Source organism: Blastococcus sp. SYSU DS1024 (assembly GCF_054050795.1).
Window position 1 is genome coordinate 1 of the sequence record NZ_JBJHAA010000027.1, and the last position, 52,082, is coordinate 52,082.

The 52,082-nt window shown below is 74.7% G+C and carries 50 protein-coding genes; 34 read left to right on the forward strand and 16 right to left on the reverse strand.

The annotated features are described in order from the left end of the window. Positions 1–113 precede the first annotated feature (113 nt). Together ACI79S_RS18545 and ACI79S_RS18550 are read right to left on the reverse strand one after the other, a co-directional pair. On the reverse strand, positions 114–917 hold the full coding sequence (locus ACI79S_RS18545; RefSeq protein WP_456594917.1) for a TIGR03089 family protein: 804 nt from the start codon (positions 915–917) through the stop codon (positions 114–116). Positions 918–1,030: 113 nt separating this feature from the next. Continuing rightward, positions 1,031–2,590: an LCP family protein gene (locus ACI79S_RS18550; protein WP_456594918.1), complete on the reverse strand. Its 1,560-nt coding sequence runs from the start codon at positions 2,588–2,590 to the stop codon at positions 1,031–1,033. A gap of 387 nt (positions 2,591–2,977) precedes the next feature. Between ACI79S_RS18550 and wzm the strand changes: the two genes are divergently transcribed. The 3 genes from wzm to glfT1 are packed head-to-tail and all read left to right on the forward strand — an operon-like array spanning position 2,978 to position 5,535. Continuing rightward, positions 2,978–3,814, forward strand: coding sequence for a galactan export ABC transporter permease subunit Wzm/RfbD (wzm, locus tag ACI79S_RS18555; protein WP_456594919.1), 837 nt, complete (start codon positions 2,978–2,980; stop codon positions 3,812–3,814). A gap of 36 nt (positions 3,815–3,850) precedes the next feature. Further along, positions 3,851–4,621: a galactan export ABC transporter ATP-binding subunit Wzt/RfbE gene (wzt, locus tag ACI79S_RS18560; protein WP_456594920.1), complete on the forward strand. Its 771-nt coding sequence runs from the start codon at positions 3,851–3,853 to the stop codon at positions 4,619–4,621. Next, complete coding sequence (gene glfT1, locus ACI79S_RS18565) at positions 4,618–5,535, forward strand: galactofuranosyltransferase GlfT1 (RefSeq protein WP_456594921.1); 918 nt, start codon at positions 4,618–4,620, stop codon at positions 5,533–5,535. The genes wzt and glfT1 overlap by 4 nt, the downstream gene beginning before the upstream one ends. A 103-nt stretch (positions 5,536–5,638) precedes the next feature. Here the strand turns inward: glfT1 and ACI79S_RS18570 are convergent, their stop codons facing one another. Genes ACI79S_RS18570 through glf form a run of 3 tightly spaced genes read right to left on the reverse strand, consistent with a single transcriptional unit; the run spans position 5,639 to position 9,404 of the window. Next, positions 5,639–6,544 carry a glycosyltransferase family 2 protein gene (locus tag ACI79S_RS18570; protein WP_456594922.1) on the reverse strand — a complete coding sequence of 302 codons (906 nt, stop codon included), beginning with the start codon at positions 6,542–6,544 and terminating at the stop codon, positions 5,639–5,641. Beyond that, on the reverse strand, positions 6,541–8,160 hold the full coding sequence (locus ACI79S_RS18575) for a glycosyltransferase (protein WP_456594923.1): 1,620 nt from the start codon (positions 8,158–8,160) through the stop codon (positions 6,541–6,543). Before ACI79S_RS18575 ends, ACI79S_RS18570 begins: the two co-directional genes overlap by 4 nt. A 56-nt stretch (positions 8,161–8,216) precedes the next feature. Then, entirely contained in the window at positions 8,217–9,404 is a 1,188-nt protein-coding gene (gene glf, locus ACI79S_RS18580) for a UDP-galactopyranose mutase (RefSeq protein WP_456594924.1), read from the reverse strand. Positions 9,405–9,567: 163 nt separating this feature from the next. Between glf and ACI79S_RS18585 the strand changes: the two genes are divergently transcribed. Genes ACI79S_RS18585 through ACI79S_RS18600 form a run of 4 tightly spaced genes read left to right on the forward strand, consistent with a single transcriptional unit; the run spans position 9,568 to position 13,355 of the window. After that, positions 9,568–10,512 carry a glycosyltransferase family 2 protein gene (locus ACI79S_RS18585; RefSeq protein ID WP_456594925.1) on the forward strand — a complete coding sequence of 315 codons (945 nt, stop codon included), beginning with the start codon at positions 9,568–9,570 and terminating at the stop codon, positions 10,510–10,512. A gap of 1 nt (position 10,513) precedes the next feature. Beyond that, complete coding sequence (locus ACI79S_RS18590) at positions 10,514–11,614, forward strand: mannose-1-phosphate guanylyltransferase (protein ID WP_456594926.1); 1,101 nt, start codon at positions 10,514–10,516, stop codon at positions 11,612–11,614. Between the two features lie 21 nt (positions 11,615–11,635). Then, complete coding sequence (locus ACI79S_RS18595) at positions 11,636–12,406, forward strand: SDR family NAD(P)-dependent oxidoreductase (RefSeq protein WP_456594927.1); 771 nt, start codon at positions 11,636–11,638, stop codon at positions 12,404–12,406. 55 nt (positions 12,407–12,461) lie between these two features. After that, positions 12,462–13,355 carry a DNA-3-methyladenine glycosylase family protein gene (locus ACI79S_RS18600; RefSeq protein WP_456594928.1) on the forward strand — a complete coding sequence of 298 codons (894 nt, stop codon included), beginning with the start codon at positions 12,462–12,464 and terminating at the stop codon, positions 13,353–13,355. Here the strand turns inward: ACI79S_RS18600 and rfbA are convergent. The 3 genes from rfbA to cofD are packed head-to-tail and all read right to left on the reverse strand — an operon-like array spanning position 13,352 to position 16,251. After that, positions 13,352–14,218 carry a glucose-1-phosphate thymidylyltransferase RfbA gene (gene rfbA / locus ACI79S_RS18605; RefSeq protein WP_456594929.1) on the reverse strand — a complete coding sequence of 289 codons (867 nt, stop codon included), beginning with the start codon at positions 14,216–14,218 and terminating at the stop codon, positions 13,352–13,354. The two genes, ACI79S_RS18600 and rfbA, sit on opposite strands and share 4 nt — an antisense overlap. Before the next feature lie 28 nt (positions 14,219–14,246). Then, positions 14,247–15,311, reverse strand: coding sequence for a coenzyme F420-0:L-glutamate ligase (locus ACI79S_RS18610; protein ID WP_456594930.1), 1,065 nt, complete (start codon positions 15,309–15,311; stop codon positions 14,247–14,249). After that, positions 15,304–16,251 (reverse strand): 2-phospho-L-lactate transferase, encoded by a 948-nt coding sequence (cofD, locus tag ACI79S_RS18615; RefSeq protein ID WP_456594931.1) that lies wholly within the window; start codon positions 16,249–16,251, stop codon positions 15,304–15,306. Before cofD ends, ACI79S_RS18610 begins: the two co-directional genes overlap by 8 nt. A 382-nt stretch (positions 16,252–16,633) precedes the next feature. Here cofD and ACI79S_RS18620 point away from each other — a divergent pair, with 382 nt between their 5' ends. After that, positions 16,634–16,864, forward strand: a complete 231-nt coding sequence (locus tag ACI79S_RS18620; RefSeq protein WP_456589959.1) for a WhiB family transcriptional regulator — start codon at positions 16,634–16,636, stop codon at positions 16,862–16,864. A gap of 116 nt (positions 16,865–16,980) precedes the next feature. Then, positions 16,981–17,793: a hypothetical protein gene (locus ACI79S_RS18625; protein ID WP_456594932.1), complete on the forward strand. Its 813-nt coding sequence runs from the start codon at positions 16,981–16,983 to the stop codon at positions 17,791–17,793. A 3-nt stretch (positions 17,794–17,796) separates the two neighbouring features. Here ACI79S_RS18625 and ACI79S_RS18630 read toward each other — a convergent pair whose 3' ends face one another. Beyond that, a complete protein-coding gene (locus ACI79S_RS18630) occupies positions 17,797–18,684 on the reverse strand; it encodes a hypothetical protein (RefSeq protein WP_456594933.1) in 888 nt (295 codons plus the stop codon). A gap of 13 nt (positions 18,685–18,697) precedes the next feature. Continuing rightward, positions 18,698–19,165: a metallopeptidase family protein gene (locus ACI79S_RS18635; protein ID WP_456594934.1), complete on the reverse strand. Its 468-nt coding sequence runs from the start codon at positions 19,163–19,165 to the stop codon at positions 18,698–18,700. Between the two features lie 220 nt (positions 19,166–19,385). Here ACI79S_RS18635 and ACI79S_RS18640 point away from each other — a divergent pair, with 220 nt between their 5' ends. The 18 genes from ACI79S_RS18640 (at position 19,386) to hpf (ending at position 40,457) form a co-directional block, all read left to right on the forward strand. After that, positions 19,386–19,736 (forward strand): DUF3499 domain-containing protein, encoded by a 351-nt coding sequence (locus tag ACI79S_RS18640; protein ID WP_456589941.1) that lies wholly within the window; start codon positions 19,386–19,388, stop codon positions 19,734–19,736. A 91-nt stretch (positions 19,737–19,827) separates the two neighbouring features. After that, entirely contained in the window at positions 19,828–21,207 is a 1,380-nt protein-coding gene (locus tag ACI79S_RS18645; RefSeq protein WP_456594935.1) for a phosphomannomutase/phosphoglucomutase, read from the forward strand. Next, entirely contained in the window at positions 21,204–21,416 is a 213-nt protein-coding gene (locus tag ACI79S_RS18650) for a Trm112 family protein (RefSeq protein WP_456594936.1), read from the forward strand. Before ACI79S_RS18645 ends, ACI79S_RS18650 begins: the two co-directional genes overlap by 4 nt. Beyond that, positions 21,413–22,558: an SIS domain-containing protein gene (locus tag ACI79S_RS18655; RefSeq protein WP_456594937.1), complete on the forward strand. Its 1,146-nt coding sequence runs from the start codon at positions 21,413–21,415 to the stop codon at positions 22,556–22,558. Before ACI79S_RS18650 ends, ACI79S_RS18655 begins: the two co-directional genes overlap by 4 nt. Positions 22,559–22,633: 75 nt before the next feature. Beyond that, positions 22,634–23,578 carry a DUF808 domain-containing protein gene (locus ACI79S_RS18660; RefSeq protein WP_456594938.1) on the forward strand — a complete coding sequence of 315 codons (945 nt, stop codon included), beginning with the start codon at positions 22,634–22,636 and terminating at the stop codon, positions 23,576–23,578. Positions 23,579–23,765: 187 nt separating this feature from the next. After that, positions 23,766–24,941, forward strand: coding sequence for a mannose-6-phosphate isomerase, class I (gene manA / locus ACI79S_RS18665; RefSeq protein ID WP_456594939.1), 1,176 nt, complete (start codon positions 23,766–23,768; stop codon positions 24,939–24,941). A 142-nt stretch (positions 24,942–25,083) separates the two neighbouring features. Then, positions 25,084–26,154 carry a glycosyltransferase family 2 protein gene (locus ACI79S_RS18670; protein WP_456594940.1) on the forward strand — a complete coding sequence of 357 codons (1,071 nt, stop codon included), beginning with the start codon at positions 25,084–25,086 and terminating at the stop codon, positions 26,152–26,154. Further along, positions 26,151–26,600 carry a GtrA family protein gene (locus ACI79S_RS18675; RefSeq protein WP_456594941.1) on the forward strand — a complete coding sequence of 150 codons (450 nt, stop codon included), beginning with the start codon at positions 26,151–26,153 and terminating at the stop codon, positions 26,598–26,600. The genes ACI79S_RS18670 and ACI79S_RS18675 overlap by 4 nt, the downstream gene beginning before the upstream one ends. Before the next feature lie 47 nt (positions 26,601–26,647). Continuing rightward, positions 26,648–28,882 carry a hypothetical protein gene (locus ACI79S_RS18680; RefSeq protein WP_456594942.1) on the forward strand — a complete coding sequence of 745 codons (2,235 nt, stop codon included), beginning with the start codon at positions 26,648–26,650 and terminating at the stop codon, positions 28,880–28,882. 61 nt (positions 28,883–28,943) lie between these two features. After that, on the forward strand, positions 28,944–29,762 hold the full coding sequence (locus ACI79S_RS18685) for a class I SAM-dependent methyltransferase (protein ID WP_456594943.1): 819 nt from the start codon (positions 28,944–28,946) through the stop codon (positions 29,760–29,762). A 167-nt stretch (positions 29,763–29,929) separates the two neighbouring features. Beyond that, on the forward strand, positions 29,930–31,843 hold the full coding sequence (locus ACI79S_RS18690; protein ID WP_456594944.1) for a glycosyltransferase: 1,914 nt from the start codon (positions 29,930–29,932) through the stop codon (positions 31,841–31,843). A gap of 105 nt (positions 31,844–31,948) precedes the next feature. After that, a complete protein-coding gene (locus ACI79S_RS18695) occupies positions 31,949–32,845 on the forward strand; it encodes a GmrSD restriction endonuclease domain-containing protein (protein WP_456594945.1) in 897 nt (298 codons plus the stop codon). 188 nt (positions 32,846–33,033) lie between these two features. After that, on the forward strand, positions 33,034–34,518 hold the full coding sequence (gene ahcY, locus ACI79S_RS18700; RefSeq protein ID WP_456594946.1) for an adenosylhomocysteinase: 1,485 nt from the start codon (positions 33,034–33,036) through the stop codon (positions 34,516–34,518). Positions 34,519–34,612: 94 nt separating this feature from the next. Further along, complete coding sequence (gene mtrA / locus ACI79S_RS18705) at positions 34,613–35,329, forward strand: MtrAB system response regulator MtrA (RefSeq protein ID WP_269192963.1); 717 nt, start codon at positions 34,613–34,615, stop codon at positions 35,327–35,329. Positions 35,330–35,414: 85 nt separating this feature from the next. After that, positions 35,415–37,142, forward strand: coding sequence for an MtrAB system histidine kinase MtrB (gene mtrB, locus ACI79S_RS18710; protein WP_456594947.1), 1,728 nt, complete (start codon positions 35,415–35,417; stop codon positions 37,140–37,142). Next, a complete protein-coding gene (locus tag ACI79S_RS18715) occupies positions 37,139–38,875 on the forward strand; it encodes an LpqB family beta-propeller domain-containing protein (protein WP_456594948.1) in 1,737 nt (578 codons plus the stop codon). The genes mtrB and ACI79S_RS18715 overlap by 4 nt, the downstream gene beginning before the upstream one ends. A 69-nt stretch (positions 38,876–38,944) precedes the next feature. Next, the gene (locus ACI79S_RS18720; protein ID WP_456594949.1) at positions 38,945–39,730 is read left to right on the forward strand and encodes a ComF family protein; all 786 of its coding nucleotides are present in this window, start codon (positions 38,945–38,947) and stop codon (positions 39,728–39,730) included. Between the two features lie 40 nt (positions 39,731–39,770). Beyond that, complete coding sequence (hpf, locus tag ACI79S_RS18725) at positions 39,771–40,457, forward strand: ribosome hibernation-promoting factor, HPF/YfiA family (RefSeq protein ID WP_456594950.1); 687 nt, start codon at positions 39,771–39,773, stop codon at positions 40,455–40,457. Positions 40,458–40,495: 38 nt separating this feature from the next. On the opposite strand, the gene ACI79S_RS18730 is transcribed toward hpf, so the two are convergent. Genes ACI79S_RS18730 through ACI79S_RS18740 form a run of 3 tightly spaced genes read right to left on the reverse strand, consistent with a single transcriptional unit; the run spans position 40,496 to position 41,500 of the window. Next, positions 40,496–40,918 carry a GNAT family N-acetyltransferase gene (locus ACI79S_RS18730; protein WP_456594961.1) on the reverse strand — a complete coding sequence of 141 codons (423 nt, stop codon included), beginning with the start codon at positions 40,916–40,918 and terminating at the stop codon, positions 40,496–40,498. Then, positions 40,912–41,097: a GNAT family N-acetyltransferase gene (locus tag ACI79S_RS18735; protein ID WP_456594962.1), complete on the reverse strand. Its 186-nt coding sequence runs from the start codon at positions 41,095–41,097 to the stop codon at positions 40,912–40,914. The genes ACI79S_RS18730 and ACI79S_RS18735 overlap by 7 nt, the downstream gene beginning before the upstream one ends. Before the next feature lie 10 nt (positions 41,098–41,107). Then, positions 41,108–41,500, reverse strand: coding sequence for a pyridoxamine 5'-phosphate oxidase family protein (locus ACI79S_RS18740; RefSeq protein WP_456594951.1), 393 nt, complete (start codon positions 41,498–41,500; stop codon positions 41,108–41,110). Between the two features lie 83 nt (positions 41,501–41,583). On the opposite strand from ACI79S_RS18740, the gene secA reads away from it, so the two are divergent. After that, positions 41,584–44,616, forward strand: coding sequence for a preprotein translocase subunit SecA (gene secA, locus ACI79S_RS18745; RefSeq protein WP_456594952.1), 3,033 nt, complete (start codon positions 41,584–41,586; stop codon positions 44,614–44,616). A 136-nt stretch (positions 44,617–44,752) separates the two neighbouring features. Here secA and ACI79S_RS18750 read toward each other — a convergent pair whose 3' ends face one another. Together ACI79S_RS18750 and ACI79S_RS18755 are read right to left on the reverse strand one after the other, a co-directional pair. Continuing rightward, positions 44,753–45,295, reverse strand: coding sequence for an Rv3235 family protein (locus ACI79S_RS18750; RefSeq protein ID WP_456594953.1), 543 nt, complete (start codon positions 45,293–45,295; stop codon positions 44,753–44,755). Positions 45,296–45,336: 41 nt separating this feature from the next. After that, positions 45,337–46,065, reverse strand: coding sequence for a LysM peptidoglycan-binding domain-containing protein (locus ACI79S_RS18755; protein WP_456594954.1), 729 nt, complete (start codon positions 46,063–46,065; stop codon positions 45,337–45,339). 96 nt (positions 46,066–46,161) lie between these two features. On the opposite strand from ACI79S_RS18755, the gene ACI79S_RS18760 reads away from it, so the two are divergent. Next, positions 46,162–46,731, forward strand: coding sequence for a hypothetical protein (locus ACI79S_RS18760; protein WP_456594955.1), 570 nt, complete (start codon positions 46,162–46,164; stop codon positions 46,729–46,731). A 4-nt stretch (positions 46,732–46,735) separates the two neighbouring features. On the opposite strand, the gene ACI79S_RS18765 is transcribed toward ACI79S_RS18760, so the two are convergent. Then, positions 46,736–46,987, reverse strand: coding sequence for a helix-turn-helix domain-containing protein (locus ACI79S_RS18765; RefSeq protein ID WP_456594956.1), 252 nt, complete (start codon positions 46,985–46,987; stop codon positions 46,736–46,738). 201 nt (positions 46,988–47,188) lie between these two features. Here ACI79S_RS18765 and ACI79S_RS18770 point away from each other — a divergent pair, with 201 nt between their 5' ends. The 5 genes from ACI79S_RS18770 (at position 47,189) to ACI79S_RS18790 (ending at position 51,902) form a co-directional block, all read left to right on the forward strand. Further along, complete coding sequence (locus tag ACI79S_RS18770) at positions 47,189–47,974, forward strand: SAF domain-containing protein (RefSeq protein WP_456594957.1); 786 nt, start codon at positions 47,189–47,191, stop codon at positions 47,972–47,974. Next, a complete protein-coding gene (locus ACI79S_RS18775) occupies positions 47,974–49,269 on the forward strand; it encodes an AAA family ATPase (RefSeq protein ID WP_456594958.1) in 1,296 nt (431 codons plus the stop codon). Before ACI79S_RS18770 ends, ACI79S_RS18775 begins: the two co-directional genes overlap by 1 nt. 62 nt (positions 49,270–49,331) lie before the next feature. Further along, positions 49,332–50,711 (forward strand): WS/DGAT/MGAT family O-acyltransferase, encoded by a 1,380-nt coding sequence (locus tag ACI79S_RS18780; RefSeq protein WP_456594959.1) that lies wholly within the window; start codon positions 49,332–49,334, stop codon positions 50,709–50,711. Positions 50,712–50,786: 75 nt separating this feature from the next. Continuing rightward, positions 50,787–51,299: a DUF6912 family protein gene (locus tag ACI79S_RS18785; protein WP_456594960.1), complete on the forward strand. Its 513-nt coding sequence runs from the start codon at positions 50,787–50,789 to the stop codon at positions 51,297–51,299. Between the two features lie 93 nt (positions 51,300–51,392). Further along, positions 51,393–51,902: a MaoC family dehydratase gene (locus ACI79S_RS18790; protein ID WP_091928934.1), complete on the forward strand. Its 510-nt coding sequence runs from the start codon at positions 51,393–51,395 to the stop codon at positions 51,900–51,902. Positions 51,903–52,082 lie beyond the last annotated feature (180 nt).

Consider the following 52,082-nt stretch of genomic DNA (forward strand, 5'->3'; position numbering starts at 1 on the left):
GTGGGGGGCGCGGCCCCCCCGCCGCGCCCGGGCCCCCCCCCCCCCCCCCCCCCCCCCGCCCCCCCCCCCCCCCCCCCCCCCCCCCCCCCCCCCCCCCCCCCCGCAGGGCTCGGTCAGCCGGCCCGCCCCAGCTCCCGGACGCCGTCGACGCGGCAACCGAAGGTCGCGGTCACGCGCTCGGTCGCTGCCCGGGCAGGGAGGGCCTCCGCGGCTGCGCCGCGGACGAGCACCAGCGATGCGCCTGCCGACAGGGGGGCCAGCAGCCATGCCACCGGACCGGCTTCCTCGGCGGCGCGCGCATCGACGAGCACCCGGTCGCCGTCCGTCAGCGCCAGCCGGCCGGCCAGCTCCCGGGCCGTGGTGACCAGTCCGCCGAGATCGAGCTCGAGCGCTCCCAGGGCCAGCCCCGGCGCGCGCGGGTCCGGTCGCTCCCACGGCGAGAAGACGTCGCCGCACGCCCGCACCTCGAGCGCGAAGTCCCTGGCCTGCCCGGCGTAGCCACGCATGCCCATGCCGAGCGGGTGCAGGGACAGCCCGAGCAGTTCGGGGACCTCCTGCTCCTCCAGGGCGGCAAGGCGGTCCTGGGCCGCCAGGACGACGTCCACGTCGGCCATCCCGCCGTCGTCCTCGACCGCGGTGTCGCTCACCGCGGCACCGCAGCTCCAGACGGCGAGCAGCGCCGCGGCGGTCTGCCAGTGCACGGGGAGCGCCACGGCGACCCTGCTGCCTGCGGTCACGTCGAACTCGTCCTGCAGCAGGTTCGCCGTCTTCGCGACCCAGTTGGCCAGGGTCGTGCCGGAGAGCTCGACCCGCTCGCCGGTGGCGTCGTCGTAGTAGGTGATCAACGGTGCGGCGGCATTCCTGCGGAGCACCCCGGCGAGCAGGTCGGCGGGAGTGGCAGGTCGCGTGTCGTCCATGCGGACAGCGTGGCAGCGCATCGGTGCCGGGTCTCGGTCGGCACCCGGGTGCGCGGCCGGCGCGCAGGGTCCGGCATCCGGCCGGGGAGGTCCTGCCGGGGGACCTCCCCGGCTCAGTTGATGCAGGTGGTGTCCGCGGCGGTCCGGGCGTCCGTGCCCTCGACCTGCTGGACGGGGGGCGGCGGGGTGACCGCCTGGCCGACGCCGTTGAAGTCGCTGCCGAGCAGGAGCTGGACGGTGCCGCCGGCGGCGTCGTCGCCCTCCTCGATGACGGCGCCGGGGATGGCGGCTGCCACCGTGTTGGCCAGCGCCTCGTCCCCGGCGGCGTAGCGGACCTCGGTGCGGTCGTGGTCCATCGACGACGCGTTGCCGGTGGAGCCGACGGCGAACCCGGCGGCGGTCAGGGAGGAGGCTGCCTTCGCGGCGAGGCCCGGGGTGCCCGACCCGTTGAAGACGTCGACGGTCACCCTCGAAGGGGCGACGGTCGCCGGTGCCTCGCTGGTGGCCGGGGCCTCGGGCTCCGGCTCGGCCGAGAGGTCGGCGAAGAACGCCTGCAGCGCGTCCTCGTCCTCGAGCCGGACGATCGACTTGCCCTCCTCCTCACCCGTCCCGACGTTGGGCACGGTCTGGAACTCGATGCTGCCGGCGGCCACCGACTGCATCTGCTCGGCCAGCTGCATCAGGTCCAGCGACTGGTCGACGGTCAGCGACTCGGCGGCGGCCTGGACCAGCTCCCGCTGCTTGCCGAGGTCCAGCAGCACGTCCTCGGAGAGCATCTTGCGCAGCACGCCGGCGATGAACACCTGCTGGCGGACGATGCGGTCGAAGTCGCCACGGCCCTGGGGGCCGAAGTTGTGGCGCTGGCGCACGAACTTGAGAGCGTCGGCGCCGCTGATCGTCTGCACACCGGCGGGGAAGTAGGCGCCGGACCACTCGCGGTCGTCCACGGCCTTGCAGAGGTTGACCTCGACGCCGCCGACGACGCTCGAGAGCTCGAAGAAGCCGAGCAGGTCGACCTCCGCGTAGTGGTCGATCTGCAGACCGGTCAGCTTGGAGATGGTCTGCACCAGGAGCTGGGAGCCCTGCGCGGACTTCTCCTCCTCCGAGGCCCCGTCGGGGGCGTTCATCCGGCCGTAGGCGTAGGCGGCGTTGAGCCGGTCCTCCCCGTAGCCGGGGATCTCCACCCAGGAGTCGCGGGGGAAGGAGACGAAGGAGGCGCGCGATCCGTCGGCGGGGACGTGGACCAGGATCATCGTGTCGGTGTTGACACCGGAGTCGGTGCCGGCGTTCAGCTCGGCGAGCTGCTGCTTGGTCAGGGCGCTGCGGCTGTCGTTGCCGACGAGGAGCAGGTTCATCGCCTCCCCGGCCCGGCCGGAGCCCTCGTTGCCGTCCGCCGGGATCGCGTCGGTGCGGTTGACGGTGGCCGCGGCCACCTGTCCCAGGTACCAGCCCCAGCCGGAGCCGGCGAGGAGCGTCGCGGCGAGTGCACCCGCGACGACGCGCGCGGCAACCGCGGTGCGGCCGCCGCGACGTCCCCGGGCGGCCCCTGCGCCGGCGGGGTCGGACTGCTCCTCCTGCGCACGCCGGCGGGGCGGCTGCCCCGCGCGGGGGTCGAGGCGCGGGGGCAGCGGCCGCCCGGTCGGGCCGTCCTGCTCGTTCCGGTCTCGGCTCACGGGGTCCTCACTCTGGCGATGGTCGGCGTCGGGTCCGCAGGCGCGGGGAAGTCGGTGGGAGATGCTGTGACGCGTCGTCCCCGGACGACGGGGAGGGTAGCCACGCCCGGTCGTGGTGGCGGCCCTCCGACACGGGTCTGCCGCCGTCCCGTGGGCTCGCAGTGCCACGTGGGTGACCACCCGGCCCAGCCGTCACATCCGTCGGCATGCGCCCGCGCTGCGCCCTGGAGCGCTGCCGGTCGTCCGGAGGGATCCGACCGCCCGGGTGCTGCGGTGCCGGGCACGGATGGGCATGCTGGGGCTCGCGTGCCCCGAGGGGTGGACGAGGTCGTCCGTCACACCGCAGCCTGCGGGCCCCGCGCCGTCGACGCAGGTAGCGTCGACCTCGTGACTGCAGCAACCGCCGTGCCCGACTCCGCCTGGCGCAAGACGCTGGCGGACCTGACGGGGGGCTGGCGGCAGCGCGAACTGTGGGGGCACCTGGGCTGGCAGGACATCCGCCAGCGGTACCGGCGCTCGGTGCTCGGCCCGGTCTGGATCACGATCAGCATGGCCGTCACCGCGGTGGCCCTCGGCATCCTCTACGCCGGGTTGTTCGGCGTGCCGCTGGAGACGCTCCTGCCGCACGTCCTCGTCGGCTTCATCGTCTGGGCCTTCATCAGCGGCTGCATCAACGAGGGCGCCGAGGTCTTCATCGCCAACGAGGGGCTGATCAAGCACCTGCCCTCGCCGATCAGCGTGCACGTGTACCGGCTGGTCTGGCGGCAGGCGCTCTTCTTCGCGCACAACCTGATCGTCTACGCCGTCATGCTCTTCGTGTTCCCGCAGCCGCTGAAGTGGACGGCGCTGGCGGTGATCCCCGCGATCCTGCTGCTGGTGGTGAACGGCGTCTGGGTCGCCCTGCTCTTCGGGATCGTCAGCACCCGGTTCCGCGACCTCACGCCCATCACCCAGAGCATCGTCCAGCTGATGTTCTTCCTGACCCCGATCGTCTGGATCTACGACGACCTGATCAACAGCCCCAACCCGGCGGTCGCGGAGCGGGCCCGGCTCGCCGAGTTCAACCCGTTCCTGCACTTCCTGGAGATCGTCCGTGCACCGATGCTCGGCCAGGACCAGCAGCTGCGGCACTGGATCGTGGTCCTCGCGATCACCGTCGTGGGCTGGGTCCTGACCGTGTTCGTGATGCGCCGGTACCGGGCGCGCGTCGCCTACTGGGTCTGACCCGGGCCGGACGAGAGAAAGAGGCACACACCCCCCATGGTCAGCATCACCACGCGCGACGCCTCGGTCGACTTCCCGATCTTCGACGCGAAGAGCAGGTCGCTGAAGAAGACGGTGCTCGGCGTCGTCGGCGGCAACATCAGCAGCGAGACCAAGGTGCCCATCATCGAGGCCCTGCACGACATCAACGTGGAACTGCAGCACGGCGCCCGCGTCGGTCTGGTGGGGCACAACGGCGCCGGCAAGTCCACCCTGCTGCGGCTGCTGGCCGGCATCTACGAGCCCACCCGCGGCACGGCCGTCGTGGAGGGGCGCGTCGCCCCGGTGTTCGACCTCGGCGTCGGGATGGACCCGGAGATCTCCGGCTACGAGAACATCATGATCCGCGGCCTCTTCCTCGGGATGACGCGGAAGCAGATGGAGAAGCGGGTCGACGACATCGCCGACTTCACCGAGCTCGGTGACTTCCTCTCCATGCCGCTGCGCACCTACTCCACCGGCATGCGCGTCCGCCTCGCCCTGGGCGTGGTGACGAGCATCGACCCGGAGATCCTCCTGCTCGACGAGGGGATCGGGGCCGTCGACGCAGCCTTCCTGGAGAAGGCGCGGGACCGCCTCAGCGATCTCGTCGACCGAGCCGGGCTGCTGGTGTTCGCCTCGCACTCCGACGAGTTCCTCAAGCGGCTGTGCACCAGCGCCATCTGGATGGAGCACGGGCGGGTCAAGCAGCAGGGTCCGCTCGAGGACGTGCTGCGGGCGTACAAGGGGCCCGAGGCGTTCGTCGACGAGGGGCACGGTGCGGCGTGACCGCGGTGCCGCCGGCGGCTGACGAACTCGTCGTCGCCGTCGTCGTCACGCGCGACCGGGCGGAGCTGCTCCGGCAGAGCCTGCAGGCCATCGCTGCCCAGAGCCGCCGCGTCGGGGTGATCGTCGTCGTCGACAACGGCGCCGATGCCGAGACGGAGGCCGTGGTCCGGAGCTGCGAGGTCCCGACGGTCTACCTCCCGTCGCACACCAACCTCGGGGGAGCCGGCGGCTTCGCGCTCGGGCTGCTGACGGCGCTGTCCCTCGGTGCCGACTGGGTGTGGTGCGCCGACGACGACGGACGGCCCGGCGGTCGCGACGTGCTCGCGGTCCTCCTGGAGGAGGCGCGGGCTCGCGGTCTCGCCGAGGTCTCACCCGCGGTCGTCGACGAGGCGGACCCGCAGCGGCTCGCCTTCCCGCTCCGCCAGGGGCTGCGCTGGCGCGGCACCGTGGACGCCTTCGCGCCCGACGAGTTCCTCCCGTCGTACGCCTCGTTGTTCAACGGGGCGCTGTTCCGGTCCTCGGCCTTCCACTCCGTCGGCGTACCGGACCTGCGGCTGTTCCTGCGCGGCGACGAGACCGAGATCCACCGGCGGCTGCAGCGCTCCGGGCTCGCCTTCGGCACCACCATGCGCGCCGCGTACCTGCACCCGCAGGGGGGCGACGAGTTCGTGCCGATCCTCGGCGGGCGGCTGTCCGCCCAGTACCCGGGCGACGAGGTCAAGCGCTTCTTCACCTACCGCAACCGCGGCTACCTCATGGCGCAGCCGGGGATGCGCTGGCTGTTCCCGCTGGAGCTGGTCCGGTTCGGCTACTTCTTCCTCAGCCGGCGGGACGTCCGCGGCCTGCGCGACTGGCTGGCGCTCACCCGCGCCGGGCGCCGGGAGCGGTTCGCGATGCCCGGGCGAGGCCGCTGAACCCGCTGCCCGTCCCCGCGACGCCGACGGCACCCGCACCACGCGCAACGGAGCCCCTCCCCGGCCGGGGAGGGGCTCCGTTCGTGTCGGGCGGTCGTCCGGGTCAGAGCACCGTGCGTGGGAAGGCCGGCTTCGGGTCGAAGCGGACACCCTCGAGGAACTTCTTCGCGAGCTGGCGACGCAGCCGCCACGGCACGTTGCCGCCCTTGAGACCCGTGTAGAGCCGCTGCGCGAACCGCAGGGCGGCGAACGGGTCCTCGTGGTGCCAGCGGTAGGACGCCTCGTTGCGGACGCCGTAGGTGAACTTCCACATGTTGGCGTCGTTCACGTCGCCGAAATTCACGCCACGGTTGACCGCCAGGTCGTGCGTCACCGTGCTCGTCAGCACCTGGACGCCAGGGCCCGCGGCGGTGATCCGCCGGGTGTACTCCTGGTCGTCGAACCAGATGAAGTACTCCGACAGCGGCAGGCCGAACTGCGTCAGGACCCATCGGGGGAACATCACCGAGACGAACGAGCAGGAGTTCACGAGGACGCTCTGCTCGCCACGGGCCAGCAGCTTGCCCCAGTCCCAGGTCGGCTCGGGGTTGTTCATCTCGCAGACGTCGCCGTTGGTCCACTTCACGACGGAGCAGGAGAACGGCAGCCGCATCCCCATGCTCGCCTCGGCCGCCGCCTGCCCGTCCAGCAGGTGCCGCAGGGCGTCGGTGTCGGCGTAGCAGTCGTCGTCCATGATCCAGATGTAGTCGGCGCCGCGCTCGTAGGCGACCGACATGCCGTGCGCGAACCCACCGGCACCGCCGGTGTTCTCGGTCAGGCGCTCGATGTGGACGGTGGGACGGTCCTGGTAGGCGTCCAGCACGGAGCCCGTGTCGTCGGTGGAGGCGTTGTCCACGACGATGATCTGGTCGGCCGGCCGGTCCTGGCTCAGGACCTGCTCGATCACCTTGCCGAGCTTGTCGGCCCGGTTGTAGGTGACGATGACGGCGGCCACGTTGGTCTGGGTCACGAAGCCCACCTTTCGTAGAGTTCCCGGGTCCATTCCCGGGCGCGGGGAAGAGCGGCGAAGGCGGCGACCTGCTGGCGCTGCCGGGACAGCAGTGCGGCGGCCCGGTCCGGGTCCTCCAGCAAGCTGGTGATGGTGCTCTCGGCCTCCTTCAGGAAGGCCAGGGGGGCGCGGGGCAGCAGCAGCTCGGGGACCACGACGGAGGCCTGCGAGCCGACGTCGGCGCTGACCACCAGCGCACCGTGCGCGTCGGCCTCGAAGGAGGTCAGCGTGACGCCCTCGTTGTCCGAGCTGATCACCAGGAGGTCGGCCTCGTCGAGGGTCCGGGACACCGGTCGGTCCGCGCCGCGGAGCTCGACGACCCCGTTCAGCCCCAGGCGGGCGAGATCGGCGCGCACCTCGGCGGCGAGCTCCCCGTCGCCGTGCACGACGAACCGGATGCGGTCGCCCAGGGTCTCGCGCAGCCGCGCGGCCAGCCGCAGGAACAGGTAGGGGCGCTTCTGCTGGGTGAACCGGCCCACGAAGGCGACCGTGAGGGGGTCACCGGCCTTGCGCGTGGGTGCGGCGGCCTCCACCGCCGACGGGTCGACGGTCAGGTCGGCCAGCGTCGCCAGCTGGACCTTCTCCCGCGGCAGCCCCTGCCGGTCGACCAGGTAGTCGCGGAGCTGCGGCGAGATCACGTGGTGGGCGTCCATGACGTTGGACAACCGCAGCGCGATGTCGACGAAGCCGCCGGTGCGCCACTCCAGCACGTGCAGGGAGTCGACGAGCTCGGTCCCGGGGTACTGCGCCTTGATCCACGGGAGGCGCTGGTAGAGCCAGCTGCAGTGGTGGATGTGCACCCCGCGGATGTCGAACCGCTCGAACAGCTGGCTCAGGAGGCGGGACTCCTGGGGCCCGCTCATGGGGTGGGTGAGCGGGATGACCAGGGCGTCGTCGAACGTGGGGCGCACGATGTCCGGGTGGCCCGAGGGGCGGTCGCTGAGGACGATCGGCAGCAGCCCGGCCTCGCGCGCCAGGCTGATCGTCTCGGCCGCCCACTTCTCCGCACCCCCGAGCTCCAGCCAGTGCAGCCCGAAGAGGACGGCCTTGGTGGAGCCCCGCGACGAACCGACGTTCGTGTCGTGCAGCCGGCCCACCCGCGGGATGGGCTGGGACAGCCGGCGGTTCTCCAGGCGGTCGGTCCGGTGCTGGCGGAGGGCGTCGAACACCACCGGCGCACGCCGGCGCGCCGCGTTCCGGGCCGCGTGGACCCGACCGGGCGGCTGCTCGTTGCGCATCAGCGCCTGCGGGGACCCGCCGAGGTCGAGCACGACGTCGACGACGCCCGTGGTCGACACCGGGTGACCCGTCGCCTGCGCCTCGATCGTCCCCACCACGGTGCGGTCGTCGGGCCACTCGATGGTGGAGGTCCGCTGGTCGGTCAGCGACGGGAAGTGCGGGCCCTCGGTGCGCAGGACGGTCGCCCGGATGCGCTCGCCCGGACGCGCCAGGCAGTGGAACGCCAGGGCTCCGTCGAGCAGGCGCGCCTCGCGCTTGGAGAGGCCCGAGAACCAGTCCGGTTCGTGGAGGATCTCGAAGACCCGGTGGGCCCCGGTCTGGTCGTGCGGGTCGGTCACCGGTCGAGCTCCCTGGCGAGTAGGCCGTCCGCGGCGTGGACGGTCGGGGTGGGCATTCAGTCGTCGAGGCGGCCGTCGAGCGAGCCGCCCTCGTCGAAGAAGGGGCGGATGCGGTTGTCGAACATGGTCAGCGCGGAGCCGATGGCCATGTGCATGTCGAGGTACTTGTAGGTCCCGAGCCGCCCACCGAAGAGCACGCGCTTCTCCGCGGCCTCCTTGGCCGCCAGCTCGCGGTACCGCTCCAGCTTGGCGCGGTCCTCGGGCGTGTTGATCGGGTAGTACGGCTCGTCGCCGGTCTGCGCGAAGCGCGAGAACTCCCGCACCACCACGGTCTTGTCCGACGGGTAGTCCCGCTCCGGGTGGAAGTGGCGGAACTCGTGGATCCGCGTGAAGGGCACGTCCTCGTCGGCGTAGTTCATGACCGAGGTGCCCTGGAAGTCACCGATGGGCAGGACCTCGGTCTCGAAGTCCAGCGTCCGCCAGCCGAGCTCCCCGGCCTCGTAGCCGAAGTACTTGTCGATCGGGCCGGTGAACACCGTCGGGACGTCGGCCGGCAGCTCGTCGCGGACGTCGAAGTAGTCGGTGTTCAGCCGGACCTCGATGTTCGGGTGGTCGGCCATGCGCTGCAGCCAGGCGGTGTAGCCGTCCTTCGGCAGACCCTCGTAGGTGTCGTTGAAGTACCGGTTGTCGAACGTGTAGCGCACCGGGAGGCGGGCGATGACCGCGGCGGGCAGCTCGGTCGGGTCGGTCTGCCACTGCTTCTTCGTGTAGCCGCGGATGAACGCCTCGTAGAGCGGGCGGCCGATCAGCGAGATGGCCTTCTCCTCGAGGTTCGCGGCCTCCGCCGTGTCGAACTCGCCGGCCTGCTCGGCGACGAGGGCGCGGGCCTCGTCGGGGGAGAAGCTCTTGCCGAAGTACTGGCAGATGGTGGCCAGGTTCATCGGCAGCGAGTAGGTCTGCCCCTGGTAGATCGAGTAGACCTTGTGCTGGTAGTTCGTGAACTCGGTGAACCGGTTGACGTACTGCCAGACCCGCTCGTTCGACGTGTGGAAGAGGTGTGCGCCGTAGACGTGCACCTCGATGCCGGTCTCGGGTTCCGGGGCGGAGTAGGCGTTGCCGCCGATGTGGTCGCGGCGGTCGATGACCAGCACCCGCTTGTCGAGCTGGCTGGCCACCCGCTCGGCGACGGTGAGCCCGAAGAATCCGGAGCCGACGACGACGAGGTCAGGTCCTGTGGTGGTCACGGGACTCGACGGTACCTGCCGGTCCGGGGCCGCACGACCACGGAGAGGCGGTGTCGGGGGCGTGGCGACCCGTTCCGTCACACGGGCCTCATCCACCCCGCCCGACCGCCGTGCGGCCGTGGATCGGGCCGTCCGGGGGCGGGAGTGCCTAGGGTGGGCCCCCGTGTCATCTCCCTCCGGCCCGCCGCCCCTGCGCGTCGTCGCCGTCACCTACTCGCCGGGTGCGGCGCTCGAGCAGTTCGTCGACTCGCTGGCCGGCGCCACCACCCGGCCGGTGGAGGTGGTCCTCGCCGACAACGGCTCGACCGACGGCGCGCCCGAGCGGGCCGCGGCCCGGCACCCGCACGTCCGGGTCCTGCGCACCGGCGGGAACATCGGGTACGGCGCGGCGGCAAACGCCGGGCTCGCCGACGTCCGCACCGGCCGCGCGCTGATCGCCAACCCCGACCTGCGCTTCTCGCCCGGGTCGGTCGACGAGCTGCTCGCCGCCGCCGACCGCTGGCCGCGGGCGGCCACGCTCGGGCCGGCGATCATGACGCCCGCGGGCGAGCTGTACCCCTCGGCCCGGGACCTGCCGCGGCTGTCCACCGGCGCCGGGCACGCGCTGCTCGGCTGGGCCTGGCCCGGCAACCCGTGGACCGCCCGGTACCGGCGCGAGCGCGAGGCGCCCCGCGAACGCCCCGCGGGCTGGCTGAGCGGCTCCTGCCTGCTGGTGGACCTGGCGGCGTTCTGGTCGGTCGGCGGCTTCGACCCGGGCTACTTCATGTACTTCGAGGACGTCGACCTCGCCGAGCGGCTCACACGCGCCGGCTGGCTGCACGTCTACGTCCCCACCGCCGTCGTCGAGCACGAGGGCGGGCACGCGACCCGGCGGGAGCCGCACCGGATGCAGCGGGTGCACCACACCAGCGCGCTGCGGTACCTCTCCGGGCAGTACCCCCGCCGGCGGCACGCCCCGCTGCGCGCCGCGCTCCGCGCCGGGCTCGGCGGCCGGATGCTCGTCTCCTACGTCAGCGGACGCGTCGCGGCCGGTGCCCGGTTCCAGCGCGGGGCCCGCGAGCTGGCGGCCGTGCCCGCACCGCGGCGCACCGGCGCCGAGGAGGGCTGACGTGCGGCACGCGGTGATCATGGCCGGGGGTTCCGGTACGCGGCTGTGGCCGCTGTCGCGCGAGGACCGGCCCAAGCAGCTGCTCGACGTCGTCGCGGGGACGGACGGGGCCCCGCGCAGCCTCCTGGCCGAGGCCTGGGACCGGCTGCGCGCCGTGCTGCCCGCGGAGCGCATCTGGGTGTGCACCGCGGCCCGCTACGCCGGGCAGGTCCGGGCGGCGCTGCCGGAGCTGCGCGCCGACCGGCTGGTGCTCGAGCCGGTCGCCCGCGACACCGCCAACGCCGTCGGGCTGACCGCGGCGCTGGTCGCCGACGTCGACCCGGACGCCGAGCTCGCCGTCGTCAGCGCCGACCACGTGATCCGGCCGGTGGAGCGCTTCGCCGACGCGCTGCGCACCGCCTACGACGCCCTCGCCACCCGCCCCCGCTCGCTGGTCACCCTCGGCATCCGGCCGACCGCGCCGGCCACCGGGTTCGGCTACGTGCAGCGCGGCGCGCCCACCGGGCAGCCGGGCGTGGCGGAGGCGGCGTCGTTCCGGGAGAAGCCCGACCGCGCCACCGCGGAGCGGTACCTGGCGTCCGGGCAGTACCTGTGGAACTCGGGCATGTTCGTCTGGCGCGCCCGCACGGTGCTCGATGCCCTGGCCGACCACCTCCCGGCGTCGGCCGAGGGGCTCGCCCGCATCGTCGCAGCGCCCGCCGGACCGGCCCGGGACGCCGTCCTGGCGGAGGTGTTCCCGGCCCTGCCGAAGATCAGCGTCGACTACGCCGTCCTGGAGCCGGCCGCCACCGAGCCCGGACAGGTGCTCGTGGTCGACCTCGACGTGGCGTGGCTGGACGTCGGCTCGTGGCCGGCGCTGGCGCACACGCTCGGCGACGACGGTGCCGGTAACGCCGTCCGCGGTCCCGCCGTGGTGCTCGACGGGTCGGGGAACATCGTGTTCAGCGACGACCCGCGGCACCTGGTCGCCCTCGTGGGCGTGCGGGACAGCGTCGTGGTGCACACCGCCGACGTCACCATGGTCTGCCCGGTCGCCGACGCGGAGCGGGTGAAGCAGCTGCTCGCCGCGGTGCAGGAGAGCCACGGCGGTCGTTTCGCCTGAGCACGTGATTGGCTGCGGGGCATGAAGAACTTCGACGTCGCAGCAGTGGTCAGCGGGGGAGCCTCCGGGCTCGGGGAGGCCACCACCCGGGCGCTGGCCGCCCGGGGGGCCGCGGTCACCATCCTGGACCTGAACGAGGAGCGCGGGCAGGCGCTCGCCGCCGAGCTGGGCGGGCACACCACGTTCGTCCGGACCGATGTCACCGACGAGGCGTCGGTGCAGGCGGGGATCGCGGACGCCACCGGCAAGGACCGGCCGCTGCGGATCGCGGTCAGCTGCGCCGGCATCGGTCTCGCGCAGCGCACCGTCGGCCGCAACGGCGAACCGCACGAGCTGGCCGGGTTCACCCGGGTCCTCTCGGTCAACCTGGTCGGCACGTTCAACGTGCTGCGCCTGGCTGCGGCGGCGATGTCGCGGACCGAGCCGGGTGAGGAGGGCGAGCGCGGCGTCGTCGTCAACACCGCCTCCATCGCCGCCTACGACGGCCAGATCGGCCAGCTGGCGTACTCGGCCTCCAAGGGCGGCGTCGTCGGCATGACCCTGCCCGCGGCCCGCGACCTGTCGAGCGTGGGCGTCCGCGTCTGCACCATCGCCCCCGGGCTGGTGGACACGCCCCTGCTGGGCTCGCTCCCCGAGGAGGCGCGGGCCGCCCTCTCGGCGGGCATACCCTTCCCCAAGCGGCTCGGCCGCCCGTCGGACTTCGCCGAGCTGGCGCTCGCGATCGTCGAGAACGGCTACCTCAACGGCGAGGTCATCCGGATGGACGGCGCGCTGCGCATGGCACCCCGCTGACCTCTTCCCGGAGCACCTGCTGAGCACCGCCCTCGACGCCCCCGCCTACGCGGCGGTGTGGACGCCGGACTGGCCCCTCGACGTGGGCCGGACCCTGGCGCCGCACCGCCGCGGGCCCGGCGACCCCGCGCTGCGGCTGACCGACTCCGGGGTCTGGCGCACGACGTCCACGCCCGTGGGCCCGGCCACGGTGCGGCTGGTCCGCACGGCCGCGGGGGTGTCGATCAGCGCGTGGGGTCCCGGCGCGGAGTGCGCGGGGGCCGCCGTGCCCGAGTGGCTGGGCGCGGCCGACCGCCCCGAGCGGTTCCGTCCCGGCGACCACCCGACGGTGGCCGAGCTGCACCGCACGACGCCGTGGCTGCGGCTGGGGCGGACCGGTCGCACCTGGGACGCGCTCGTCCCGGCGGTGCTGGAGCAGAAGGTGACCGTCGTCGAGGCCCACCGGGTGTGGCGGGAGCTGCTCCGGCTGGCCGGCGAGCCCGCGCCCGGCCCCGCGCCCGAGGGGATGCGCGTGGTGCCGTCGGCGCGACGCGTGCTCGAGGTGACCGACTGGGAGTGGCACCGCTGCGGGCTCGACGGTGCCCGCCGCCGGGCGCTGCGCGCCGCCGCGACGGTGGCCGCCGCCCTGGAGCCCGAGCGGGCCGGGGACTCCGCCGGCCTGCAGCGGCGCCTGCGCTCGATCCCCGGCATCGGCATCTGGACGGCGGCCGAGGTCGTGCAGCGGGTCCACGGCGACCCCGACGCCGTCAGCGTGGGCGACTACCACCTGAAGAACCTGGTGGGCTACGCGCTCACCGGCCGCCGGAACACCGACGACGAGGGCATGCTCGAGCTGCTGGAGCCCTGGCGGGGGCACCGCCAGCGGGTGGTCCGGCTGCTGCTGGCCGGCGGCCCCCGGCGCCCGCGGCGCGGCCCCCGGTTCGCCCCGGTCGACAACCGGCGGCGCTAGGCCCCGGCGAGCAGGCCGAGCAGGTAGTCGCCGTAGCCGCTCTTGCCCAGCGGCTCGGCGATGGCGCGCAGCCCCTCGTCGTCCAGCCAGCCGTTGCGCCACGCCACCTCCTCGATGCAGCCGATCTTCAGCCCCTGCCGCTCCTCGACCACGGAGACGAACTCGGTGGCCTGCCGCAGCGAGGTGAAGGTGCCGGTGTCCAGCCAGGCGGTGCCGCGGTCCAGCGCGGTGACCGTCAGCCGGTCCTCCCGCAGGTAGTGCTCGTTGACGGCCGTGATCTCGAGCTCGCCCCGCGCGCTCGGGGTGATTCCCCTCGCCACCTCGACGACGTCGCCGGCGTAGAAGTACAGCCCCGGGACCGCGTAGGAGCTCTTCGGGTGCACCGGCTTCTCCTCGATGGAGAGCACGCGGCCGGCGTCGTCGAACTCCACGACGCCGTAATCGCGCGGGTTGGCCACGTGGTAGGCGAAGACGTGCCCGCCGGCGGGCACGGGCAGCCGGGACAGCGCGGTGCCCAGGCCGGCGCCGTAGAAGATGTTGTCGCCGAGCACCAGGGCGGCGGGCTCGCCGCCGAGGAACTCCGCCCCGATGAGGAACGCCTGCGCCAGACCCTCCGGCCGTGGCTGGGCGGCGTACTCGATCCGCATGCCGAGCCGGCTGCCGTCGCCCAGGAGGGCGCGGAACGCCGCCTGGTCGGCCGGCGTCGTGATGACCAGCACCTCGCGGATCCCCGCCATCATCAGCGTGGAGAGCGGGTAGTAGATCATCGGCTTGTCGTAGACCGGCATGAGCTGCTTGCTCACCGCCTGGGTGATGGGGAACAGACGGCTCCCGGTGCCACCGGCCAGGATGATCCCGCGCATGGGAACGAACCGTACCGAGCGCTCCGGCTCAGAGCGCCGCGCCGCCCAGCCACAGCCTCCCGACGAGTGAGGTCCCCCCGGGGGAGCCGACCGGTTCCCACCGGGTCGACCAGCCCATGGCGTGCAGCTGCACGAGCGCGACGCCGACCACCGCCCCGACGTTGAGCGCGGTGGTGAGCGTGACGGTGTCGGAGAGGTGGACGTCGACCACGCCGTCGCCGTCGCCGCCGTGGCGCAGCACGACCGGGAACTCCGGGAGCGCGGCGGCCGCGACGCGGAACGCCTCCGCGACGGCGCCGAGCTCACCGGGCCGGGGCACGAGGTCGGACGCGGGGGCGCGGGAGGCCACCACGTCGCGCGACCCGTAGGGGAACAGGTCCTCGGCGGGCAGCCGCACCAGCGGCCGGGTGCCCTCGTCGGCGTCGTCGGCCGGGCGCGGCCCCGGCAGCCCGCGGACCACCGCCACCGGGACGCCGGCCAGCTTGCCCTTCACCAGGTCCGCGGCGGAGGCGAGCTCGTCGACGACGGCGACGCGGGTGGTCTCCAGCCGGTTGCCGTGGGCGTCCACCGCCCCGCGGTGGTCCTCGAGCGCGACGATCCCGGCGGCGCCGACCGCGACGTCGGTGAGCCCCTCCCGCCAGGTCCGGCCGAAGGTGTCGCTGACCACCACCGCGACGTCGACCCCGGCGAGTTCCCGCAGCCGCGACCGCAGCCGCCGCGCGGAGGCGTCGGCGTCCTCGGGGAGCAGGACCAGCGCGTCGGCGGAGACGTTCGAGGCGTCGATGCCGGCGGCGGCGACGACCCAGCCCTGCCGGGTCTGCACGATCTTCAGCGGCCCGCGGCGGGCGACCACCCGCACCGTCTCCGCGTCGATCGCCCGCTGCCGGGCGGCCTCCCGGTCGGCGCCGGGCTCCAGGCGGACCAGCCGGCCCTCCACCTTCGAGACCACCTTGGAGGTGACCACGACGACGTCGCCGTCGGCGAGCCACGCTGCGGCGCGCACGATCGCCTCGGCCAGGTCGTCACCGGGCGCGAACTCGGGCAGCCCGGCGACGGGCAGGACCGACAGGCCCCGGGGGGCCTCGCTACGCACAGGCGTCGAGCGCCGCGCGGGCCAGCGCCGTGGTGGCCTCGGGCGAGGACATGAGCAGCGGCGACCGCCGCACGTCGACGCCGGGCACGTCGGCGGGGTCGTCCTCGGCGACCAGCCAGGCGTCGAGCAGCCCACCGTCGGCGCGGGCGCCGTAGTGCCGGCCGACGCCCTCGGCGCTCACCTCGATGCCCAGCACGGGCAGGCAGCGGTCGGCCATGCCGCGCACCACCGAGCCGCCCACGATCGGGGAGACCCCCGCGATCCGGGCCGGCGAGGCCAGCAGGGCGTCGCGCAGCCCCGGCACGCCGAGGACCGTGCCGATCGAGACCACCGGGTTGGACGGCGCCAGCAGCACCGCGTCGGCCGCCGCCAGCGCCTCCACCACGCCCGGCGCGGGCCGGGCCGTGTCCACGCCCACCTGGACGAACGCCGACGGATCGAGCCCGGCCCGGTGGCGCACCCACCACTCCTGGAAGTGGATCGCGCGCGGCCGGCCGTCCTCGGGGTCGGTGACGACCACGTGGGTCTCCACCCGCTGGTCGCTCATCGGCAGCACGGTCACCCCGGGCCGCCAGCGCTCCGCGAGCGCCGCCGTGACCTGCGAGAGCGGGTAGCCGGCGTCGAGCATCCGGGTGCGGATCAGGTGCGTGGCCAGATCGCGGTCACCGAGGCCGAACCAGGCGGGGTCGGCGCCGTAGGCGGCGAGCTCCTCCTTGACCGTCCACGACTCGCCGGCCCGGCCCCAGCCGCGTTCCTCGTCGATGCCACCGCCGAGGGTGTAGACGACCGTGTCCAGGTCGGGGCAGATCCGCAGCCCGTGGAGCGTCACGTCGTCCCCGGTGTTGACCACGGCCGTGATCTCCGCCTCGGGCGCCGCGGCGCGGACCCCGCGCAGAAATCGAGCCCCTCCGGTCCCACCTGCCAGCACGACGATCTGCACGAATCGCATGGTGCCGGATGGGCACTTGTCGACTGTTCGCCGGGCGTGTCGAGGGCTACCACGAGATGTGACGAAGGCCCCGTGACGGATGGGGCGCGTGTGGCGTGTCGCTTACACCGGGCGAAGTTGACGCCCGGGCAACGACACGCGTGTAATTCCGGCGGTGTCAACGAGTGCTGATCGGCCCGGGAACGTCCTGCCGGCCGCGCACCGGGACGAGAGCGAGAGGGGACGCACCGTCATGGCAGAGGTGTCGTGGTTGAGCGACTACGTCAACGGGTCGGAGCGGTCGGCCGACCGGCCGGCGGTCACCGGGCACGGCGCGGCCCAGGCGGTGGGTTCGGGAACGGGGCAGCCGTTCGTCGGCTTCCTCGGCTTCGGGCTGGAGCCGGACACCCAGTCCTGGCAGGAGCAGGCGCTGTGCGCCGAGACCGACCCCGAGGCGTTCTTCCCCGAGAAGGGTGGCTCCACCCGCGAGGCGAAGAAGATCTGCACCGGCTGCGAGGTCAAGGCCGAGTGCCTCGAGTACGCGCTGGCCAACGACGAGCGCTTCGGCATCTGGGGTGGCCTCTCCGAGCGCGAACGGCGCCGGCTCCGCCGCCGCGCGGTGTAAGGACCCCGCCCTCCTCATCGCTCGCAGGCTCGCGACGAGCCTCTGGGCGGGGCCGTTCCAGTACGCCACCACAGCCGCCGACGCCCCTCGTCGGCGGCTGTGGTTCTGTTCGGGGCATGGTCACCCGCGTCGCCGTCGGTCGAGCGGACGTGGTCCGCGAGGTGCGGGCCGCGGAGCCGCTGGCGGAAGCGCTGGCGGCGCCGCTGACCGCCCGGGCGCCGTGGCTGACCGCGGTGCTCAACCACGGCGCCGCGAGCCCGCTGCCGGCCCGGCCCGCCGCCGTCGTCGTCGCGGGACCCCTCGACGGTCCGCCGCGCGCAGCGGCCTTCCTCGAGCTGCGCCGGCGCGGGGCGTTCACCCAGGTCACCGTGCTGGGCCAGGGGACCCGACCGCTGCCCGGTGGCCGGCCCACCGCGCGATTGCCGGCCCGTGACGAGGCGGCCGCCGGGCACCTCGCCGACGGGGTGCTGGGCCTGCTGGACTCGCTGCGCGGCCCCTGGACGCTGCACTTGAGCGGGCTCCCCCTGGGGGACCCCACCGCCCGAGCGCTCGCTGCCCGCCTGCCCACCGCCGTCCTGGCCACCGCCCGCAGCGCGCTGCTGGTCGACGCGCTCGACCAGGTCGGGCCCGTCGAGCGCGCGCGCGACCAGCGGCACCTCGAGCGCTGGCTCCCCGCGTTCCTCGCCGCCGCGCCCGATCGGCGGGCGCGGGGCTTCCTGCGGGCCGCGGCCCGGCTGCACGCGGCCGTCGGCCGCCTGGAGGTGGCGGTGGTCGCCGAGGGCGACCGGCTGCGTGCCGGGCTGCTCACCCTCGTCGACGGCGAGAACCGCTGGCCGTGGTGGGGCGTCGACGGTGACGGCGGTCCGCGCACGGAGATGGGCGCGCCGGTGAGCAGCCTGTCCGTGCCGGCGCGGCGCTGGCCCCGCTGAGGCTCAGCCGGGTGGGCGGACCCGGCTGAGCTCGGGCAGGAGCGGGGCGCTGCCCGTGCCGAGGCGCAGCTCCCCGGCGGCGGCCCGCGCGCCGTCGGCGCTCGACGCGTCCTGGGGCACCAGGGTGAGCTCCAGCGGGTAGACCCGGCCGGTCGGCTCGGGTGCCGAACCGCCGGGCCGGAGGAAGGTCGCGGCGCGCCCGCGCACGGTCCACCGCTCGCCGTCGCGGGAGACGACCAGGTCGTCACCGTCGACGACGGCGTGCTCGACCGGCGTGGCGGTGCACCCGGCGGCGACCGGGTCGGCCGGGGCCTGGGCGGCCAGGCAGTTGTAGGTGGGCAGCCGCAGCTCCAGCCGCGCCGCGCCGGCGTGGGCGGTGAGCCGTGCCTCGGGGTAGGCCGCGGTGACGCCCACCGCCCGCGGTTCCAGCACCAGCCCGCCGGCGACCAGGTCGGCGACGAGAGCGCCGGGCGCCGCGGCGTCCGAGGTGGGGGCGGGCCGCGGCGCCCCCGGGTCGCTGCTCGCCGGCTCGCCGGCGGAACCGCCCGCCGCCATCCGGCCGGCCGCGACGGCGGCGGCGGTGCCGACGACCGCCAGGGCGACGACGCAGAGCGCGGCCAGGGCGGGGCGGGCCCACCGGCGGTCCTCACCGGGGTGCGCGGGCGCCGGCGGCGGGGCCAGCGTCGCCCAGCCGGCGGGGGGCGGCGGCTCCGGCCGGGTGCCGGGCGGGTGCTCGAGGAAGTCGGCCAGGTCGTCGACCGGATCGGCTGCGCCGCTCCCGCGCGACCGGCGCGCCCGGACGACGGCCGCGGCGGCGACCAGGGCCGCCACCACCAGGACCCCCAGGACCACGCCGGCGAGGAGCCAGGCGGTGGTGGCGGCGGCGTCCATCCCGTCCAGCATGTCAGCGGGTGGGGTCGATCTCCTCGGGATCCCGGCCCAGGAGGGTGGCCACCTGGTCGACGACGACGTCGCGCACGAGGTCGGCGAGGTCCTCGCGGTCGTGCGCGCGCAGCTCCAGCGGTCGGCGGTAGACCACGATCCGCGGCGGGACCTCCTGGCCCTGCTCGCGCCGCGCGGGCAGCAGCCGGGCCAGCGGGACGCCGGCGTCGTCGAGGACGTCGGCGTCCAGCAGTGCCTCGTCGGGGTCGGTGTGCTCGACCCAGGGCACGTCCTCGACGGCGAACTCCACCCCGGCCAGCTCGCGCTCCCAGCGGCGCTCCAGGTCCTCGACGGCGTCCAGGACCAGGTCGTCGAACTGCTCGGCCCGGCTGCGCGACAGCGGCACCTCGGCAGGGACGAGGCGCCCGCGCAGGCCGCGACCGTGGCGGTCGCGACGGGAGCGGGCGCGGCGGCGCGGGGGACGGCTCATGACTGCCCGAAGCGTACGGCGGGACGCGACACGCCGGGCCCCGGGACGGCTCGCCGGGCGTTCCCCCGCGTCCGGACGCGCCGGTGCCCATCCCGCGCCCGACCGGTGACGATGCCCACGGGGTCATCGTGCAGGATGGTGCGTGACAGCCGGTTTCCCGGTGTGCCTGCTGTCGCGTACCGCGGGGCGGGTTTACTGTGCCTTGCGTGAGGAACCGGTGGTGAGGCAGTCACGGCGCTGCTCGCGCAGCGGCTGCGCGCAACCGGCAGCGGCGACCCTGACCTACGTCTACGCGGAGTCGACCGCTGTCGTGGGCCCGTTGGCGACGTACTCCGAGCCGCACAGCTACGACCTGTGCGAGTTCCACGCGGAGCGGTTGACCGTCCCGCGCGGCTGGGAGGTCGTGCGGCACGAGATCGACGTCGAGGACGCCGGGCCGACCGGGGACGACCTCCTGGCACTGGCCGACGCCGTCCGCGAGGCCGCCCGACCCGAGCCCCCGCGCGCCCCCGCCGACGACGGCAGCGGCATCCGGCGCGGGCACCTGCGGGTGCTGCCCGACCTGCCCTGAAAGGACCCCGCTGCCCCCCGCCGCTCGCAGGCTCGCGGCGGGTCCCTGCAGCGGGGCCGACGCGCGCTCCGGCGCCCGATAGTGTCGCGCCGTGCGAGATCTCTCGGCCCTGATCAAGGCCTACGACGTCCGTGGGGTGGTCCCCGACCAGTGGGACGGGGACGTCGCGCGGGCGATCGGTGCGGCGTTCGCCGAGTTCGTGCTCGCCGAGAGCGGCGCGACCGCGGTGGTCACCGCGCACGACATGCGGGAGACCTCGGTGCCGCTGTCCCGCGCCTTCGCCGAGGGGGTCATCGCGCGCGGCGTCGACGTCGTCGAGGCGGGGCTGGGCTCGACCGACCTGCTGTACTTCGCCGCCGGATCGCTGGACCTGCCCGGAGCGATGTTCACCGCCAGCCACAACCCGGCCCAGTACAACGGCATCAAGATGTGCCGTGCCGGGGCAGCCCCCATCGGGCAGGACTCCGGGCTGGTCACCATCCGCGAGTGGGCCGAGCGCGACACCTACGAGCGCACGCCCGAACGGGTCGGCACCGTCACCGCCCGCGACGTCCTCGCCGACTACGCCGCGCACCTGCGCTCGCTCGTCGACCTCGCCGCGATCCGGCCGCTGAAGGTCGTCGTCGACGCGGGCAACGGCATGGGCGGGCACACCGTGCCGGTGGTCCTCGCCGACCTGCCGCTGGAGGTCGTGCCCCTCTACTTCGAGCTGGACGGGTCGTTCCCCAACCACGAGGCCAACCCCCTGGACCCGGCGAACCTGGTCGACCTGCAGCGCGCCGTCGTGGAGCACGGTGCCGACATCGGCCTGGCGTTCGACGGCGACGCCGACCGGGTCTTCGTCGTCGACGAGCGGGGGGAACCGGTGAGCCCCTCGGCGATCACCGCCCTGGTCGCGGTGCGCGAGCTGGCCAAGGGCCGCGGGACGACGATCATCCACAACCTGATCACCTCCCGAGCCGTGCCGGAGATCGTGCGCGAGCACGGCGGGCAGCCGGTGCGCACGCGCGTGGGGCACTCGTTCATCAAGGCCGAGATGGCCCGCACCGACGCGGTCTTCGGTGGCGAGCACTCCGCGCACTACTACTTCCGCGACTTCTGGCGGGCCGACACCGGCATGCTCGCGGCCATGCACGTCCTGGCGGCGCTGGGTGAGCAGGGCCGGCCGCTGTCGGAGCTGACCGCCGCGTACGCGCGCTACGCCGCCTCCGGGGAGATCAACTCGACGGTGGCCGACGCGGGGGAGCGGATGGCAGCGGTGCGGGAGATGTTCGAGAAGGAGGACGGCGTGACGGTCGACGAGCTCGACGGCCTGACCGTCGAGCTGCCCGACGGCGCGTGGTTCAACCTGCGGGCCAGCAACACCGAGCCGCTGCTGCGGCTGAACGTGGAGGCGCCGGACGAGGCGCGGATGAGCGAGGTGCGCGACCGGGTGCTCCGCACCGTGCGCGCGGAACAGGAGCCGAAGTGACCACACCCCCGAGCAGCGCCCCGAGCGGCCCGCTGGGCCTGGACCCGGAACTGCTGGCGATCCTCGCCTGCCCGGACACCCACCACACCCCGCTGGCCGTCGACGAGGCGGCCGGCGAACTGGTCTGCGGCACCTGCGACCGGGCGTTCCCCGTCCGTGACGGGATCCCCGTGCTGCTGCTCGACGAGGCGCGGCACCGCTCGTCATGACCTCGCCCGAGCTCGCCGAGGAGGTGCTCGACGACCTCGAGCTGCTGCGCGCGCGGGACCCGCGCGGGCTGCTGCCGGCCGTGGCCGGCTCCGGTGCGCAGGTCCGGGAGACCGCGCGGCTGACCGAGGAGGCCGGGCTCGACCGGGTCACCGAGGGCGGGCGGCCCCGTGGCCTCGTCATCGTCGCCCGGCGGGAGGGCGCCGTGGCCGCGTCGGTGCTGCGGGCCCTCCTCGGCCCCACCAGCCCGGTCACCGTCGACGTCGTCCCCGGTCCCGCGCTGCCGGTGTGGACCGGGCCCAGCGACATCGCGGTGGTGGCCACGCGCACCGGCGCGGGCGCGTACGCCCTCGCGCCGGCCTACGAGGCCGCCCGCCGGGGGGTGTCGCTGGTCGGCATCGGCGCCGAGGACGCGCCGCTGCGCGGGGTGTGCTCCTCGGCCCGGGCGCCCTACGTCGCGCTGCCGCCGAGCCGCGTCCGGCACACCACCCTCTGGTCGCTGCTCACGCCGATGCTGCGCCTGGCCGCCGAGCTGAGGCTGCTGCCCGCGGGCGTGGCCGACACCGAGGCGGTGGCGGGGGCTCTGGACCAGGTGGCCGAGGAGTGCGGCCCGGCGCGGGAGTCGTTCGTCAACCCGGCCAAGAGCCTGGCGCTGGAGCTGCTCGACGCCCTTCCGGTGATCGCCTCGGAGGGGCCGCTGGCCGGGGCGGCGGCGACCCGTGTCGCCGACCAGCTGGCCACGCTCGCGGGGCTCCCGGTCGCCGACTTCCGGCTGCCGGACCAGCGGGTGGCCGCCTGCGCCGTCCTCGGCGGCCCGCTCGCGCCGCGGGACGCGGCCGACGACTTCTTCCGGGACCGCGTCGCCGACAGCGGCCGGCGGCTGCGGCTGCTGACGATCCGCGACAGCGACGCCGGCGGGCACGACGGCGCGGGGGAGCGGGAGCCGCGCTCGGCGGCCGAGGCGATGCAGCAGGTGCTGACCACCGCCGCGGCGCACAGCGTGCCGGTCAGCGGCCTGGCCGAGCACGGCGAGCCGGAGCGGTTCGCGCGGCTGCCCCGCCTGGCGCGGCAGCTGGCAGTCGCCGACTTCAGCGCCGTCTACCTGGCGCTCGCGCTCGACACCGAGCGGTCCCGGCCTCGCTGAGCACGCACGCGGCCCGCGGAGGGGTCACCATCATTGCGACAGCACGCCGGTGCTGACCGACCGGAAGGAACTCCCTTGGCGGGTGGACTCGTAGCCCTGCTCGACGACGTGGCGGTGCTGGCGCGCGCGGCCGCCGCCTCCATCGACGACATCGGGGCGGCCGCCGGGCGGGCCAGCATCAAGGCCGCCGGCGTCGTCGTCGACGACACCGCCGTCACGCCGCAGTACGTGCACGGGCTGAACGCCGACCGCGAGCTGCCGATCATCCGGAAGATCGCCGTCGGATCGCTCCGGAACAAGATCCTGATCATCCTGCCGGCGATCCTGCTGCTCAGCCAGTTCCTGCCGTTCCTGCTCACCCCCATCCTGATGGTCGGTGGCGCCTACCTCTGCTACGAGGGGGCGGAGAAGATCTGGCACCGGGTGAGCGGCCACGCCGAGGCGCACGCCACGGTGGAGGACGCGCTCCCGGACGAGAGCACGCTCGTCTCCGGGGCCGTGCGCACCGACTTCATCCTGTCGGCCGAGATCATGGTCATCAGCCTCAACGAGGTGGCGAACGAGGGCTTCCTGTCCCGGGCGGCCATCCTCCTGGTCGTCGCGCTCGGCATCACCGTGCTGGTGTACGGCGTCGTCGGCGTCATCGTGAAGATGGACGACGTCGGGCTGAGCCTGTCGCAGCGGTCCTCGACGGGGGTGGCCGCGTTCGGCCGCGGGCTGGTGAAGGGCATGCCGAAGCTGCTGTCCGCGCTCACCGTCGTCGGCACCGCCGCCATGCTGTGGGTCGGTGGGCACATCATCCTGGTGGGCACCGACGAGCTGGGCTTCCACCCGCTCTACGAGTTCGTGCACCACCTGGAGGAGGCGGCGCACGACGCCGCCGGCGCGCTCGGCGGGGTCGTGGGCTGGCTGGTCAACACGCTGGGCAGCGCGCTGCTCGGGCTGGTCGTGGGGGCCGTGGTCGTCCTGGTCATGAACCTCACGGTGCACCGGCGCAAGGCCGGGGCCGAGGCGCACTGAGACCCGGCGGCCGACGGCGCCGCACCCGTGGCCGGCCCACCGGGACGGGTGAGGAGGCCACCGCCCGGGAGGTTCCCCGACCTGGGTGCTCCGGGGCTCCGTCCCGCCGTGTGGCGAGGCGGCCACCCGCCCCGCGGGGGTGAGGTCCGTTCCGGGGGACCTGGTGGGGCCGTAATCTGCCCAGACGATGTGGCAGCTGAGCAACGGTGTCCGGTACTACCCCTGGGGCAGCCGGACCGTGATCCCCGAGCTCCTGGGTGAGCCCGTGCCCGCGGACCGCCCGCACGCGGAGCTGTGGGTGGGCGCGCACCCCGACGAGCCCAGCACCCTCTCCGACGGGCGCCCGCTCGACAAGGCGATCGCCGAGGACCCCGACCGGTTGCTCGGCCCCGCGGTGGTGGAGCAGTTCGGGGCGCGGCTGCCGTTCCTGCTGAAGGTGCTGGCCGCCGACGCGCCGCTGTCGCTGCAGGCGCACCCGACGACGGCGCAGGCGGAGGTCGGCTACGCGGCCGAGGAGGCCGCCGGCATCCCGCACGACGACCCGACCCGCACGTTCAAGGACCCCTTCCACAAGCCCGAGCTGCTGCTGGCGCTCACCACGTTCGAGGCGCTGTGCGGCTTCCGGCCGGTGGAGGAGTCGCTGCACTGCCTGGCCAAGCTGCAGGTGCCCGAGCTCAAGCCGACGATCGCCGCCCTGGCGCGCGGTGGCCTGCGGGCGGCCATCCCGCAGCTCCTCGCGCTGTCGGGCAGGCGGCGCACGCAGCTGGTGGAGGCGGTCGCGGCCAGGGCGGCCACCTTCGTCGCCGCGCACGACCCCGAGTTCATCAACACCTACCGCTGGGCGGCCACCCTCGCCGAGTCCTACCCCGGCGACCCGGGCGTGGTCATCTCGCTGATGTGCAACCACCTCAAGCTCGCACCGGGCGAGGCGGTCTTCCTGCCCGCGGGGAACCTGCACGCCTACCTCTCCGGGGCCGGCGTCGAGGTGATGGCCAGCTCGGACAACGTGCTCCGCGGCGGGCTGACGGCCAAGCACGTCGACCTGGCCGCGCTGATCGAGGTCCTCGACTTCACCGACGGCAAGGTGCCGGTGATGCACCCGGTGCTCGGGCCCGGCGGGCTGCGCTACCCGGTGCCGGTGCAGGACTTCGACCTCACCCGCGTGCACCTCGACGAGCAGGCGGGCACGCTCACCACCCGCGGACCGCAGCTGCTGCTGTGCACGGAGGGCACCGCCGTGCTCACCTCGGTCGACGGCGAGCTGACGCTGGAGAAGGGGCGTGCGGCGTTCCTCCCCGCCGGTGCGCCGGTCACCGCCCGCGGCCCCGCCGTCCTCTACCGGGCGACGACTAACCTGGGCTGAAGCCGCGCCCTCCCGGCGCCGGCTGGAGCCGGGGATGCTGCGGCCGGGCGAGTCGTCCGTCAGGATGGCAGGGCGTGCACGACGACGTGCCACCCCGTGTCGGACCGCCCGGGGCGGCGGACGGACCGGAGGAGGCGCCTGCATGCTGTTGTCCGTGGTGGTCCCGTGCCACAACGAGGAGCGGGTCCTGCCCGAGCTCGTCGCCCAGGTCACGGCCGTGATGGCGGATGTCCCGGCCGATCTCGAGTTCGTCCTGGTCGACGACGGCAGCCGCGACCGGACGACCGCGGTGATGCAGGAACTGCACGCGCGTGACCCCCGTGTCCGGTACGTCTCGCTCAGCCGCAACTTCGGCAAGGAGTCGGCGATGCTGGCCGGCCTCGCCTACGCGCGGGGCGACGCCGTCGTGATCATGGACGCCGACCTCCAGCACCCGCCACGGCTCATCCGGCAGATGCTCGAGCTGCTCCAGCAGGGGAACGACCAGGTGGTCGCCCGGCGCACCCGGGACGGCGACGCGTTCGGCCGCAGCATGCTCGCCCGGCTGTACTACCGGCTGGTCAACGCGCTCGTCGAGGTCCGCATCGAGGACGGGGTGGGTGACTTCCGCCTGCTGAGCCGGCGCGCGGTCGACGCGCTCCTGCAACTGGGGGAGTACAACCGGTTCTCCAAGGGGCTGTTCGCCTGGATCGGTTTCCCGACCGTCACCATCGACTACCGCAACGAGGCCCGCTTCGGGGGGGACGCCAGCCGCTGGACCCTGCGCCGGCTGCTCAACTACGGCCTTGACGGCGTCATGTCGTTCAACAACGCACCGCTGCGGCTGGCCATCTACGTGGGGCTGGTGGTCACCACGCTGGCCTTCGGCTATGCCGCGTACCTCGTGGTCGCGGCGGTCGTGGGAGGCATCGTGGTCCCCGGCTACGTGACCCTCGTGGCCGCGGTCATCGGGCTCGGCGGGCTGCAGCTGCTGTTCCTCGGTGTGATCGGCGAGTACGTCGGCCGGATCTACTACGAGAGCAAGCACCGGCCGCACTTCCTGGTGGCCGCGGCGAGCGACGAGCTGCCGCCGGCGGCGCGGCGGGCACCGGCCCGGCGGAACACCGTGCTCGTCGGCAACTGGATCGCGCCCGACGACCAGGCCGACGTGGACGGGCGCTACGTCCGGCCCCCGGTCCCGGCGGAGGCCCCGGACCGCCGGCCCTCCAGGTGAGGGTCGACCGCACCACGCTGCACCACGCCCTGCGCTTCTTCGTCGTCGGCGTGGTGAACACCGGCGTCTACTACGGCACCTACCTGTTGCTCAGCCTGGTGGTCCACTACCTGGTGGCGCACCTCGGCGGGATCCTCGTCGCGATGGTGGGTTCGTTCCTGCTCAACTGCTACTGGACGTTCCGCACCCGCCCGACCTGGCGGAAGCTGGCGCTGTTCCCGCTCACCAACGCGACGAACTACGTGATGACCACGGCCGGTGTCGTCGTCCTCGTGGAGTGGCTCGGCGTCGACGAGCGGCTCGCGCCGCTGGTCGCCGCCGTGGCGGCGATCCCGGTGACGTTCCTGCTCTCCCGGCGGCTGCTGGCCGGGCGTCCGGCCGCCGCCACGGGCCCGCCGGTGGACCCCGGCGCGGAGCTCCCCGCGCCGCGGGGCCTGCCGAGGTGAGGCGGCCGGTCGCGGTCGGTGCGGTCTCCCGCGCCACGACCTCACCGGTGCGGGCTCCGGGGGACCGGACGTCGGCCGCCGCCACCGCCGCCGAGGCGCCGCCGGCACGGCCGGGGCGGCGGCTGCCCGAGTGGGTGGCCACCCTCGGCGTGGGCGTGGCCGCCTGGGTGATCGGCGCCATCCCGTTCTGGCGCGAGCGGCTCTTCTACTACGTCGGCGACCAGTACGAGCAGTTCGCCCCGCTGTGGCACGTCTTCGGTCAGCGACTGCGGGCCGGCGACTGGGTGACCATGGACCCGGCGAGCTGGATGGGCGGGAACTACGCCGCCGAGGGGCTCAACGGCATCTGGAACCCGGTCAACCTCGCCAACTTCGTGCTGGTCTCGTACTTCGACGACCTCGCGCTGGCTGCCGCCGTGGTCATGGTGGAGTTCCTGGGCCTCCTCGCCATGGGCACCTTCCTGCTGGCCCGCGAGCACGGCGCCCGCCGGTGGCCGGCCGCGGTCGTCGCGCTCGCCCTCCCGTTCTCCGGTTTCACCCTCTGGTACGAGGCCGCCGGGTGGCCCGCCGGCCTGATGGCGTTCACCTGGGTGACCTGGTTCTGGTGGGCGGCCCGCCGGCACGCGCGGGGCCGACTCAACCCGGTCGTCCCCTTCCTCGCCGGCGCCCTGGTCATGACGACCGGCAACCCCTACGGCGCGCTCGGCATGGTCGTCGTCCTGGTGGCGCTCGGTGCCGAGCTGCTCGTGCGGCGCCGGTTCACCCGGCTGCTGCACCTGGTGGTGATGGGGGTCTGCGCCGGCCTGGTGGCCCTGCCGGTGTACCTGCCGCTGCTCGGCGCCGGGGACGTGTCGCTGCGCCAGGACCTCGCCGTGCTGGCCAACGACACCTTCCTGGTGCCGGACCTGGGCGACCTCGCGGCGGCCAGCTCGCCGACCTACCTGCCCTCCATCACCAACTGGGGCGGCGCGCTGCTGGAGACGCAGCCGTCGACCTACCTCGCCTGGTTCGTGCTCCCGCTGCTGCCGTGGCTGCGCTGGTCGAGGCTGCGGCGGCGGGCGCGGTCGTTGGCCGGGCTCCTGGGCATCGCCGGCTTCTACCTGCTCGCCACGCTGGCGCCCTCGAACCTGTGGCTGTTCCGCTGGCCGGTCCGGCTGGTGGAGTACCTGTACCTGGCGGTCGCCGTCCTGTTCGCCGTCGTCCTCTCCGCCGGGCTGGCGACCGACGCGCCCCGCCGGCGGGCCCTGGTGAGCGGTGCGATCGTGCTCAGCGGCACCTACCTGGCGTGGGCGGTCCGTCCGGCCGGTCTCCTCCAGGAGCACGCCGTCGCGCTCCTGCTGGTCGCCGCCGGCACCGCGCTCGCCGTGCTGGCCCACCGGCGGTGGGGTCTGCCGGGCCTCGGCGCCGTCCTCGTCGCCGGCACCGTCGCCGTCGTCGCCTTCCAGACCACGGTGCTGCCGTTCCGGCCGGGCGGGTTCGGCCTCCGGCCGGCCTCGGACCTCTCCGCGCTGGCGGAGGGGACCACCTCCTACGAGGGCACGGTCCTGCAGCTGGCCAGGAACGACACGATCACGACGGAGCAGATGCGCGACGGCGAGATCACCTTCGGCAACCTGCTGCGACCGACCGGCACCCCGACGGTCGCCAGCTACAGCGGGATCGGCTTCCAGGAGTTCGCCGAGGAGCTGTGCATCGACTACCGCGGGGCCACCTGCCCGGAGGCATTCCAGCGGCTGTGGCAGCCCGCCGGGCCGGGGTACCCGGTGCCGCTCGTCGACGCCCTCCGCGTGTCGACGCTGGTCCTGCAGCGGGACCTGCTCGGCGACGACGTGGTCGACGAGCAGGAACCGCCGCCCGGCTGGCGGGTGGCCGAGCGGACCCCGGTGCGGGCCGTCTGGGTCCGCGAGCAGCCCTACGCCGACGGCTCCCGGGTGTCCTGGACCTCGCCCGGCGTCGAGGTCGTGGGCGGCTCCGCCGAGGAGGAGCGGGAGGTCGTCCGGTACCGCGCCGACGAGGCCGGCCGGGTGCTCTTCGCCCGGCTGGCGTGGCCCGGGTACTCGGCCACGGTGGACGGGGAGGAGATCCCGGTGATCGACGGGCCGGCCGGGCTGCTGGCGGTGGCGGTGCCGGCCGGTGAGCACACGCTGGTTCTCGACTACACCCCGCCGGGCCTGCGAGCCGGCGCGCTGGCCGCCGCCGGTGCGGCGCTGGTCGTGCTCGTGCAGGGCGGGCTGTGGGGGTGGCAGCGGCGACGCGCTCGGAGGGGCCGTCGCGGTCGTTGACCGTTACGGTCGTCTCCTGGCCCGGCGCCCCACGCGGCGCCGGCGGAGGGGGTGCGCGCGCATGTCGCGAGACCGAGGGCACGCGGAGCGGGGCGGGGCCCTCCGGGCGCTCCGGTCAGGGGCGGCGCGGGCGCTGGCCGTGCCGGCCCGGCGCCTCCTGGCGCCGCTGGTGCGGGAGCTCGTCGCCGCCGAGGCGGACCGGGTCATCCGCGCCCTGCACGAGGTGGAGTTCCGCCAGCGCCGTGATCTGCTGGCGGCCGGGGAACGGGACGCCGCCGTCGGCTCGGCGCGCTTCGCGGCCCGCGAGATGCCGACGGCGCGGGCCTTCCACGACCGGACGAGCACGCTCGAGCACGGCCTCGCGATCGCCCCGCGCGGCGGGCTGGCTCTCGAGTTCGGGGTCTTCGAGGGGCGGTCGCTGGAGGTCATCGCGGCCGGGCGCGGACGGCAGGGGGTGTACGGCTTCGACTCCTTCGAGGGGCTGCCCGAGGACTACCGGCCGCACGTCCGCGCGGGCGCGTTCGCGGTGGGTTCGCTGCCCGACGTGGAAGGCGCCGAACTGGTCGTCGGCTGGTTCGACGAGACCCTGCCGGGATTCCTGGCCACCCACCCGGGGCCGGTGGACTTCGTGCACGTCGACGGTGACCTGTACTCCTCCGCGGTGACGGTCCTGGAGCTGGTCGGCCCCCGGCTGGCTGCCGGATCGGTGCTGGTGTTCGACGAGTTCTTCAACTTCCCCGGCTGGGAGGCGCACGAGTTCCGGGCCTGGCAGGAGTGGTTGGCCCGCACCGGCGCGCGGGCGGAGTACGTGGCCTACACGTCCAACGACGAGCAGGTCGTCGTGCGCCTCACCGAGCCGGGGCGGCCGCCGGCCGGGTGAGCCCGGCGCGGCGTCCCCACGGCGACGTCCGCACTGCTGGCGGGCAGCCGATGGTCGGAGCAGTGCGCACTGGGTCGTTCACGCAGCGTCGCGACTGCAGCAAGGGCGTCGCACGGACGGGTACGTCGGCAGGCTGTCGTCCGGGAGGGCCGGATACGTTCCACTCCATGCGCCGGCGTCCGAACGGAGAAGACACCTTGGTGATGGCTGTCCAGCCGCAGAAGGCCCCGGCTCCGGCCGCCACGCCGGAACCGGCTCCCCGCCACGGGCGTCTGCTCGCGCAGCGCACCCTGTTCGCGGGACCCAACCCGGACGTCCCGGCCGACCTGTACTGCACGACGGTCACCGGGGTCGCGGTGCGCGAGCGCACGCGGCTGACCCTCGACGGCCACGCCGCGGTGTCCACGAACTCCTACTTCGGCAGGTTCGCCGCGTCGTACTGGCAGCGGTGGACGTCCGCGCGCTCGGTCGACCTGCACGCGACCGTCAGCGGAGCCGGCCTCGTCCGGGTCATGGCGTCCGACAGCGAGGGCAACCCCCGGACGGTGGCCACCGAGCAGGTCCGGGAGGCCCACGAGCAGCCGCTGACCCTCACGCTGGCCCTCGACCGGTTCGTCGACGGCGGTGCGTTCTGGCTGGAGCTGGAGGCCGGCGCCGACGGGCTCGTCGTCGACGACGTGCAGTGGTCGGTCGCCAGCATCCGCCCTCGGCGGGCGACCGCGGTGGTCATCTGCACCTACAACCGGGCCGACGACTGCCTGGCCACGCTCCGCACCCTGGCGGCCGACCGTGCCGTGGCCGGCGAGCTCGCGGCGGTCTACGTCGTCGACCAGGGCACGGACACCGTGGAGAGCCGCCCGGGGTTCGCCGACGTCCGCGAGGCGCTCGGGCCGGCCCTCCGCTACGTGCGGCAGCCCAACCTCGGCGGGGCCGGCGGGTTCACCCGCGGCATCTACGAGGCGGTGCGGAACGAGACCGTCGAGCGGGTGAACCTGCTCCTCATGGACGACGACATCCGGCTCGAGCCCGACACGGTCGTGCGGCTCCGGGCCTTCGCCGACCGGGCGGACGAGCCGGTGCTCGTGGGCGGCCAGATGCTCAACCTGCTGCACCCCGACCGGCTGCACGTCGGGGCGGAGTCGGCGGACCTGTCCGTCCTGCGGGCGGGCAAGCCGGTACCCGACGCGCTCACCAACGCCGACGTCACCGAGCGGCAGCAGGACCTGCGGATCGACGGTGACTACAACGCCTGGTGGACCTGCCTGATCCCGTCGGAGGTCGTCTCGGCGGTCGGTTACCCGTTGCCGCTCTTCTTCCAGTGGGACGACATCGAGTTCGGGCTGCGAGCCCGCACGGCCGGCTTCCCGACGGTGACCCTGCCCGGTGCAGGTGTCTGGCACGCCGACTTCTCGTGGAAGAACTGGGACGACTGGTCGCGCTACTTCAGCTACCGCAACTCCCTGATCACCAGCGCCCTGCACAGCGACTTCGACCGGCGGAGCATCGCCGAGTACCTCGCCAAGCAGCTCGTGGACGCCCTGGTCTCGATGCGCTACGGCCTGGCCGCGCTGCTGATCCGCGCGGTGGAGGACTTCCTCCGGGGACCGGAGGTGCTGGCCGACGGCGGGACGGAGACGGCGGGGCAGGTCCGCAAGCTCTGGGCCGGGCACCCGGAGACGAAGAACCACCCGGCCTCGTCGGTACCGGGCGTGGCCGCGGTCGACATGCGGCGGACCGCGCCGGCCGGAGCGCCGTCGATGCTCGGCATGGTCCTGGTCAAGCGGATCCTCTGGCAGTTGCGCAAGCGCAACCAGGGCACGGCGGCGATCAACGCTGCCGACGCCCACTGGTGGCACGTGTCCCTCTTCGACACCGCGGTGGTGACCGACCCGTCCCAGGAAGGGGTGCGGCTCCGGCGGTTCGACCGCGAGCTGATGCTGCGGCTGGCGAGGCAGGGCGCGTCGGTGCTGGTCCGCCTCGTGCGGGAGGGGAGCGGTGCCCGGGACCGCTGGCGCGCCGCGCTGCCCGAGCTCTCCGACCGGCAGACCTGGGCGCGGCTGTTCGAGGAGGCCGGCCGCTGACCTCCAGCACGCCCTGACCCCACCGGGCTCGGCGTTGCGCCGCCGGGCCCGCGGCGGACCGGCCTAGCGTCGGGCCGTTCGCCGTCCGGCTGGTGGGGGAGTTGCGTGCACGTCCGATCCGGTCCCCGGTCCCGTCGGCTCGCCGCCGTACTGGCGGTCGGCGTGGCGACGGCGCTGGCCGGTTGCGAGGCGGTCCACGTCACCGAGGGCGCCGACCGCGCGGAGGCCACGACGGCAGCGCCCGCGGCCGTCACCGGCTCCGCGCTCGCCGCGCTGGACGAGCTCGACGTCAAGGGCCGCGCCCCGCGCACCGGCTACGAGCGCGACCGGTTCGGCTCCGGGTGGGTGGACACCGACCGCAACGGCTGCGACACGCGCAACGACGTCCTGGCCCGCGATCTCACCGGCGAGACGTTCCAGCCCGGCACCCGCGACTGCGTCGTGGCCACCGGCACGCTGGCCGACCCCTACTCCGGGGAGACGATCTCCTTCCGGCGCGGCCAGGACACGAGCGATGACGTGCAGGTCGACCACGTGGTCGCCCTGTCGGACGCCTGGCAGAAGGGCGCCCAGGGCTGGGACGAGGATCGCCGGGTCCGGTTCGCCAACGACCCGCTCAACCTGCTCGCCGTCGACGGCCCGCTCAACATGCAGAAGGGCGACGGCGACGCCGCCACCTGGCTGCCGCCGGACCGCGGCTACCGGTGCGCCTACGTGGCGCGGCAGGTCGCCGTCAAGGCCGGCTACGGGCTCTGGGTCACCCCGGCCGAGCGGGACGCCATGGCCGGCGTGCTCGCGCGGTGCCCCGAGGAGCCCCTGCCGGCCGGTGCGGCGGCCACCACCGCCGCCGGGCCGCCGCCGGACGCGGCGACCGGGCCGGCCCCGCGCTACGCGGACTGCGCCGCCGTCCGCGCGGCGGGTGCGGCGCCCATCCACCGCGGCGAGCCGGGCTTCTCGGCGCGGTTCGACGGCGACGGGGACGGCGTCGGCTGCGAGTCCTGACCCGGCGGCCCGGCCGCCGCCCAGGCCCCGTCCAGAGGCCCGTCCCGAGCGGGCGAGGGGCGAGGAGGGCGGGGTCCTTCACCTATCCTGGACAGCGGTACGAGCCCCGCCGAAGCCTCGGCATGCTCGCTCAGCCGGAGACCACGAGCACCCGCCGCCCCCACGGCGGGTGCGGACCATGGAGCGACATGACCGCCAGCACTGGCACCCGCACGCTGACCGACGGCGACTTCAAGGTCGCCGACCTCTCCCTGCACGGCTTCGGCCGCAAGGAGATCCAGCTCGCCGAGCACGAGATGCCCGGCCTCATGGCGCTGCGCGCCGAGTACGGCGACGAGCAGCCGCTGGCCGGTGCCCGCATCGCCGGGTCGCTGCACATGACCGTGCAGACCGCCGTCCTCATCGAGACGCTGACCGCGCTGGGCGCCGACGTCCGCTGGGTGAGCTGCAACATCTTCTCCACGCAGGACCACGCCGCGGCCGCGATCGTCGTCGGCGACGGCACCCCCGAGCAGCCCGCCGGCGTCCCCGTCTTCGCCTGGAAGGGCGAGACGCTCGAGGAGTACTGGTGGTGCACGCAGCGGCTGTTCGAGTTCCGCGACGAGTCGGGCGCCGTCGTCGGCCCCAACATGCTGCTCGACGACGGCGGTGACGCCACCCTGCTGATCCACCTGGGCACCCGCTTCGAGGCCGACGGCGTCGTCCCCGACACCACCGAGGCCGACTCCGAGGAGTACGGCGTCATCCTCGACGTGCTGCGCGGCACGCTCGCCGAGGACGGCCAGTACTGGACCCGCATCGGCCAGGGCATCACCGGCGTCACCGAGGAGACGACCACCGGCGTCATGCGCCTGTACGAGCTCGCCCGCGAGGGCCGGCTGCTCTTCCCGGCGATCAACGTCAACGACTCGGTCACCAAGAGCAAGTTCGACAACCTCTACGGCTGCCGGCACTCGCTGATCGACGGCATCAACCGTGCCACCGACGTGATGATCGGCGGCAAGGTCGCCGTCGTCTGCGGCTACGGCGACGTCGGCAAGGGCTGCGCCGAGTCGCTGCGCGGGCAGGGCGCGCGGGTCATCGTCACCGAGATCGACCCGATCAACGCCCTCCAGGCGGCGATGCACGGCTACGAGGTGACCACGCTCGACGAGGTCATCGGCAAGGCCGACATCATCATCACGGCCACCGGCAACAAGGACATCATCTCGGCCGACCAGCTGAGCCGGACCAAGCACCAGGCGATCATCGGCAACATCGGGCACTTCGACAACGAGATCGACATGGCCGGGCTGGCGCGCACGCCGGGAATCGAGCGGACCACCATCAAGCCGCAGGTGGACGAGTGGCGGTTCGCCGACGGCCACACGATCATCGTGCTCTCCGAGGGCCGCCTGCTGAACCTGGGCAACGCGACCGGGCACCCCAGCTTCGTCATGAGCGCCTCGTTCTCCAACCAGGTGCTCGCCCAGATCGAGCTGTGGAACAACCGGGCCGCCTACGAGGGGCAGACCCCCGGCGTCACGGTGCTGCCCAAGAAGCTCGACGAGCACGTGGCCCGGCTGCACCTCGACGCGCTCGGCGTGAAGCTCACCCAGCTCACCAAGGTGCAGGCCGACTACATCGGCGTCCCGGTCGAGGGCCCGTACAAGAGCGACCACTACCGCTACTGAGCACGTCGTAGCGGCAGGCTCACCTGCACGTTCCGCCCCGCCCGGGGGATCTCCCCGGGCGGGGCAGAGCATTTTGGGGCCCGCGTCGCGCAGAATGGTCGGCGTGCCCCCCACTGCTCCGCAGAACGGACCCAGCCGCGGCCGTGTCCTGGTCGTCGACGACGACGCCGCCCTCGCCGAGATGCTCGGCATCGTGCTGCGGCGCGAGGGGTACGAGCCGGCCTTCGTCTCCGACGGCAACCGGGCGGTCGGCGTCTTCCAGCAGACCAGGCCGGACCTGGTGCTGCTGGACCTGATGCTGCCCGGCCGCAACGGGCTGCAGATCTGCCAGGACATCCGGACCCAGTCGACGGTGCCCATCGTCATGCTCACCGCCAAGGGCGACACGATCGACGTCGTCCAGGGGCTGGAGGCCGGCGCCGACGACTACGTCACCAAGCCGTTCAAGCCCGTCGAGCTGGTGGCCCGCGTCCGCGCGCAACTGCGGCGGGGGGAGACCGGGCAGGCGGAGAACCTGAGCATCGGTGACGTGCAGATCGACGTCCCCGCGCACCAGGTGACCCGGGACGGCGTCCCGATCGCGCTCACCCCGCTGGAATTCGACCTGCTGGTGGCGCTGGCCCGCAAGCCGCGGCAGGTGTTCACCCGCGAGCTCCTGCTGGAGCAGGTGTGGGGCTACCGGCACGCGGCGGACACCCGGCTGGTCAACGTGCACGTGCAGCGGCTTCGGGCGAAGGTCGAGCGCGATCCGGAGAAGCCCGAGGTCGTGCTGACCGTGCGTGGTGTGGGTTACAAGGCCGGCCCCCCGTGAGCGGTTCCGGTGGCGGCGTGAGCGGAGCGGTGCCTGCTGGGCGCGGAGTCCCGGGATCGACAGCCGGCTGAGGGACACTGGGGCGGTGACCGCCACCCGGACCCCCCAGACGGGCGCCGGGTCCGGGCAGTCCTCGCCGGATCCCGGGCGCCGCCCGGGGGCACGCGAGGAGCTCCTCCGGGTAGGTCGCGGGCTGCGCCGCCGCGCCGGGCGGGCGCGCCGCCGCACGCGGAGCACCGTCCGGGCACTGGCCGCCCGGGGTGCGCGCACCTGGCGCTCGTCCCTGCAGGTGCGGATCGGCGCGATCACCATGCTCCTGGCCGGCAGCGTCGTGCTGATCGTGAGCATGGTGCTGTTCAGCCAGATCCGCGACCAGCTGCTCGACGTGAAGCGGCAGGCCGCGATCGACCAGGTGCAGGCCGGCGTCGTGTACGCCCAGAGCGAGGTGGCCGGCATCGCCACCGGGGACGCCGCCAGCGTCCGGGCCACCCTCGAGCGCACGGTGAACCGGCTGCTGGACCGCGGGGGCGCGGCCGGCGACTTCGACGTCGTCATGGTCTACCGGCCGAGCGGCGGGACCGAGGTCCCGGCCACGAACCGCCGGCCGCTGTACGCCGCACTGCCCCCCGAGCTGCGGTCGGCGGTCGACGCCGGCAACCAGGCGTCGAAGTACCACCCGGTGCCCGGCGAGTCCGGCGACCCCCAGCCCAGCCTGCTGGTGGGGGCGCCGGTCAGCGGCGACGCCCAGGGGCCCGACCGGATCGAGCTGTACTACGTGTTCCCGCTGCAGCAGGAGCAGGAGAGCCTCGCGCTGATCCGGAGCACGGTGGTCATCAGCGGGGTGGCGCTCACGCTGCTCGTGGTCGGCATCGGCGTCCTGGTCACCCGGCTGGTGGTCGACCCGGTGCGGCAGGCCGCCGGCACCGCCCAGCGACTGGCCGAAGGGCAGCTCGAGGAGCGGATGGAGGTGCGGGGCGAGGACGACCTGGCCCGGCTGGCGACCAGCTTCAACGCGATGGCCGACAGCCTGCAGCGGCAGATCACGCAGCTGGAGGGGCTGTCCCAGCTGCAGCAGCGGTTCACCTCCGACGTGTCCCACGAGCTGCGCACCCCGCTGACCACGGTTCAGATGGCGGCGGAGGTGCTGCACGAGGCCCGGGAGGACTTCCCGGCGCACGTCGCCCGCTCGGCCGAGCTGCTGCGCGCCGAGCTCGACCGGTTCGAGGCGCTGCTCACCGACCTGCTGGAGATCAGCCGCTACGACGCCGGCGCGGCCGTCCTCGACTCGGCCCCGGCCGACATGGGTGCGCTGGTCGGCCGCGTCGCCGACGGGATGAGCGCGCTCGCCGAGCGGCACGGCTGCGAGCTGCGGGTCACCCGGCCGGCCGAGGCGGTCCTGGCCGAGGTGGACGTCCGCCGGGTCGAGCGCATCCTGCGCAACCTCGTCGGCAACGCCATCGAGCACGGCGCCGGGCGCCCGGTGGAGATCACGCTGGCGGCCAACCGGTCGGCGGCCGCGGTGACCGTGCGCGACCACGGGGTCGGGCTGAGCCCCGGCGAGGCCCAGCACGTGTTCGACCGGTTCTGGCGCGCCGACCCCTCGCGGGTGCGCACGGTCGGCGGCAGCGGGCTGGGCCTGTCGATCAGCCTGGAGGACGCCCGCCTGCACGGTGGCTGGCTGCAGGTGTGGGGGCAGCCCGGCGCCGGTGCCCAGTTCCGGCTCACTCTGCCGATGGTGGCCGGCGGCGACCTGACCAGCTCGCCGCTGCCGCTGCGACCGGTGAAGCTCCAGCGCCCGGGGGTGCGGCGGTGACGCGGCGCGCGTCGGTCGCCGTGGCGCTGCTGACGGCGCTGCTGACGCTGGTCTCGTGCTCCACGGTGCCCACCGACTCGCCGACGGTGCTGATCACCCAGGCGCCGGCCCGGGTGCCGGAGGCGGTCGGCATCGAGCCGATCGCGCCGGCCCCCGGCGCCAGCACCGAGGAGATCGTCCGCCAGTTCATCGACGCGGCGGCCAGCACGGTCCGCCGGTACCCCGTCGCCCGCCAGTACCTCACGCCCGCAGCGGAGCAGGCGTGGGACCCCGACGAGAGCGGGATCAGCGTCATCGGCAGCGACTACGCGGCCGTGACGACCGACGACGGCGCGGTCACCGTGACGGCCAACCTGATCGGCACGGTCGACCCCCGCGGGGTGTTCACCGTGGCCGAGCGCGGCCTCTTCACCCGGGACTTCACCCTGGAGCAGGTCGACGGCGAGTGGCGGATCACCAACCCGCCGGACGGGCTGATCATGCTCGAGCCGGACTTCCGGCGGCTGTACGACGAGGTCGCCGCCTACTTCCTCGACCCGACCTTCCAGCGCGTGGTCCCCGACCCGCGCTACCTCATCCGCGGCGAGTCCCAGCCCACGGCGCTGGTGGAGCGGCTGATCACCGGCCCGTCGGCGCCGCTGGCCGCCGGCGTCCTCAACCCGCTGAGCGGCGTGGACCTGGAGCGGTCGGTCACCGTCGAGGGGCAGACGGCCACCGTGGAGCTCACCGGCCTGCCGGCCGAGCCGGCGCCGCTGCTCACCGAGATCTGCGCGCAGCTGGTGTGGAGCCTGCAGCAGCTGGTCCGGCCGCGGATCGTCAACGTGGTCGTCCTGCTCGACGGGGAACCGATCACCCCCGACGGGGTGCCGCGGCAGCAGACGGTCGAGGACTGGGCGTCCTTCGACCCGGACGCCGCACCGGTCGACGGGGTCGGCCACTTCCTCCGCGACGGCGCGGTCCGCACGGTCCCGCGGGGCGACCCGGCTCCCGGACCGGCCGGGGAGGGGCGCTACGGGCTGGAGAGCGCCGCCGTCGCGGCCGACGCGACCACCGGCCGGCTGTCCTTCCTGACCGGTGTCCGCGCCGATGCGGCAGGTGCCACGCTGCTGGCCGGCCCGTACGGCGGCGAGCTGGCGCCGGTGCTCGACGGGCGCACGCTCAGCGCGCCCACGGTCGCCGCGACCCGCACGGAGGCGTGGGTGGTGCGCGACGGTGCGGAGCTGGTCCGGGTGCCCGCCGGGGGGCCGCCGCAGCCGGTCGCCGCACCGACCCTCCCGGGCCTCGGGCGGGCCGACCTGCTGCAGCTCTCGCCCGACGGCGTCCGGGCCGCCGTGGTGGTGGAGGGGGCCCAGGGCCGCCGGCTCCACGTGGGCACCGTCGTGCGCTCCGACGACGACGGCGCGGTGGTGCTGCGCGACCTGCGGAACGTGGCGCCCACCCTGACCGGCGTCATCGACGTCGGCTGGCGGGACAGCGGCGAGCTGCTGGTGCTGGCCGGCGACGAGGGCCAGGACCGCATCGTGCCGTACTCGGTGGGCGTGGACGGCTGGGGGCTGGCCCTCGTGCCGACCTCCGGGCTGCCGAGCCAGCCCACCGCGCTGGCGGCCGCCCCCTCGCGCCAGCCGCTGGTGAGCGCCGGCGCGACCATCTGGCAGCTGTCCGGCGGCCGGTGGGTGACCCTGGTCCGCGGGGCGGAGCCGCTGCCGGGGACGGCGCCGTTCTACCCGTCCTGAGCCGGGGCGTCGTCCACAACCGCCGGCCGCACGCGACCCGGGGGCGGCTCCGCCGGGCAGGCTGGAGCGGTGGGCTCCGGGGTGCTGTCGGCGCTGGCCGACCTCGTGCTGCCCCGCTGCTGCGCGGGGTGCGGGATCCCGGGAGCGGCGCTCTGCGTCCGCTGCGCCGGGCTGCTGGCCGTACCGCACCTCGCCTCGCCCCGGCGGTTCCCCGCGGGCTTCCCGCCGACGGTCGCCGCGGCCGTCTACGCGGGACCGGTGCGCCCGGTGGTCAACGCGTTCAAGGAGCACGGCCGGGCGGAGCTGGCGGCGCCGCTGGGCACCGCGCTCGCGCTGGCGGTCGCCGCCGTCCGGCTGGGGGTGGCCGGGGAGTCACCGCTGCTGCTGGTGCCGGTCCCCGCCTCCCGCGCCGCGCTCCGGTCCCGGGGCCGCGACCACGTGCGCGAGCTGACCCGCCGTGCCGTGGCCGAGCTGCGGGCGGCCGGGGTGGCGGCCGACGAGGGCCGGGTGCTGCGCCGGCGCGGCCGCGTCCGGGACTCGTCGGGGCTGTCCGCCGCCGAACGGCGGGCCAACCTGGCCGGCACCTTCGAGCTCACCGGCCCGCGTCGACCGGCCGGCGCCCTGGTGGTGCTGGTCGACGACGTGGTGACCACGGGGGCCACGCTGACCGAGGCGGCGCGGGTGCTGGGAGCCGCGCCGGGCCCGGCCGGTGCGGTGGTCGCGGCGGTCGTCGCGGCCACTCCGCGCGCGCCGGCGGGCCCTGCGCGGGGCGCCCACGGGAGCCCCGCGTACCGGTCCGGGACCGTCCTCCACCACGACCTCGATCGACTGTCGCGGTGCGGGGGGAAGGACTAGCGTCGAAGCGACCAACGCCCGTCCCCAACCGGGAGGTCCCATGGAGATCGTGGTCCGTGGTCGCAACGTCGAGGTCCCTGAGCACTACCGCCAGCACGTCGAGGACAAGGTGGGTCAGCTGGAGCGGTTCGACGCCAAGCTGTCCCGCATCGACGTCGAGCTCTTCCACGAGAAGAACCCGCGCCAGTCGGCCAGCTGCCAGCGGGTGGAGATCACCCTGCGCGGCAAGGGGCCGGTGATCCGCGCCGAGGCCGCGGGCCCGGACTTCTACGCCGCGCTCGACCTGGCCTCCGGCAAGCTGGACAACCGGCTGCGCCGGGCGGCCGACCGCCGCCGGGTGCACCACGGCCGGCGCACCCCCGACAGCGTGCGCCTCAACGGCGCCGCGCCGGACACCGGCCACCCCGAGCTGACCATCGAGCAGCAGCTCCAGCTCGACCGCGAACTGGCTTCCGGGACCCACGTCACCGACCTCGACGAACACCTGCCCGGGCAGATCGTGCGGGAGAAGCACCACCCGGCGACACCGATGACCGTCGACCAGGCCCTCCACGAGATGGAGCTGGTCGGCCACGACTTCTACCTCTTCCAGTGCGCCGACACCGGCCAGCCGACGGTCGTCTACCGCCGGCACGCCTACGACTACGGGCTCATCCGCCTGGACCCGGTGACCTCGGACGGCGCCGCGCCGGCGCAGCAGCCCGTGGCCAGCTCGGCCGGCCGCTGACCCCCGGCGGGGGTGCGGTCTCCCGCACCCCCGCCGGATCAGTCCCCGGCCACCCGGCCGAACAGGACGGCGTCGGCCCACCTGCCGTCGCGGTCGGCCAGGCAGCGCCGGACGACGCCCTCCTCGCGGAAGCCCGCGCGGCGGGCGACGGTCCGGGACGCCGCGTTGCCGACGTCGACGAACAGGTGCACCCGCGGGGCACCGAGCCCCAGCGCCCACTCAGCGAGGGCGTGCGCGGCCTCCGCGGCGTAGCCGTTCCCGCGCGCCCAGGGGGCGATCTGGTAGCCGATCTCCGGACCGAGCCGCCCGGGACGGAGGTACAGCCCTCCGGTCCCGGCCAGGCGCCCGTCGGCCTCGATGACGACGGAGAGCCCGGTGCCCTCGCTGCGCTCCGCGTGGCGCCCGTGCAGGGACCCGGCCCGAGCCTGCGAGGGCTGGGGGCACGGGGGTCCTTCTACCAGCGCTGGGTCTCCGGGTCCTGGGACGCCCGGTGCACCGCGTCGGCGTCGCCGGTGCGGAACGGGCGCAGCACGAGCCGCTCGGTGCGCAACGTCTCGGTGGTCAGCGAAGGGACCCCGGCCCACTCACCACTCGCAGGCTCGCGGTGGGCCTCCGGCCGGGGCCGCGGATCCCACGTCACGCGGGCATCGTCATACGTTGCCGAGGATGCGGTCCACCGAGATCTCGATGACGACCCGGGCCGGGTTCTCCCGCGGCTGCTTGTACCGCCGCGCGTACCGCTCCACCGCGTCGGCCACGGAGGCGGCGTCCTCGCGGACGACGGCGGTGCCCTCCAGGGTGGCCCAGCGCCGCCCGTCGACCTGGCAGACGGCGACCCGGGACTGCCCGCCGCGGACGTGCCGCGCCTTCACGGAGGTGCCGGAGGTGATCACCCGGGCGGTCCGGGTCGGCGCGTCGTAGGTGACGCCGACGGGCACCACGTGCGGGGTGCCGTCGGGGCGCAGGGTGGTCAGCGTCGCGAGGTGCCGCTCGGTGAGGAACTCCAGCAGCCCGGGGCCGGGGGCGGACGGATCGCGTGCCATCGCTGCAGCGTACGGATGGGGCGCGTGGTGCCCGGGGCGGTCGCCGCGACCGCAGCTGTGGCCGGGCCGCCTACGCTGGGGGCGTGCTGTTCTCGAAGATCCTCCGTGCCGGTGAGGGCAAGCTGGTCCGACGCCTCGGCAGAATCGCCGACGCCGTGGAGTCGCTCGCCGACGACTACACCGACCTCTCCGATGCGGAGCTCCGGGCGAAGACCGACGAGTTCAAGGCGCGCCACGCCGACGGCGAGTCCCTCGACGCGCTCCTGCCCGAGGCCTTCGCCGTCGTCCGCGAGGCGGCCACCCGCACCCTGGGGCAGCGGCACTTCCGCGTGCAGCTCATGGGCGGTGCGGCGCTGCACCTGGGCAACATCGCCGAGATGCGCACCGGTGAGGGCAAGACGCTCACCGGTGTCCTCCCCGCCTACCTCAACGCGCTCTCCGGCAAGGGCGTCCACGTGGTCACGGTCAACGACTACCTGGCCAAGCGCGACGCCGAGTGGATGGGCCGCGTGCACCGCTTCCTGGGGCTGTCGGTCGGCAGCATCCTGTCCGGCCAGACCCCCGCGCAGCGGCGCGAGCTGTACGCCTGCGACATCACCTACGGCACGAACAACGAGTTCGGCTTCGACTACCTGCGCGACAACATGGCCTGGAGCAAGGCCGACCTGGTGCAGCGCGGGCACCACTACGCGATCGTCGACGAGGTCGACTCCATCCTCATCGACGAGGCCCGCACCCCGCTGATCATCAGCGGCCCCGCCGAGACCGCCGGCAAGTGGTACCAGGAGTTCGCGCGGATCGTGCCGCTGATGAAGCGCGACCTCCACTACGAGGTGGAGGAGGACAAGCGCACCGTCGCCGTCACCGAGGAGGGTGTGGAGTTCGTCGAGGACCAGCTCGGCATCGACAACCTCTACGAGGCGGTCAACACCCCGCTGATCGGCTACCTGAACAACGCCCTCAAGGCCAAGGAGCTGTTCAAGAAGGACCAGCAGTACATCGTCAGCAACGGCGAGGTGCTCATCGTCGACGAGTTCACCGGCCGCGTGCTGGCCGGGCGCCGCTACAACGAGGGCATGCACCAGGCCATCGAGGCCAAGGAGCGGGTGAAGATCAAGGACGAGAACCAGACGCTCGCCACGATCACCCTGCAGAACTACTTCCGGCTCTACGAGAAGCTCTCGGGCATGACCGGCACGGCCCAGACCGAGGCCGCCGAGCTGCACCAGACCTACAAGCTCGGGGTCGTCCCGATCCCCACGAACCGGCCGATGGTGCGGCAGGACCGCTCCGACGTCATCTACAAGACGGAGAAGGCGAAGTTCGACGCCGTCGTCGACGACATCGCCGAGCGGCACGAGGCCGGCCAGCCGGTGCTCGTGGGCACCGCCAGCGTCGAGAAGTCCGAGGTCCTGTCGAAGTACCTGCTCCGGCGCGGGATCCCGCACGAGGTGCTGAACGCCAAGAACCACGCCCGGGAGGCGTCGATCATCGCGCTGGCCGGGCGGCCGGGCGCGGTCACCGTCGCCACCAACATGGCCGGGCGCGGTACCGACATCCAGCTCGGTGGCAACGCCGAGTTCATCGCCGACGAGGCGCTGCGCGCCCGCGGGTTGTCGCCGGCGGAGACCCCGGAGGAGTACGAGGCCGCCTGGGACGAGGCCCTCGAGGTGGCCCAGGCGCAGGTGAAGGCCGAGCACGAGGCTGTCGCGGAAGCGGGCGGGTTGTACGTCCTCGGCACCGAGCGGCACGAGAGCCGGCGGATCGACAACCAGCTGCGCGGGCGTTCCGGCCGGCAGGGCGACCCCGGGGAGTCGCGGTTCTACCTCTCCCTGGGTGACGACCTCATGCGCCGGTTCAACGGCCCGATGCTCGAGTCGATGATGAACACCCTCCGGGTGCCCGACGACCAGCCCATCGAGTCGAAGATGGTCAGCCGGGCGATCCTCTCGGCGCAGACCCAGGTCGAGCAGCAGAACTTCGAGGTCCGCAAGAACGTCCTCAAGTACGACGAGGTCCTCAACCGCCAGCGCACCGTCATCTACGACGAGCGGCGCAAGGTGCTCGAGGGGGCCGACCTGCACGAGCAGGTGCGGTCGATGGTCGACGACGTGGTCTCCGCCTACGTGGACGGCGCCACCGAGACCGGGTACGCCGAGGACTGGGACCTCGACCAGCTGTGGAGCGGGCTCAAGGCGCTGTACCCGGTCGGGGTCACCGTCGACGAGCTCATCGCTCAGAAGGCCGGTGGGGAGCAGTCCGACCTCTCCGCCGAGGACCTCAAGACGACTCTGCTCGACGACGTCCACCGCGCCTACGAGGAGCGGGAGGCCGCGCTCGGCGCGGAGGTCATGCGCGAGCTGGAGCGGCGGGTGCTGCTCAGCGTGCTGGACCGCAAGTGGCGCGAGCACCTGTACGAGATGGACTACCTGCGGGCCGGCATCCACCTGCGCGCGATGGCCAACCGCGACCCGGTCGTGGAGTACCAGCGCGAGGGCTACGACATGTTCGTGGCGATGCTCGACGGCATCAAGGAGGAGTCGGTCGGCTTCCTGTTCAACCTCGAGGTCAAGACCAAGGACGAGCAGGAGGCCGAGGCGAAGGCCAAGCAGGCCGAGGCCGAGGCCAAGGCGCTGGCGGCTGCCCAGGCCGGCACGGCGAAGCTGCTGGCCCGGCAGGCCGCGGCGGCGAAGGCGGCCGCCGGTGGCGCCGCGGCCGCGACGGCGCGCCGCTCGTCGGCGCCTGCGGCACCGAACGCCCCGCTGGTGGAGGCCCCGGATCCGGCGGCCGCTGTCGCGGATGCCCCTGCTCCGGCGCCCCCGTCGGAGGTCCCTGCTCCGGCAGCTCCCGCGCCGGCCGCCGAGGCAGCCGAGGAGGCGGCCCCGGCCGGCACCGGGCCGGTGCTGGCGGTCAAGGGGCTCGACGAGCCGCGCCGCGCGCCGGAGAACCTCACCTACTCCGCGCCCAGCCTGGACACCTCGCCGGCGGAGAGCGGCCGGGCCAAGGCCGCGAAGACGGCGACGGTCTCCGGCACCAAGGAGACCCCGCGCAACGCGCCCTGCCCGTGCGGGTCGGGCCGGAAGTACAAGCAGTGCCACGGGGCCGCCGGCAACTAGGAGAAGGATCGCGTCCCGCTCCGCACGGACCCCTCATCCCTCGTGAGTTCGGGGGTGCCCCCCCGGACGCCCGCCACGACGCCCCGCCGACCGGCACCCGGTCGGCGGGGCGTCGTCGTGCCGGTGCCCCGCGGGCTCAGCCGATCTGCAGCACCGTGCAGCGCCACTGGCCGTCCATGCCCTCCAGCCGGGCGGCCACGGCGTGCGCCCGGCCACCCCGGTGCGCGACGGCGCTGACCTCCGCGACCCCGTCCACCGGCTCGCAGACGCGCACCCGGCCGATCACCACCGGTGCGTTGCCCTCGGCGCACCACCGCGGCCGGCGGCCGGCCGACAGCGCCGCGTAGACGCCGGGCGAGGCCAGCGACCGCACCTGGGCGAGCGGTCGCCGCCCGGTCAGCGCCTCCAGCGCCGTGGTCACCAGCCGCCGGGCCGCCGCGCCGACCGGGGGGAGTTCGTCCCGCCCCGTCGGGACCGGCCCGAACTCGTCCCGTGCCGCGGCGGGGGCCGCACCGCTCGGCCGGGGGCCGGGGGGCGGGACGAGCCGGGGGAGCGGCTGTCCCGGGTGCACCAGGCGCAGGGCCGGCAACGGCTCGGCCGGCGGCTGCGGTGTGGGGACGACGGTCAGGCGCAGGGCCGGTCGTGCGCTGGGTGGGGCGGTGCGGGACGGCGCGGTCATCGGGGCTCCCGGTCGGTGGCGGTCGGTGGCGGACGGGCGGGTCAGGGCAGGGCGGGAGGGCGCAGCACCTGGCCGGGCAGCAGCAGGTCGGGGTCGGGGCCGATCACGTCGGCGTTGGCGCGCCACCAGGCCCCCACGGCGGTGGCCACCTCGGCGGTGGCGGGCGCGCGCCCCCAGGTGCGCGCCAGGTGGGCCTCGGCGATGCGCCAGAGGCAGTCACCGCGCACGACGACGTGCTCGTCGGCGGAGGGGGCCGGCGGCCAGTCGGGCAGGGCATCGGCCCGCGCACCGTCGTCCGGCGTCGGCGCGGCAGGTGGCGCCGGGGCCGGCCAGTCGGGGACGGCGGCGCCGGCTCCCGGACCGGGCCGACCCGGGACCTCCTCCGCCGCGGCGGCGGCCGGCGGCCCGGGCGCGGCGGTGACCACCAGCGGTGGGGCGAGGCCCAGGCCGACGCCCAGGGCGAGCGAGGCGGCCCGGCGTGCGGACCGGGGCAGCAGTCCGCGGAGCGCGCCGCCGGCGAGGGCGCCGGCCGGGCCGGGCAGGGCCGAGCACGCGGTGAGCGCCAGGCCGAGCGCGCCCCATCCCCACACCGCCCAGGCGAGCACGCCCACCAGGTGGAGGACGAGGACGTCGGCGCCCGCCGTGTCGGCCGTGCGCTGCGCGGCCCCGAGCGCGGAGAGGGAGGTGGGGACGGCGGGGGTCAGCAGCCCCAGCGGGACGGCGATCGCGGCCATGCCGATGCTCGTCCCGAGCAGTCGTCGCACCGACATCCGCGCCTCTTCCGTGTTGACGTTGCGTCACTAAAGCAATCAAATGCAAGCAAACGCAAGTATTCACACGATCTAGGCTGTCGGCGGAGGTGGGAGATGCGGTGGCAGCAGCTGTTCGCCGACCTGCAGGCGCAGTTCGAGGCGGCGGAGGAGGCGGAGGAGCGGGCCGAGTGGGCGTCGCGCGCCCGCGCGGAGGTCGGCGCCGTCCGGCTGGCCGACCGGATCGGGGGCGCGCTGGGCGCGGAACTCGTGGTGACCTGCCGCGGTGCGGGCCGGGTCCGGGGGGTGCTCGCCGACCGGGGGAGCGACTGGCTGCTGCTCACCGACGAGCGGGGCCGCGACCAGCTCGTGGCGGTCGCCGCGGTCCGGGCCGTCGACGGTCTGGGCCGGTGGACCGCGCCGGCGGAGGAGGCGGGCCCGGTGCGGGTGCGGCTGGACCTGCGGCGGGCCCTGCGCGGGCTGGCGCGGGACCGGAGCGCCGTCCAGCTCGTGCTGGACGACGGCACGCAGGTGACCGGGACGATCGACCGGGTGGGCGCCGACTACGTGGAGGTGGCCGAGCACGCAGCAGACCAGCCGCGTCGCCCGCACGCGGTGCGGCGGGTGACGGCCGTGGTCGTGGACGCGGTCGCCGTGGTGCGCACCCTGGTGCCGGGCTGGGAGTGAGGCGTCAGGCCCGCTGGTCGGCGGCCTCGGCGTCGGCGCCCGCGGCCGGCTCGGTGGGCACCGTGCCCGCACGGGCCTCGGCGTACTTCTGCTGGATGAACCGCTCCAGCTCGTCCACCTCGACCCGCCACTGGCCGCGGCCGCCGATCTGGATGGCGATCAGCTCCTTGCGGCGCACCAGCGCATAGGCCTGCGACCACGAGACGTTGAGGATCTCGGCGACGTCGTCGAGGGTCAGGAAGCGGGGTGTGGGCATCGGCGTCTCCATCCGGTCGCCGCCCAGTCTGTCAGCCGTGCCGGTGGTCCGTGGCGACCGTCCACACCCGAACGTGTGGACGGCGGATGCACGCGGATGCACGCGTGTCGCATCATCGGCACCCCAATGCCGCCATCGGCCCGTTCCCGCGGGTCGACGCGCCCGACCGGGCCGGCGGCGTGCCGGCAGAGAGAAGGTCGTGTGACCGCCGTGCGCACCCCGGGCGCCGTCCCCGACACCGCAGAGCTGCCGGCGGGGCCCACCCCACGGCGCGTCCGGGCGCCGGGCTGGCTGGACCTCCGGCTGGTGCTGCGGGTGATGCTCGTCCTCGCCTCGGTCCTGCTCGGCGCACGGGTGGTCAGCGCCGCGGACGCCACCGTGCCGGTCTGGAGCGCCGCCGACGACCTCGCGGCCGGGACGGTGCTGACCGCCGATGACCTCGTGGTGGTCGACGTCCGGCTCGACGACGCCGCGGACCGGTACCTGGCGGGCAGCACCCGCCCGGACGGGAACACCCTCGCCCGCGGGGTCCGGGCCGGGGAGCTCCTGCCCCGCTCGGCCCTCGAGGAGCCGTCGGACCTGGTGCAGCTGGCCCTGCCGGTCCAGGCCGGCTACGTGCCCCCGGGGCTGCGCCGCGGGCAGCTGGTCGACGTGTACGCCGTCGCCGACCCGGCGGCCGGGGCCGGCGGGCCGGCTGTCGGCAGCGTCGACCTCGTCGTCGGCGCCGCGCCGGTGCAGGCGCTGTCGGGCAGCTCCTCGGGCGTGCTCTCCACACCGACCACCACGGTGCAGGTCGTGGTCAGCGTCGCGGCCGACGACGCCGAGGACGTGCTGGCGGCCATCGCCGGGCGCCCGCTCGTGGTCGTGGCCCACCCGGCCGGCGCGACCGCGGCGGGGCGGACCGCCACCCCGGCGCCGCCGATCGCGGCGCGGGCCACGCCCGCACCGTCGTCCCCGCCCGCACCTGCTCCGGGGCCGACCGGCTGATGGCGCTGCAGGTCTTCACCGCCGTCACCGGCGCCGGCTGGGAGTCCGAGCTGGTCGGCGCCCTCGACCGCGACGACCACGGGGTCACCGTCGTCCGGCGCTGCGTCGACATCTCCGACCTGCTGGCCGCCGCCGCCACCGGCACGGGTCAGGCGGCCCTGCTGTCGGCGGAGCTGCGCCGTCTCGACGGCGACACGGTGGCCCGGCTGCACGCGGCCGGCGTCGCGGTCGTGGGCCTGGTGGAGCCCGGCGACGACGCCGCGGCGCAGCGGCTGCGCCGGCTCGGGGTCGCCCAGGTGCTGCCGGCCGACGCCGATCCGGAGCTGATCGCCCGGGCGCTGCGGGACGCGGTCACGGGCGGGCCGGCGTCCGGTCACGACGTCGCCGATCCGCGCGCGGCGCTCCCCGGGCCCGGCGCCCCCGTCCAGCCGGCACGGCCGCCGGGGGAGCGGGGCCGGGTGGTGGCGGTCTGGGGCCCGACCGGGGCCCCCGGCCGGACGACGGTCGCCGTGGGCGTGGCCGACGAGTCCGCTCGGCTGGACGTGCCCACCCTGCTCGTGGACGCCGACGTCTACGGCGGGGTGGTGGCGCAGGTCCTCGGGCTGCTCGACGAGTCGCCCGGGCTCGCCGGCGCGGCCCGGCAGGCGGGCCTCGGCTCGCTGGACGGGGCCTCCCTGGGCGCGCTGGCGTGGGCGGTCCGCCCCCAGCTGCGCGTCCTCACCGGCCTCGCCCGCGCCGACCGGTGGCCCGAGCTGCGCCCGGCCGCGGTCGCCGCGGTGCTCGAGGAGGCGCGCCGCCTCGCGCGGCTGACCGTCGTCGACTGCGCCTTCGCCGTGGAGGACGACGAGGAGCTCTCCTTCGACACCGCTGCGCCGCGCCGGAACGGCGCCACGCTGGCCGTCCTGGAGCACGCGGACACGGTGCTGTGCGTGACCGGGGCCGACCCCGTCGCGCTCCAGCGGTGCGTGCGGGCGCTGGAGCAGCTGCGCGACGTGCTGCCCGACGTCGAGCCGTTGCTGGTCGTGAACCAGCTGCGCCGCGGGCCGGTCCCCGGTGAGCCGCGCCGGGAGGTCGGGGAAGCCCTGGAGCGCTTCACCGGCCGGCGGCCCCGGTTCTTCCTCCCGGCCGACCGGCGCGCGACCGACGCCGCGCTGGCGGTCGGCCGCACCCTGGCCGAGGCGGCGGCCGGCTCGCCGCTGCGCACCGAGCTGCGCGCCCTGGCCGCCCAGCTCGCCGGGGTCCCCGTCCCCGCGGCCGGTCGGCGCGGTGCGCTGCGCGGCCGGCGGGCGGGCTGAGCACCGGGCTGTCCGGAACCGCGTCGTCGTCGTAGCGTGGGGACCCGGTCGGGAGGAGCGCGATGGTCGAGCGGTTGGGCACCCTGGAGGCCTCGTTCCTCTACCTGGAGGAGCCGGGCGTCCCCATGCACGTCGGTGGGGTGCTGGTCCTCGAGACGCCCCCGGGCGGCCTCGACGCGCTCGCGGCGCTGGTCGAGGCGCGGCTGTCGCTGGTGCCGCGGTACCGGCAGCGGGTCGCCGAGGTGCCGGGGCACCTCGCCAACCCCGTCTGGGTCGACGACCCCGACTTCGACATCGCCTACCACCTCCGCCGGTCGGGGCTGCCGCGGCCGGGCACGGAGCAGCAGCTGCTCGACCTGGTGTCCCGGCTGATGTCCCGCCCGCTGGACCGGCGGCGCCCGCTGTGGGAGGCCTACCTCGTCGAGGGCCTCGACGGGAACCGGGTGGCGGTGGTGACCAAGACCCACCCCGCGCTCGTGGACGGGCTCAGCGCCGTCGACATCGGGCAGGTCCTGCTCGACGTGTCACCGGATGCGCCGGCGCCGCGACCGGCCGAGTGGCGGCCGCGGCGCCCGCCCTCCGGCGCCGAGCTCGTGTGGTCGGCCCTCGAGGACTACCGGCGCCGGCCGTCCTCGCTGGTGGAGCTCACCCGGTCGGCCGTCACCGACGTGCGGGCGACCGCCGTGCGGATCGGCGGCGTGGCCGGTGGGCTGGTCCGCACCGCGCGGTCGGCGATCCTCCCGGCGCCGCACAGCCCGCTGAACGCGCCGATCGGGCGGCAGCGCCGGGTGGCGGTGGCGTGCGCGGACCTGGACGACCTCAAGCGGGTCCGCAAGGCGCACGGCGGGACGGTGAACGACGTGCTGCTGACCGTCGTCGCCGGGGCGCTGCGGGAGTGGCTGCTCTCGCGTGGTGAGCCGCTCGTCGGCGGCACGTCGGTGCGGGCCCTGGTGCCGGTGTCGGTGCAGGACGAGGACGGCTCCGCCGGCAGCCAGGTCACCTCCCACCTGGTCGACCTGCCGGTGGGCGAGCCCAACCCGAGGGTCCGGCTCTCCCGGCTGACCTACGCCATGCGCGGGCTCACCCAGCACGGGCAGTCGGTCGGGGCGGACAGCCTGATCGCGCTCAGCGGGTTCGCGCCGTCGACGCTGCACGCGCTGGGTGCCCGGGCGGCGCGGGGGCTCTCCCGGCGGCTGTTCAACCTCGTGGTGACCAACGTGCCCGGCCCCCAGGTGCCCCTGTACGCCGCCGGTGGCCGGGTGCTCGAGGTGTTCCCGGTGGTGCCGCTGGCCCGTGGGCAGGGGCTGTCGATCGGCATGACCTCCTACGACGGCACGGTGTTCTTCGGCCTGAACGCCGACCGGGACAGCGTCGGCGACGTCGAGGTGCTCGCCGACCTCATCGAGCAGGAGGTCGCGGGGCTGGTCGAGACCTCGCACTGACCCGCCCTCCGGGTGGCGGCCGGCGCCGGGGCAGCCGCTACGGTCGTCCTTCCACCGACGAAGGGGGTCAGCCGGGTGCGCGTGTACCTGCCGGCGACGACGAACGTGCTCCGCACCCTGGTCGACGAGGGGCAGCTGGCCGCTCCGCAGACCGTCTTCGCGGTCACCCCGCAGCTGCGCGAGTTCTACGCGCTCAGCGACGCGGAGGCCGACACCGAGGAGCTGGAGTACGCCGCCCTCCTGGCCGCAGCGCGGGCGAGCTTGCGGCTGCTCGACCTCGACCCCCTGGCGGCCCGCCGCCGGGTGGTGCTCGCCGCCGACGTGCCCGACGACGCGGTGACCCCGATGGACGACCCGCACGTCGAGCGCGGCGCGGCCCGGCTGGCCCACGAGGTGCGGCTGCCCGAGGTCGTGAGCGCGCACATCGACGACGCCGCGGCCGAGGAGGACGTCCGCCGGGCGGTGGCCGTCGTCCTGGAGGCCGACCTCGGCAGCGAGGACGCGCAGTTCGTCGTCGACCAGGCCGAGGGGCACGAGCTCGGCTGGTACGCCAGGCAGGAGCTCGGACCGGTCCTGGAGCTGCTCTGACGCCGGGGGAGCCGGGCGCCCGCGGATGCCGGCCCCTGCCGCGTCCGTAAGATCACCAGCCGTCTGTCAGCGTCGACGTCGGGAGCCAGCGAGATGCAGTTCGGTCGGTACTACGAGGAGTTCGAGGTCGGGGCCGTCTACAAGCACTGGCCCGGGAAGACGGTCACCGAGTACGACGACCACCTGTTCTGCCTGCTGACGATGAACCACCACCCGCTGCACATGGACGTCAACTACGCGGAGAAGACCACCGACTTCGGCAAGAACGTCGTCGTCGGGAACTACATCTACTCGCTGCTGCTCGGCATGAGCGTCCCCGACGTCTCGGGCAAGGCGATCGCCAACCTGGAGATCGAGTCGCTGCGGCACGTCGCCCCGACCTTCCACGGCGACACGATCTACGGCGAGACGACGGTGCTGGACAAGACGCCGTCGAAGTCGAAGGACGACCGCGGCGTCGTGCACGTGGAGACCATCGGCTACAAGCAGGACGGCACCGTCGTCTGCATCTTCCGGCGCAAGGTCATGGTGCCCAAGCGCTCGTACGGGGAGGCCCGCGGCGGCGAGCAGCCCGGCCGCCCGGAGCCCACCCCCCGCGGCTGAGACGGCGGGGGGGGGGGGGGGGGGGGGGGGGGGGGGGGGGGGGGGGGGGGGGCGGGGGGCGGGGGGGGGGGGGGGGGGGGGGGGGGGGGGGGGGGGGGGGGGGGGGGGGGGGGGGGGGGGGGGGGGGGGGGGGGGGGGGGGGGGGGGGGGGGGGGGGGGGGGGGGGGGGGGGGGGGGGGG

Bases quoted from the DNA above. Each gene is read 5' to 3' on its own strand.
- ACI79S_RS18545 (WP_456594917.1), bottom strand. From the start codon at position 917: ATGGACGACACGCGACCTGCCACTCCCGCCGACCTGCTCGCCGGGGTG.
- wzt (WP_456594920.1), top strand. From the start codon at position 3,851: ATGGTCAGCATCACCACGCGCGACGCCTCGGTCGACTTCCCGATCTTC.
- ACI79S_RS18595 (WP_456594927.1), top strand. From the start codon at position 11,636: ATGAAGAACTTCGACGTCGCAGCAGTGGTCAGCGGGGGAGCCTCCGGG.
- rfbA (WP_456594929.1), bottom strand. From the start codon at position 14,218: ATGCGCGGGATCATCCTGGCCGGTGGCACCGGGAGCCGTCTGTTCCCC.
- ACI79S_RS18625 (WP_456594932.1), top strand. From the start codon at position 16,981: ATGGTCACCCGCGTCGCCGTCGGTCGAGCGGACGTGGTCCGCGAGGTG.
- ACI79S_RS18630 (WP_456594933.1), bottom strand. From the start codon at position 18,684: ATGGACGCCGCCGCCACCACCGCCTGGCTCCTCGCCGGCGTGGTCCTG.
- ACI79S_RS18635 (WP_456594934.1), bottom strand. From the start codon at position 19,165: ATGAGCCGTCCCCCGCGCCGCCGCGCCCGCTCCCGTCGCGACCGCCAC.
- ACI79S_RS18655 (WP_456594937.1), top strand. From the start codon at position 21,413: ATGACCTCGCCCGAGCTCGCCGAGGAGGTGCTCGACGACCTCGAGCTG.
- manA (WP_456594939.1), top strand. From the start codon at position 23,766: ATGTGGCAGCTGAGCAACGGTGTCCGGTACTACCCCTGGGGCAGCCGG.
- ACI79S_RS18670 (WP_456594940.1), top strand. From the start codon at position 25,084: ATGCTGTTGTCCGTGGTGGTCCCGTGCCACAACGAGGAGCGGGTCCTG.
- ACI79S_RS18685 (WP_456594943.1), top strand. From the start codon at position 28,944: ATGTCGCGAGACCGAGGGCACGCGGAGCGGGGCGGGGCCCTCCGGGCG.
- ACI79S_RS18690 (WP_456594944.1), top strand. From the start codon at position 29,930: ATGCGCCGGCGTCCGAACGGAGAAGACACCTTGGTGATGGCTGTCCAG.
- ahcY (WP_456594946.1), top strand. From the start codon at position 33,034: ATGACCGCCAGCACTGGCACCCGCACGCTGACCGACGGCGACTTCAAG.
- mtrA (WP_269192963.1), top strand. From the start codon at position 34,613: ATGGTCGGCGTGCCCCCCACTGCTCCGCAGAACGGACCCAGCCGCGGC.
- hpf (WP_456594950.1), top strand. From the start codon at position 39,771: ATGGAGATCGTGGTCCGTGGTCGCAACGTCGAGGTCCCTGAGCACTAC.
- ACI79S_RS18740 (WP_456594951.1), bottom strand. From the start codon at position 41,500: ATGGCACGCGATCCGTCCGCCCCCGGCCCCGGGCTGCTGGAGTTCCTC.
- ACI79S_RS18750 (WP_456594953.1), bottom strand. From the start codon at position 45,295: ATGACCGCGCCGTCCCGCACCGCCCCACCCAGCGCACGACCGGCCCTG.
- ACI79S_RS18755 (WP_456594954.1), bottom strand. From the start codon at position 46,065: ATGTCGGTGCGACGACTGCTCGGGACGAGCATCGGCATGGCCGCGATC.
- ACI79S_RS18760 (WP_456594955.1), top strand. From the start codon at position 46,162: ATGCGGTGGCAGCAGCTGTTCGCCGACCTGCAGGCGCAGTTCGAGGCG.
- ACI79S_RS18765 (WP_456594956.1), bottom strand. From the start codon at position 46,987: ATGCCCACACCCCGCTTCCTGACCCTCGACGACGTCGCCGAGATCCTC.
- ACI79S_RS18775 (WP_456594958.1), top strand. From the start codon at position 47,974: ATGGCGCTGCAGGTCTTCACCGCCGTCACCGGCGCCGGCTGGGAGTCC.
- ACI79S_RS18780 (WP_456594959.1), top strand. From the start codon at position 49,332: ATGGTCGAGCGGTTGGGCACCCTGGAGGCCTCGTTCCTCTACCTGGAG.
- ACI79S_RS18790 (WP_091928934.1), top strand. From the start codon at position 51,393: ATGCAGTTCGGTCGGTACTACGAGGAGTTCGAGGTCGGGGCCGTCTAC.